Genomic DNA, 57,671 nt, shown 5'->3' with positions numbered 1-57,671 from the left:
GGTCCGCGTCTACCACCCAGATCTGAACGACGACGACCGGGCACAAGCACAGTTCACTGCGGTCAAAACGGCCTACGACATTCTCGGCGATCCGGTCGAACGGCAGGCGTACGACAGGCTCGGACACGAAGACTACGTCGCAAAACGGACGAGCGGCCTTCCCTCACCCGACGTCTGGAAGAGCGACGATACCGAAGCGGACGAATCGGACTCGAGCGGGACTGAACTTCGATACTCGGAATCGGAAGCGGAATCGGAAGCGGAATCGGAAGCGGCATCCGCATCTGCGACGACATCGTCGGCGAACACGGCGACGGCCGGATCGGCGACCTCGAACCGATCGGCTTCCGCAACCGGTTCGGGTGGGACGACGGCGAACGTCAGCGCAGGTGCGGCATCGGCCTCGGGTGGAACGACCGCCGCCTCGAGTGGGACGGGAACGAATAGCGGACACGGCCCCGGGCCCGAAAACGGAACTACGGGCGGAACTACTGCGCAACGGACCGGTCGAACTACGGGCTCGGACGGTAGAACGGTTCGCGGTACCGGTCGGGCGACCGAATCGGGAACGCGATCCCCATCCCGATCGAGCACCGCAGCCGACAACCCGCTTGTCCGCTGGTGGGGGCGACAGAATTTCTCTCTCCCACTGATCTGGCTCTCGGTGATCGTCTACGTAACCGGTATCGGTCACTTCGGTATGGCCAATCGAGGCGCTATCGAAGGGCTCTGGACCGAAATCAGTGCGATGGGCACCGATCCGTCAGGTATCTGGACCCTGCTCGCAGAGAGCCGCCACGGAATCGAGACGACGGTTGGGTTCGTACGGGATGTCGAATTCGTGACGCCACCCGTCGAGTCGACGCTCTGGTTCGGCGGATTAGTTGGTGTCGTGGCACTTGCTCTGTGTGCCCTTCTCGTCACTCGTCTCGTTCGACGGGACGACACGTGGGGCGCGGTAACGATCAACGAGACGATCGTCGTCGCGCTGGCGATGGGAGCGACGACGACTCTCGTCGGCGGTCCCCTGCTCGCAGGAACGGTTCTCATGCCGTTTTTGTTCGGTGTGATCGTCCGTCACACCAGACGCCTGCCCGGCTGGGAGCCATCGTATCTCTACGTAATCCCGGTTCTCGCTCCGATTGCCGGCTTCGCCGCTGGGGCGACCGGGATCGCTTCGCTTCCCGTCGATATCGTTGCGTTCGTGATTTTCCCGCTGGTCGGTGGGCTGGCGCTTCCGTTGCGAACGACTGTCAGGAAGCACTTCGGTCGGTAGCTCCTCCTCCAGTTCCGGGTGATCTCTTCTGGGGCTGCCACTGTCGGATCGAAGGAACCGCACCGTCTGCGCTACCGATTAGTTGAAATGGCGGAGATGCTAAACTGTCGCATGGCCAAATACTCGACCGGTTCGTCCAGCGGTGGCGGCGGGACGAACTGCGAACTCTGTGGGACGGAAAGTGACTCGCTCAGACTCGCGTCGGTCGCCGGTGCCGAACTCGAGGTTTGTCCGGACTGTGCACCGCACGACGACTCGCAGACGCACGGCCGTGATCGAAATCAGGGCGGGCAGAGCACGAGCGGTGAAATGAGCGACGAGCCGAGTCGGAAGCAGAAGGCCGCTCAAAACGTCGCAAAGGCAAATCCGGTCTGGGACAGCGACTCCGAACACTGGGAGAGCGAGGGGACCAACTACGACGAGGATCCGCTCCCGTATCTCGTCTCGGAGTACAGCGAAAAGCTAGTCGAGGCCCGACAGGCTGCCGGACTGAAACGCGAGGAACTCGCCGACGAACTCGGCGCGCCCGAAACGGAAATTCTCGCCGTAGAACAGGGCCGAGCGACGCAAGCCGGCGTCGGCGGCGGCCTGATCGAGGCACTCGAGGACCGTCTCGACGTGACTCTCGCAGAGTAAGCGACTTTTTTTCACCGACAGTGACGTTCACGGCGAGCAGACTTTTAACGGCTGCCGACAGACTCAAACCGATGACCGGGCAACGGGCGGCAGTGGAGCCGTACGCCACGCGGTTCGAGACCGAAGTGACCTCGATAGACGGACGTCGCGTCTGGCTCGAGCGAAGTCATTTTTTCGGTGCCAGCGCCGGTCAGCCGGCCGATCGCGGTACCATCGGCGATATCGACGTCGCGAACGTCGAACTGGTCGACGGCGAACCGGTTCACGTCCTCGACGTGGACCCATCGTTTCGGACGGGCCACCGAGTGCTGTGTTCGGTCGAGTGGTCGTTCCGAATGTACTGTATGCGTGCCCATACCGCCAGTCACATCCTGGCGGGGGCCGCGGACAGACTTCTCGACGGTTCAACGGTTGCTGGTCTCGATATCGGGCCGGAGACGGTCCGGGTCGATCTGGAGACGAGTGCGACCCTCGACGACGAGACAGTGATCGAACTGGACGAAATCGTCAACCGGGTAATCTGGGAATCGCGGCCGGTGTCGTGGGACGACGTCCCGATTTCGGCTGCACGCGAGCGCGACGGAATCTCTTTCGATGCTGATCGCAACCACGCTGCAGTAAAGCGGGGACGTGTTCGTATCGTCACCATCGAAGACGAGAACGACAACCCTCGCGGAAACCGCCTTGCCAGCGCCAACGGACCGGCGGATCCATGGGACATGACAGCATGTGGCGGAACCCACGTCCGGAACACGCGCGAAGTCGGACCCGTTACGGTTCTCGGCCACTCTAGCCCGGCCGAAAGCGTGACCCGAGTCGAGTTCGCAGTCGGTCCGCGGGCGATCAACCGTCGGACCGCCGAGAAGCGAGCTGCGTTTGCCGCGACGGCGGCACTCGATTCCGAGATCGACGACGTACCGGACGAACTCAAACGGGTGTGAGCAGATACTGATTTGAGCGGACTACGGGTCTGAGCGAACTATTTTTCGTATAGCCTCGTACAGGCTTTCATCACTTTCGTTTACAGCCGTTGCAGCGTTCGTTTACGGTACCGACGAGTATCACTCCCGCTCTCGAGTCCGCGTTCGGTTCATGAGTATAGGCGACTACGACACTTGCCTAGGAAAGGTGAAAACTATTACTATGATGAGAGTGAATGAATGTTCATGGGGATCGACTATTCACAGCTGCACGATCCGAACGCCGAATACACGATGCGGGACCTCTCGGCGAAAACGATGGGAGTCACCCGCGAACGGGGCGACGGCCGGGACGTCGAGATTACCGATATTCAGACGACGATGATCGACGGCAACTTCCCGTGGACGCTAGTCCGGATCTACACCGACGCCGGGATCGTCGGCACCGGCGAAGCGTACTGGGGGGCCGGTGCGCCGGAACTGATCGAGCGGATGAAGCCGTTCTTACAGGGAGAGAACCCACTAGACATCGATCGGCTAACCGAACATCTCGTCCAGAAAATGTCCGGCGAAGGTTCGATCGGCGGCGTCACGGTCACCGCAATCTCGGGCATCGAAGTCGCGCTCCACGACCTCGCCGGGAAAATTCTCGAGGTGCCGGCTTATCAGCTCCTCGGCGGCAAGTATCGCGACGATGTCCGCGTCTACTGCGACTGTCACACCGAAGAGGAAGCGGACCCGATCGCCTGCGCCGACGAGGCAGAACGCGTCGTCGAGGAACTGGGCTACGACGCCCTGAAGTTTGACCTCGACGTTCCCAGCGGCCACGAGAAAGACCGAGCGAACCGACATCTCCGCGGTCCCGAAATCGACCACAAGGCGTCGATCGTCGAAGCGATCACCGAGCGCGTCGGGTCGAGAGCCGACGTCGCGTTCGACTGCCACTGGACCTTCTCCGGCGGCAGTGCGAAACGACTCGCGACCCGCCTGGAAGAGTACGACGTCTGGTGGCTCGAGGATCCGGTACCGCCGGAAAATCACGACGTCCAGCGCGAGGTCACGCAGTCGACGACGACGCCGATTACCGTCGGCGAGAACGTTTACAGGAAACACGGACAGCGGCGTCTGCTCGAGGAGCAAGCCGTCGACATCATCGCGCCGGACATGCCCAAGGTCGGAGGTATGCGAGAAACGGCCAAAATCGCCGATCTCGCGGACATGTACTACGTACCGGTCGCGATGCACAACGTCGCCTCGCCGGTAGCGACGATGGGCAGCGTCCACGTCGGCGCAGCGATCTCGAACGTCTTGGCCGTCGAGTACCACTCGTACGAACTCGGCTGGTGGGAAGATCTGGTCGAGGAGGACGTCATCGAGGACGGCTACATCGAGGTACCGGAAACGCCCGGACTGGGGGTCACGCTCGATATGGACGCCGTCGAGGAACACATGATAGAGGGAGAGGAGCTCTTCGACGACGAGTGACGCCCCTTTACCCCGAGGGATGCCGGCCTTCAGCGAAAATGAGGGGCTTCGGGCTCACTGACGAGGGCCGCCAGCAAGCCGCCGATATGCCGGACTACTCCAATCGAAGTATGGTATTACACCACAACTTCATTCCACGGACAGGTATGAGGCCCGTGAACTGGCGAACGGATCGATTGGCGACTCGCGAGGGACGATGAACAGGGACGATCGACGGGCCCTCGCAGATGGCGGTGAGACCGAGCCCGAGCACTCGTTTGAAAGCGGTGATGGCTCTCACCATCCCGGTCCGCCCAGATTTGTCACCGTTGAGGAGGGGATCGTGGACCCGAACGGGAACGAGATGGAAACGCGCGACGATCTCGCGCCGTGGAACCCGGACGCCGATGGGACGTACACCTGGCGGGTACTCGAGTCGCCCAACGGATCGAGCGCGACACCGACGGACGGACCAGTCGCGGAGTTCGAGCCTCCCCCCCCAGGTGAGTACACCCTGGCGCTCGAGGCTCCGGATGGTACCCACGAACTGACGGTTCGTGCGTTTCCCGAAGTAGACGAGACCGAGCCGCGACCGCAGGTCGAACTCGACGCCACGGTCAGCAAAACGAAGGTACACCTTTCGGCGACGGCGACCGTCGTCGGCGACGGTGATCCAGCAGTCGAGTTCTACGTCGACGATCGGAATGCGGACGTACTCGAGACCGACAGTACGTTCCCGGTTAGTGCGATCGACGAGCCGGTCCGGGTCTACGCCGTCGCAGTGGACGAGCGACACTCCGTTCCGGATGCGATCGATCTGGTACCGGACAGTGACCGGACGGACGGACCGACTATCACTGTCGAACGCCCCTTCGAACCGCCGGAGTGGGCCGTCGACGCGATCGTGTACGAAATTTTCACCCGTCGGTTCCCGGATCAAGAGGACCCTACATTCGAGACCATCACTGATCGCCTCGACCACCTCGAGCACCTCGGGATCGACGTCCTCTGGCTGACGCCGTTTCTCGACGCCGAGAGCGGTTTCGGGACGCCGATGGAGCACGGTGGCCCCCACGGGTACGACACGACGGATTACTTCAGCGTCGATCCGGACCTTGGAACGATGTCGGACCTCGAGGCGCTGGTCGATGCGTGCCACGACCGCGATATCAGGGTCGTCTTCGACCTCGTCATCAACCACACCTCGGATTCGCATCCCTTCTTCGAGGCCGCCGTCGACGAAACGCATCCAGATCACGAGCGGTACCGCGACTGGTACCGCTGGGCGGATTTCGACGACGGAGACGCAGACACCTACTTCGGCTGGGACGACATTCCAAATCTGAACTACAGCAATCCCGAGGTCCGGGAATACCTCCTCGAAGTCGTCGACTTCTGGGCCGACAAAGTCGACGGATTCCGGGCCGACGTCGCCTGGGGCGTCCCCCTGAGCTTCTGGACGGAGGTCGCAGACCGATTGACGGGGACGAAAAGCGAGTTCTTCCTGCTGGACGAGACCCTCCCTTCCGACGTCGAAATGGGTGGCGGACGATTTCATATGCACCACGACGACGTGCTCCACGACGCGCTCGAGCAATTGGGCGAGTCGGTTACTGGAGACGGTGCGAACGAGTCCGTTGAGGAGCGGGAAGTGACCGGGGAGCAAGATGGCGCAGTGGCAGACGAGTTTACTGATTCCGCAGTGGGCCTGGATACGACGACCGCCGAGGCCGTTCTCGAGGCGATCGACGACCGAAAGCGTCGAGGCGCACATGCGGATTCCCGGTGGCTATTGTACGTCGAAAATCACGACACGGACCGATATCTCAGTACCTACGGCCGAGACGCACAACTGGCCGCCGGTGCTGTGACGTTCACCCTTCCCGGTTCGCCGATGCTCTACTATGGTCAGGAGACCGGCGTGAGGGGACGGCGCGACCCGATGAACTGGAACGCGTTCGACGAGGATCTCCTCGAGTACTACCAGCGACTGATCGACCTTCGGAAATCGCACCCGGCGTTACGTGCCGACGCTGGACTCGAGCGCATCGAATACGAGACGGACACCGACGCGGCGGTCGCGTTCGCTCGCACAGAGCAGGTGACCGGGCGTCGCATCGTAGTCGTGCATCACTTCGGAGAGGGATCGGCCACGGTCTGTCTCGACGAACCCGTCGATCCCATCGACCTCCTGACCGAGACGGACGTATCCGACGGTGTCGACGATTCGGGGAAACGGTCGCTTTCGGTCGAAACCGTCGTCATCCTCGAGTGTCAGTGACGGTCAACCGGAGGGACCGCCGTTGCCTGTAAATTGGCCGAGAAGACAGCCACTGTTGTGATTACCGATTTCCGGAGGTTCACCGACCGATGGTGCGATGGAGGCGACCACCGAAAGTCGGTTCAGTGTTGTTCGGTGACGATAGCACTCGTTATTAGCAGGATAGTGAGTACGGCGATCTCGAACGAAACGATCCCTGAGACCCACAGTAAGACTGCGACCGCGTTGAGGCTGAGGGCGATGGTCGGAAGCTGGGTGACGATTACGCTAGCAAGCGATACCGATTGATCTCTCGCTTCGGTTCCATCGGCGACGTCGTTCCATTCCCCGTCGATCTCCTTTTCCGTCCACGTCGTTCGAGCGTCCTCTGGCGCGACGAACTCGGTTCCACAGCGTCGACAGGTGATGTGGCGACTCGAAAACGGGATGGGATAATCTGCCGGACAGTTCGGACAGAGGATGCGTTCGGATATTCGCTCTGGTTCCCTATACTCTGTCATTCTCGGTGATTGTCGGGATATCCGAGCGGAGGGATATATGCTTTCTCTGTCAGACCCCTAAAATCCGGTACGTTTTGATGGCCTCCGTCTGCCATCATTCGGTGGTATCGCGTCTACGATTTGCGGAGCCGGCTAATAGACGTGGCTGCGGACGGGGTACAAAAGCGAAAAGGTCCAACGATTGATCTTCTATCAACCGTCCATGCCACCGAAGGAGAGGCCGCTCTCAACGTATCGCTGGGCAAAGAAGTAGATCAGTGCAACAGGCATGGCAAACAGGAGCGCGAACGCGGAGAACTGGCGCCAATTCGTGTCCTGGTCGCCGACGAGACCGTACAACTCTACCGACAGCGGATAGAGTTCGGCATCGTTGATCAACGTTTGCGCGACGATGAACTCGTTCCAGCCAGCAGTCCACGCGAACACCAGCACGGCGGCGATTCCGGGCTTCGAGAGCGGAAGAATTACCTCTCGAATGACTTGCCAGTGGCTGGCACCGTCGACCACGGCTGCTTCTTCGTACGAGACGGGAATGTTGTCCATGAACGTTTTCAGCAGCCACGTATTGAACGGGATCGCTCCTGCCCCGTAGAAGAGGCCGAGAACCAGCAGGTTGTCGGTCAGCCCGTAACTCGAGAACAACGCGTAGAGTGCGATGAGCACGGCAATCGAGAGGCCTGCACCCACCTGGGTGAACAAAATATACCCGTAGAGGAGGTTTCGTCGCCCGAGGAACTCACGCCGCGAAAGCGCGTATGCCCCTGGAATCGAGAAGACGAGCGTGACGATGACCGTCACCGAGACGACTATCAGACTGTTCTTTAGCCCCCGGTAGAATCTCTCGTTTTCCAGGACCCAGACGAACGCGTCCAGATTGTACGCGGACACGTCACCGAATAAGCTTTTGGAGGACGTTAGTGTCTGTCCCGGGGATAGCGCAGCGGAGATGATCCAGTAGACCGGAAACATGAGGACGAGGAGCATTCCAATAGCCAATCCGGTTGTAAGGATCGTTTTGACGATATCTAACGGGGTTTTTCGACCGGCTTCGATGTCGTCTATCGTATCGGTTACTTTACCCATATGATCACACCCCCTCAGCAAGGTTCGTTTTCTTGACAGCTATCCACATGAACAGTCCGATGAACGCGATTGCGACGACCATGATCGCCGATCCTGGGCCGTAGTTACCGAAATTAAGGGCTTCTCGGTAGCCATAGACGAGGAGTAATTCGTTCTGTCGTCCGGGTCCACCTTCGTTGAATACCCACGGAATCAGGAAATTCTGGAACGATGTGGCAGCGGTGAGGACCGAGGCGAAGATGAGCGGGCCCCTGATTGCCGGCAGTGTCACGTGGATAAACCTGGTGAAATAACCGGCACCGTCGACTTTGGCTGCGTCGTGGAGTTCCATCGGAACGTCCTGGAGCGCGCTGACTGTGATGATCACCATAAACGGATACGCGAGCCAGGCTTCCGTGATTACGTACGCCCCGAAAGCGGCCCATCGATCCGCCATCCAGCTCACCTGGACTGGAGAAAGAAACAGTTTGCTCAGGATGACGTTAACCGGTCCGAACTTGGCCGGGCTAAATATACCTCGCCAGACCGAGATCGTAAAGATCGGTGGAAACCCCATCGGTATTATAATAATCGCACGCATGTAACGTTTCCAAACTACTCGATTGTGAGTGAGAACGTTCGCTATCGCGAGCGTGATGACGATCTTTATCGCGAGACTCACGAAGACGTACAGCCAGGTTATGCCGAGAGATCGCCAAAAGGCCTCTTCGGAAAATAATTCGATGTAGTTTTGGAACCATATTATTGATAAGTCCCCACCGATCACTTCTCCCGCAGAACTCGCATCGGTGAGTGACAGATAGACGAGATACAGGATCGGGTATAGCATGAACAAGGAAAACAGGACCAGTCCTGGCAAGACGAGCGCTATCCCGATGTCCTTCGTGCCGGATGGAAGTCTCTCCTGGACCCGATCTGAAAGGTCTCCAGACGTACTTGAAAACATATTACTGAGATATGCTTGCGAAAATTAGCCCCAGTTGCCTCGAATCTCTTCGGCTGCGCTTTCTAACTCCGATTGTGGGTCGTTACCCGAGCCAACGACGTTCTGGATCGCGCTTTTGACGGGTGCCCAGACGGCGTCCATCTTCGAATTAGCCGGCATCGCCATTCCCATTTCCACGCTATCGCTAAACGATTTGACCTGGTCGCTGAGTTCACCACCCTCGATGACCTCGGTGAGAACGGGGATCAACGCATGCTCCTCGGCGTTGGTGGTAGCTACGTCTTTGGTCGTCGTGTACCACTCTCCCCACGCCGTCGTCGCGTCGAATACGTCGTCGTCCGCTTCCCCGAGACGAGACGTGAAGTACCACATCTGGATACCCGTATACGGTGTCGGTTCGCCACCGTTCGGTGCAGGCAACGTCGTTACACCGACGTCGATTCCTGCATCACTGAATCCGCTGATGTTCCACGGACCGGTAATAATGAAAGGCGCATTACCGTCCTGGAACACCGAGACGTTCCCGTCAATTTGGAGGTCCTCCGGGGAATGCTCGTAGATATTGTCTCGAGCGAACTCGAGACCTTCGACGACCTCGTCGGAGTCGACGCCGAGATCGTCGGCTCCGGCGTCGTAGAGGACGCCACCGAACGCCTGTAAGTACCCGCTGATGTTGTACACTTCGCCGGGACAGGCGATACCGTAATCGGTGTCGACGCGTTCCATGATGGAAACCATCTCGTCGGCCGTCTCCGGCGGCTCGTCGACCAGGTCCTTGTTGTACAACAGCGCTGTCGTTTCCGCGCCGTAGGGGAGCCCATACAGGTTGTCCTCCCACCTGACCGCACCGGCAGCGACCTCCGTATACGTCGAATCGACGTCGACGTCGATGTCGTCGGTCGCGTCGTACAGGTTCCCATCCTCGTGTTCTTTTCCCACCCAGTCGTGTGCCCACGCGAAACTCATCGGGCCATCGTTTGACGGGAGCGCAGTCTCTAACTGGTCACCCAGGTTCGAGATGCTGGATGCTTCGATCTCGTGATCGGTCTCGTCGTTGAATTGCTCGAGGAAACCGTCGACAGTGTCCTTCTCTGCGTCGGTGAAATCGTGCCACAACGCCGCGTCGTTGCCACCACTGGTGAATAAGCCTGTACACCCTGCAAGCGCTGCCCCACCCGCGACACCACCGATGCTTTTGAGCACTGATCTGCGTTGCATTGTCATGCCTCAATCATTGATGAATAATATCTTCATGTATTTAATAGTTTGGGATCGGAATTGTCATGTATTCATAACTAAGGACCAATGGTTTTTTCGGCCAATGCGATCGACGAGTCACGACTCGATACACTCTCTTCCCACGATAAACGCGCTAAATAGGGTGCTTTGGAAGCGATACCGGTCGAATCGTCTCGACTATCTCCAACGCGTGTGGCGAACGGGGAGCCATAATATTGGATGAGAAATTACTTCCCAAATATCGATTTTTGGAAAGTGTTTTATCATTCCCCGATAATTGTGATGCTATGGCGCGGGTCTCAGTCAACTCACTACGAAAAGAATTCGACACGGGCAACGTGGTCGCCGTCGACGATCTTTCCCTCGAAATCGAAGACGGCGAATTCGTCACGGTGGTCGGTCCGTCGGGCTGTGGCAAGACGACGACGCTCAGGATGCTAGCGGGGCTCGAGCGACCGACGGCAGGAACGATCAAGATCGGTGACGAGAACGTGACGGACGTCCATGCGAAAAACAGAGACGTCGCGATGGTGTTCCAGAACTACGCGTTGTATCCACACAAGACCGTCTTTGAGAACATGGAGTTCGGGCTCCGGATGAGTACCGACTTGAACGAGACCGAACGCGAGCGACGGGTCGTCGAATCGGCCGAAATGATGGACATCGAGGATCTCCTCGAGGACAAGCCGGACGAACTTTCTGGCGGGCAGAAACAACGCGTCGCGCTCGGGCGCGCGATCGTCAGAGAGCCCGATCTGTTCCTGTTCGACGAACCGCTCAGTAACCTCGACGCGAAACTTCGAACGAGCATGCGAGCGGAGATCCAGCGTCTTCAGAACGAACTCGAGATCACGGCAGTCTACGTGACACACGACCAACACGAAGCCATGACGATGGGCGATCGAATCGTCATCCTCGACGGCGGCGAACTCCAGCAACAGGGACGACCCACCGAGGTCTACGAGAACCCGGTAAACGAGTTCGTCGCCGGCTTTATCGGGTCACCGTCGATGAACTTCGTCGACGTCGACGTCGAATCTACTGGTTCCCGACTGCGCCTTACCGGAGCAAACGGCGGGTTCAGTTTCGACCTCTCGCCGGCGTACGTCAACAATAGCGAGGTCGCACTCGACTCGAGTCGATATACGCTCGGAATTCGGCCGGAGAACGTCACTCTTGTCGACCCCGGAGCGGCTGACTCGATCACGGCGACTATCGACGTGGTCGAACCCGTCGGCTCCGACAACTTCCTCCATCTCGACGTCAACAGCGAATTCATCGCGCGCGTCGACTCGGACGTGTATCTCGAGCCGGGCGACCGAGTGTCGTTTACGTTCGACGAATCGAACATCCACCTATTCGATCACGAAACGGGCCACAACGTCTTTGCTAGTAAACCCGACGCCCCCACCGTTACGTCTTGAGTCGAGAAGGAAACCGTCCGGTACGCGAGAGTGTGAGAAGCTCGTCATCCTCGCTCGACGCACGTCGTAGTTGGGTTGGGGCGCACCTGTGGCTATTACGACCGTGTTCTCCTCATTCGACCGTTGCGGAACGGAGACCCTCGGATCGGACGTATAACAGTAGATAGTAGAACGGTTTCTTTATTCCGGAATGGCTTTGAAACTGAATCGAAGGATTCGGTAAATATAGATGCGAATTAAACGTACTGTACGTTCAATATGGGGGACCCGGAGATCAGTGTATGAACGAATACATTCGCCCTCACCGGAACAGTGCAGTCTTACTCACCATCGACACGCAAAACGACTTCACGTTGGCAGGTGCCCCAGCTGAAATCGATGGAACTGCCGAGGCGGTGCCACAGATCCAGCGACTAGTCGAAACCTTCCGGTCCCAGCAGACTCCGATCGTACACGTCGTCCGGTTGTACAAAGAAGACGGGTCGAACGTTGATCAGTGCAGGAAATCGGATATCGAATCCGGTGCGAAGGTCGTTCGCCCCGGGACTGACGGCGCAGAGCCGGTCGCCGAATTGAAACCCTCGACAGGCGTGCGCCTCAACGCGGACCGGTTGTTAGACGGCAAGTTCCAAGAGATCGGTCCACAGGAATATGTGATGTACAAGCCCCGCTGGAGTGCGTTCTATCGAACATATCTGAACGACTTTCTCGAGGTGCGCTCGATAGATACCATCGTCGTATGTGGCTGTAACTTCCCGAACTGTCCACGGACGACAGTCTACGAGGCGAGCGAACGTGATTACCGCATCGTCTTCGTGCCTGACGCGACATCTGGCGTCTACGAGCGAGGCGTACAAGAGCTAGAGAATATCGGCGTCGCGGTCAAAAAAACCGAAGACGCCATCGATTGGATAACGAAGTAGTTTGGATGGAGGCTGCGTAGTCCGAGTGTTGCATACCTGACCCATGCTTTGCAGCGTTTTCGACTCCTATTCTGCATAACGAAATCGTTTGCCAACTCCTGATATGCGGACAATCAATTCTGCACCCCAGTGCGGTCCGTGGCATCCGCGAATGACGACGAAACGGGTGCCTCGAGTGCGCTCTCCGTCGCAAACCGGATGGCGTGGGGCCACCCAAGTGGCGTTGCACTGTCGGGTGTTCCGTCGTCGAACAGTTGCTCGGGGAGGAATCCGCCGGGTCGACGAAGCGGGCCACCAGGGCTGACGAGCGCCAACAGGGTGCGCCCGCGCTCCTCGAAACGCTCGGCTTCTTCGCAGCCGTTGGCCGCCAGTAACTTGCTGAGATTGATGGCGGCGTGAGCACCCCAGGCCGTCGTCACTGTCCAGATCTTTTCGGCACCCTGCTCACGCACTCGCCATGGATCTCCCTCGAAACGCGCGAGACCTTTGACCGGTCCGTCTGGGTCCCGATACAGTCCGTCGAGCGTCGTCTCGACGTGGGAGACGAGGCGGTCGAGCCGTTCATCATCCACGCTCTCGAGCGCGTCGTATTCCCGATGGGCCGTAGCCAAGGCGAGCGTACTTCCGTCCAGTCGGTCGTCCACGTCACCGTCGTCCACGCGCATACCGTAAACGCCGCGCTCGGGCACCCAGAAATCGTCCAGAGCGGTATAGATGTCCCGGGCGCGTTCTCGAGCGCGCGTGGTGAGAGCGTCGCCGACCGGTGCTCGAGCGATCGCCGCGTACGCCTCGAGGAACGTCGCGGCCGTGTGTGCGAACCGCCCGGTCATGTTCTCCCACGCATTTTGAACCCTTCCGGGAAGACCGTCGTCGTCGAGCGATTCGTCCAGACCATTGAGAGCGGCTACGAGCGTTTCCCGTACCCGTTCATCGGTGGGGTCGACGTGGCTGAGGTACGTCGCGAGAAACGCCGCCACGCTCGCCGTCTGGTCCGCTTGATACTCCTCGGACTCGCCTTCTTCCAGTCGACCATGCGCCCACCCGGGAGCGAGTTCGCCGTTGTGCGGCCAGACCCGATGGGGCCACGTACCGTCGGCCAATTGCGTCTCACTGTAAAAGCGAGCGCTCTTTGCGTGCCACTCCTCCAGACCGAGCCCCAACCGAAGATCGGCGGTGAGGAGAAATCGTGCGATTTCGGCGTCGTCGCGGAACCAGGTGTAGCCGTAGCCACCGGAGTATCGATAGAATGGGTCGAACTCGGGGCCAGCCATCCGTGCACCCGTCGGTGCGCGTAACAACGCGAGCGCACGGAGATCTGTAAACCCCCCTTCGATGCCACGGCTCGATGCGATCAACTGGTCGTGGGCCTGTTCGCGGCCCGCCTCGAGTATGGCTTCGCTTTCGGCGTGATCAGCCGCAGCGGTTCGGACGCGCTCGAGCGCGTCGGTTCGGTTGCCGTCGTCCGAGAGCAACGTCGCGATGGTCGTACACGGAGACGAACCCGGAAGTTCCAGTTCGGTCATCACGATCGGGCTGAGACGCGCTTCCTCGTAGCGATCGTCGGTCTGAGAACGCGGAAAGTCGGCCGGTTCCGCTGCGAGTAACTCGGCGAAGCGTTCGGGGACCTGCCCCGTTACGGATAGATCCGTCGAGGCTGCGAGGAAATCATGTTCGGTAGCATGGTGAACCTCGACTGCATCACCGTGCCAGAGTTGACCGATCCGCCCCGCACGCCCTTCCGGAGCGAATTCGAAGCAGGCATGCAGGCTGAGATCTTCGTCGGCCGCGGCTGCCTGCTCGAGTGAAAAGTGGGTCAGGTGGAGTCGGCCGATCGTGACGTCGTATTGATTGCAGGTCAATCCGTCGACGGAATGCGTGGTCTCGACGACTGCGGTGTTCTCGACGTAGCGTTGGTGGCTGTCGTCGGCGTCGAACCAGCTGACGGTGCCGTCTATTTCGAGCCCGAATCGTGAGCGCTCGATACCAGCCAAACCCGAAAGCGGGTACGAATAGTCCCTGTTAGATCCATCGGGGGCGATGTGAACGAGCCGATCGTCGAGTCCGGAGAAGAGTCCCGTCGTGGACCTGCGCTCACCTGGGAACCGTCGGGGGTCTCCCTGTGAGCGCTTGAAGTCGTTGAGGGCGCCATGTAGTTCCATCATTCTCACAGACCACTCCCGGAGCAATAAACTTTGTTGAAAAATCTATTCTCACTTTTCATTTCAGGTACCTGGCTGTGATACACCCTCGATGGTCTCCCGACCAGTCGGACGTGCAGCGATCGGAGTCACGGACCAAGCATATTTTAGACCGTCAGCTCAATCTTTGATGTATTGAATACACATGGATGACGACGAGCTAGCCGAGCTTCTCGAGCGGTTCGGTCTCTCAGAAAAAGAGACTGATACGTATCTGGCGATCCTCGAACACGGGGAATCAAAAGCCAGCACGATCGCCGATGCCGCCGACGTATCGAAACGATACGTCTACAGCATCAGCGAGGAATTGGAGAGGCGCGGCTTCGTCGAAGTCGACGATCATTCGGTGCCGACGGTGATACGTCCGATCCAACCCGAGACCGTCGTCGAGCGGCTCACAGATAGCGTCGAGGAGATCGAGCCAGCGCTCCAATCACGGTATACGACGACCGAGCGCTCCGGCGAGCAGTTCGAGGTGATCAAGTCTCGGCAGACGGTGCTCAAACGAATCGAGAGCATGTTAGTGGGGGCTGAAACGGAAGTGACCCTCTCCTTGCCGGCGGCGGTCCTTCCGCGAATACGGTCGACGCTCGAGGCGACGGTCGACCGAGGCGTACTCGTTCTTCTCCTGCTTGGTGCGACCTCGGGGGATCAGGACATCGCATCGCTGGCCGGGACGGCCAGTACGGTCCGTACCTGGGATGCGCTCGTGCCGACAATGTTGACGGTCGACGGCCAGCACGGACTGCTCGCGCCCAGTCAGATCCTGACGACGTCGACGAGTGATACGCGAGCCATCGCGCTCTCCCAGGATCAGCTCGTTCCGGTCCTCGCCGGCTCGTTTCTGGCGAACTACTGGCCGACCGCCGAGGAACGATACGTGACGACCCCGAACGAACTTCCCTGTACGTACGAGCGATTTCGAAGCGCGGTCTTCCAGATCGCGCTCCACCGAGCGACGGATACGCGAATCGAAGCGTCGGTTACCGGGTCGCCGGTCGGCGACCGAGACATTCCGTCGTCGCTCACCGGGGAGGTGGTCGACGTGCGACAGAGCCTGGTCCGGCCCGTCACCTCGACGCTGCCGATCGAGAACGCATTCGAGATCGAGGTCGACGGCGAGCGATACACGGTCGGGGGAACCGGCGCATTCCTCGAGGACTACGAGGCGGAATCGGTCACCATTGACGAACTGGCGGAGTAGTACCCGTTGCATTGTTTCGACTGTGAGTAAATTTATTTACCGTGGGCCCGAACGTCCGTCGTAATGAACTTACCCACGGATCTGATGGGACGGATGACAAGTGGGGATCGAGTATCGTCCGTTAAACAGCGCTACGACGGTGGAGACGAGTACTGATGCCGGAGAAACACGTACTCAGGGAGCGGATCGTCGAGAGCGGTGTCATCGCGGTCCTCCGCGGTGTGAGCGAAGAACGGATCGTCCCGGTGGCTCGTGCAATCCACGATGCAGGGGTCGACGCACTCGAGATAACAGCCGATGGGACGCACACGGCGGAGAAGATATCCGCTGTCGATCGAGAACTCACAGACACGGATGCGATAGTCGGCGCAGGAACCGTCCTCGACGCACCGACTGCGGAGTCCGTAATCGACGCGGGGGCCTCGTTCGTCGTGTCGCCACATACCGAGACGGACGTGGTCCGGATCTGTAACCGAAACGGCGTCCTCGTCGCGCCCGGCGTCATGACTCCCACGGAGGCGGTGACTGCGATGGAGGCTGGCGCGGATCTTCTGAAAATGTTCCCGGCATCGACCGTCGGCCCCGATCACATCGGTGCGCTCTCGGGACCGCTGGGTGACGTCGACATCGTTCCGACGGGCGGCATCTCGCCCGACAACGTCGCCGCGTTCTTCGATGCCGGTGCCGTCGCAGTCGGTGCGGGCGGGGCGATCGTCGACGACGAAGCCATCGCTGCGGGGGATTTCGATCGAATTCGGGAGAATGCTGCATCGTTCCTCGAGGCGGTCGAGGCTGCGCGGGAGAAGTAACAAAGTGTCGACAATTCGAAACGCTACTGGATCTCGAACAGCCACAGACCGACCGACTGCTCGTGCTGGTTATCGTTTTATGGCGCTCGTCGGGGTCGCTACGGCCGTGACCTCCCAGCAGTCTTCTCGCAGGCAGGTGCTGCGTACGGTCGGGACCGCCACAGCTGTCGTCTTTGGGAGCGGTACGGCCTCGAGCGCTGCAGCTCAGGACGGACAGTCAGGCGATTCTACCGTCGGCGTCGATAGCCCGTATACGTCGACGTATCGGGATACTATCGATTCCGTCGTTCTTGTCACCGTCTCGGGAACGGTCGGTGGCGGCGGGGATCGAGGAGGAGGGGGTGGTGGGCTCGGCTCCGGTTTCGTCATCGACGATCAGCACATCGTTACCAACAACCACGTCGTTCAGAGCGCGAGCGAGGACGGCATCGAAATCCAGTTCAGCAATCAGGAGTGGCGCACCGCGTCACTTGTCGGTACGGACGCCTACGCAGACCTCGCTGTCCTCGCCGTCGAAGATATGCCCGACGTCGCCGCGGGCCTCCCGTTCGTCGAGTCGAAACCGGTTATCGGCCGCGAGGTACTCGCGATCGGCAATCCGCTCGGCCTCAACGCATCGGTCTCACAGGGGATCGTCAGCGGCGTCAACCGGGTCCTCCCCAGCCCGGCCGGGGCGGGAATCCCGGCGACGATCCAGACCGATGCGCCGATCAATCCCGGTAACAGCGGCGGCCCGCTCGTGAACCTGGACGGAGAGGTGATCGGCGTCGTTTTCGCTGGTGCCAGCCAGACAATCGGGTTCGCTATCTCCGCGCGTCTCGCGAACCGAGTCATCCCTGCGCTCATCGAGAACGGTTCGTACGAGCACCCGTATATGGGCGTCGGGGTGATCCCCGTCGGTCCGGACATCGCCGACGCGGTCGGACTCGACGAAGCGACCGGTGTTCTCGTCGTCGGCGTCGTTCCGGAGTCACCCGCCGATGGCATCCTCCAGCCGGCCAGGCGTGGCCGTCCATCGAGCGGCGACGTCATCGTCGCAATCGACGACCAGGAGGTGACGACTCAGGCGCAACTCCAGACGTATCTCGCCCTCCAGACCTCGCCGGGCGATACGATCGAACTCGAGGTCGTTCGGGACGGTGAGATCAGGACGGTCGAATTAACCCTTGCGGTACGTCAGGAGTTCGAACGGCCGCGGATACCGATCGGGGAGGGACCAGGCGGTCGATCTCCGATGCCACAGCCCTGAACACAGCTGACACTTGTCGTCTTCCGTGACCGAAACTGTGATGACCGAACGAAAAACCGAGAGACGAGCGGAAAATCGGTCGAACGAGTTTGATCACCCGTCTCGGCGCCGCTGACGAAACCGGATAGAACGTTCTCGGCGCCGCTGACGAAACCGGATAGAACGTTCTCGGCGCCGCTGATGAAAACGGATAGAACGTTCTCGGCGCCAACTCCTTCCGTCTGTCACGTCGGTTTCAGACGTCGCCGACAGGTCACCTCGATCTACATCGTCGGATCGAATCGAACTGAATCGGACCATCCGTCGAAAACGGCGTTCCGCCCCGATATGCGTCGCTGCTATCCCATCGGTTCCGATCCCAACTCAGTTCTCGTCGTCTTCGTTGCCCTCCGCCTCTTCGAGGGTATCGGCATCCTCTCGCGGTGCGTTCTGGGTCCCGAGATCATCGTCGCCGTCATCTACTTCGTCGGGGTCGCAGTCGATCCGCTCCAGTTCCTCGTTGACCTCCGCTTGTCGTTCCGCCTCGTGCTCGTTTGCTCTGTCTGCATCGTCTTCCGCCATATCGTTGCTCTGGTGGCCGAACGGCTTGGCCGCGGGGCCGTCTATCGCAACGTCGATACCGATCCCGGCGGACCGGTCTCGAGCGCCGACAGCCAGGAACCCCCTCGGACACGAAAGACAGATAAAAGACCCTACGCTGTGACTAGACAAACATGGACGTTCCGTACGACCTTACCTCGTACGTTCGGGTGTTGAAGATGGCAACGACACCCACTACTGAGGAATTCCTACAGGTATCAAAAATCGCCGGTGCAGGTATCCTTCTGATCGGTCTGGTCGGGTTCCTCATCGGCGCGATCATGCTGTTCGTGACCAACGGTGGTGGCGTCTAATGGGCATCTTCGCTGTCAAAACGACGGCGAGTCAGGAACGAACAGTTGCGGATATGATCATAAACCGTGAGGAACCGGAGATCCACGCAGCCCTGGCACCCGATTCGTTAACCTCCTACGTCATGGTCGAAGCCGAGGGAAACGCGGTACTCGAACGTGTCCTCGAGGACATTCCTCACGCACGGAGTATCGTTCCCGGAGAGTCAGACATATCTGAGGTTGAACACTTCCTCTCGCCGAAACCCGATGTCGAAGGGATCGCAGAAGGCGACATCGTCGAACTTATCGCCGGTCCGTTCAAGGGCGAGAAGGCCCAAGTTCAGCGCATCGACGAAGGGAAAGACCAGGTGACGGTGGAACTGTACGAGGCGACAGTGCCGATTCCGGTGACGGTCCGGGGCGACCAGATTCGAGTGCTGGATTCCGACGAACGGTAGTGAAACGGTTCATTCGGCGATTGCCCTGTGGATTTCAGCCGAGGGAGTTTTGTGCAATATTTTGTGAAAAGCGGTAGCCAATGTTCAGTCTGCCGGGAGACGAGTGCCACCGATTGTGTTCTCATTCCCGCTGATCTCCCGGTTCTCCTAGACCTGTAGTTCCCGTTGTGCGCCGTCGCTACACCGCCACGTAGGATCGAGCGGCCAGTTAGTTACGACAGGAAGACAGAGATGGTTCATAAAAACCATTTCTAATGGGGAAAAAACTCTATAGCCTCCTGTACGGAAGAACAGATCGTTCGCCATCGGGATGCGAACGTCTCGCAATGGAATCTGATGCTCGCACGACGTCGGCATCGAGGGATAGCAACGAAACCACGTCCGTCTCGAGACGACGGCTGTTACAGTCGACGGCGACGGCGATATTAGCTGGAACAGGGCTGAGCGTTCGGTCCGGGCCGGTCGTCGCGGACTCCGACGAAATTATGGAAATCGATTTTCGTGGTGGGAGTCCGCCTCTCTCCGACGCGCCTCAGGGAGAGGACGAAGTCGTGTTCACTGTCCACGGCTACACGGCCTCGTCGATCAGCGTCAGCGAGGCGGAAGCGTTCCAGCAGACGGCCAGGAATCTCGGCTATACCGAAACCGTCACCGCGGTCACGTGGGACGATAGCGGGAACGCGGATACGGCCGAAGCGAGTGCGAGGGAAACTGGCAATATGTTCGCCGAGTGGCTCGCAAGGTACACGAACGCAAATCCGGACACGACGATCCGTATCCTCGGACATTCGATGGGAGGGATCGTCCAGATGGAAACGCTCGACGGCATCGACGGCTCGTTTACGATCGGGACCGCAGACAGTATCGGTTCCTACGAGGTGGACAACGGTCCCTGTGAAAGCGGCCCCTTCTACGATTCGATCCAGAAATCGGCCGCGGAGGTACGAAACTATTACTCGACGAACGACGGAATCGCTCGTCTCGGGAGCGGTCCAGCGGACTGTGGCGGTCGGTCCTGCGATGGCACAACGCCGCCTAACTACTGGGATGTCGATGTGAGCGGTTCGGTTCCGGACCACATCTCGTACAAACGGACTTCCAGCTGCGTCTCCCGGATTCTGGATAACTACTAACGAACTGAGGCGCTCAGCAGGCTACTATCGTTTTAGTTCGGCCGCGATCGTTTGCATATCTGCGACCGATTCGATTTCCTCGAGTAGCTCTTCGCGTTCTCGGACTGCCTCGGAGCTAGCACCGTACGCGCGGACGTACTCGGCGCGGCTGTGCTCGGTGAAGGCGTGGCGAATTGCGAGGTAGCCGTCGGGGACGACTGTGCCACAGACTTCACACTCTCGACGCTTGTGGTCCGTCGCCTGATGCACAACGGTCGATTCGACGTCCTCGAATACCGATCCACAACCGTCGATGCCACATTCCCAGGCCATGCGATAGTAAAGGTCTACTGGCCGTCCTAATGATCCTTTCGCAGTCGTTCACGGCCAGGCCCGTTGGTCAAAAAACATGTGCCCGATAGACCTTCAGCCGTCGAGTCTGAAGGTCCTATCTATGCCGGCGACTAACAGGTCAGAACTGGCATCCTTCGATGCCGAACGTGTGTGCCAGGCCGTCCAGGAGACGGTGACCGGACCATTGTACGCATTCTGTGAATACGACACGGAGTCGTTTCGGCCACTCTATCTCAACGATACTACCGTCTCAAGATACGAGAGTCGAGATGCGATGCTCGATCACTTCGAGCGAATCCACACGAACGTCCACATGGATTTCATGCAAATCAAGCTCTTTCGGAACACGCTGTTTCCGGACGCCGGGCGCGTCGAGTACATCACAACGGCGATGGACGTTATGAAAATCGTCCGCGTCTACGTCGGTGACGACGGACTATTTCTCTCGATCGACCGAGACGAACCGGTGGTCCCGATCATCGACACGATCAAGGCTATAGTCGAGTGGCCGCAAAATCAGAATTCATAACTCGACTGTCCTGAAAGAGATCACCGTGACCGACGAAGTGACGTCCCGGGTCGACTGTCACGTGAAAGTGCTCGATGACCGCGTGGTCGAGCGAGCCGTTCGCAAGGACCTCGACGTGATTGTCTACGCACCTCACTTCACCCGACTCCCGGAGATCCGTGAGCGCGCAGCGGCGTACTCTAGCGACGATCTGCTCGTGATTCCTGCCCGCGAAGTGTTTACCGGATCGTGGCAAAATCGAAAACACGTCCTCGCGATCGGCCTCGAGGAACCCGTGCCGGATTTCATCCCGCTCGAGGCGGCGATGGCCGAGTTCGACCGACAGGACGCCGCGGTGCTCGCTCCGCATCCGACGTTCGCGAACGTAAGCGTTGGAGAGCACGATTTACGTACGCACGCGGAGACGATCGACGCTATCGAAATTTTCAACCCAAAACATCTGCCGTTACACAACGGCCGTGCACACAATCTCGCGGATATGCTTTCGATGCCACCGTACACCTCCTCGTACGCCCACCTGCCACGATCGGTAGGCATTTCTCACACCGCGTTCGAAACGCCTATCGAGAGCGAATCCGACCTCGTGGCCGCGCTCGCGGACGGCATCGGTCGCCGGGTCGTCTACGATAACGGCCTCGAGCGCTGGCTGACCACGGCGGCCGAGGTCGGGCACCTCGTGTATGAGAACACGTGGAAAAAAGTCGATCGGTTATTTCTCTCTGGAACGGAGCCAACCCACCCACAGCACATCGCCTACGAGGGGCGGTTTGACGACGTCGCCGTGTATTGACCACTGCGGAAGTTCGGCCGGAAAGGGGCTCGGGAGGCACGCGACGAACACGTCGACGTTACGTGTTCGTTTCCCGTTCATCGACCGCGTCACGGACCGCCGAGAGTCTCTCTGCGACGCGCTCCCAGTGACTGCCGCGCCAGAAGTACTGCCCACAGTCACGACAGACCTGGACATCGAACTCGGTCGGATTGGGTGCGTATTCCGGTGTCGACGCCGCTGGGCCGACGCGTTCGAGCGGGCCGTTACACCGCCCGCAGAATTCCGGCTCCTCCGCCAACGTGAGATCGAGTCCCACCGTAGCAAGTTCCGTTAGTTGATCCTCGACGTCCCGGGACTCGAGCAGGACCGATTCGTCGGCCCTGTTCGCGAGTGACCTATCGCGCGTAACGATCGTCCTGTTGGTGTCGTGAGCAACGGCGAGCGCGTCGTCGTCGGCCTCGAGTCCACGATCGCCCGCGAAAACGGTGTCGTGGTTGCACATTCGCAGATACGAGACGACTCCGCCGCACATGACGTCGACAAGGAGTTTCATGAGTGAACCAGTACAGTTGTGGAAGGCGCTGGATGATGGGCGAACGCAGGCGGCTCAGTGGAGGAATTCCCGGATTCGCGTTTCGTCCCAGGCGTTGATCACGTCGTCCGGTTCGGCCCAGCCGCGTCGCGCGGTGTGGACTCCCCAGCGAACGTATTCGAGGGTCGACGGCTGGTGGGCGTCGGTATCGATCGCGATCTTCGCCCCCTCCTCCAGCGCAGCCTGGACGGCGCTTCCCCAGAGGTCGAGCCGACGGGGATCGCTGTTGACCTCGAGGGCAGTGTCGTGCTCGGCGGCGGCCCGTCCAACCGCCGTGATGTCGTAGTCGAGTCCGGAACGCTGGTTGAGCAAGCGGCCGCTGGGGTGGCCGAGAACGTCGATCGCGGGATTCTCGACGGCCCGGACGAGCCGCCCCGTGGCTGTTCCGGCATCCTGGTCGAGCGCGCTGTGTGGTGACGCGACGATCACGTCCAGTGCGTCTATCACCTCGTCGGAGAGGTCGATTTCACCCTCGGCGTCGACGTTCGCTTCGATCCCGGCGAAGACTTCGATGTCGGCGTCGTCGCCGACCTCACGGATGTCTGAGACCTGCTCGAGGATCTCTTCGCCCGAGAGCCCCATTCCACCGACCACGCCGGGACCCTCCGCGTGGTCGGCGATTCCGTAATACTCGTATCCCCGCTTTGTTGCGGCATCGACCATTTCGGAGATAGTGTTGTTCCCGTCGGACCACTCAGTGTGGGTATGCAGGTCGCCGCGGATATCAGCGCGCGTGACCAGGTTCGGGAGGTCGCCGGTCTCCGCGGCGGCGATCTCGCCACGATCCTCGCGAAGTTCGGGTGGCATCCACGGGAGTCCGAGCGCGTCGTACATCCCCTCCTCGGTTTCGCCCGCGACGCGCTCGCCCACGCGCTGTCCAGCATCGGGATCGTCTATCTCGCTAACGTCGAACGCACCGTACTCGTTTAGCTTCATACCGCGGTCGATCGCGTAATTGCGGAGGCTGACGTTGTGATCCTTGCTCCCCGTAAAGTACTGCAGGGCAGAACCAAACTCCTCGGGGACGACCACGCGCAGGTCGACGCGGATCTCGCCGACGCGGACGCTGGCCTTCTCCGGTCCGGATTCGATCACGTCGTCGACCGAATCCCAGGCGACGAACGTTTCGATCACCGCCTCGTTCTCTGTCGTCGACGTGAGGACGTCCACGTCGCCGATCGTTTCCCGCCACCGGCGTATCGACCCCGCGACTTCGCAACGCTCCACCGCATCGATCGACTCGAGAAACGCCAATACGTCGTCCGCGAGCGGACGAGCCTCGCCGACGAGGTGGCGCTGCCCGACTGTGCGGGCGAACTCGAGGTTGTCGAGGATGTTGGCTTCCGTTTTCGGACCGAATCCCTTCACTTCCTGGACCTCGCCGGCCTCGGCAGCCGCCTCGAGGTCGTCCAGGGTCTGTACACCGAGTTCGCGATAGAGTTTCCCGGCCGTTTTCGGTCCAACCCCCTCGATGCGGGTCAGGTCGGCCATGTCGATCGGTAACTCGGCGCGGAGTTCCTCGAGCTCTTCGATCTCGCCCGTTTCGACGTATTCGACGATTTTCGACGAGATGGCGTCGCCGACGCCGTCGATGTTTTCGACGGCTTCCCGGTCGCCGGCCTCGACGCGGTCCGCGATCGGCGATGGATGGGCGCGAACGTTCTCCGCCGCGCGCCGGTACGCGCGCGGTTTGTACTCGACGTCGTCGGCCTCGAGCAGGTCCGCGAATTCCTCGAATCTGGCGGCGAGTTCGGCGTTGGTCGTCATCGCTATCGGCCCCTCCGCGTCGCCTGGTCGTCGTCCTGCCCGAGAGCCTTCTTGAGGAACGACATCCACCGCTTGCGGTCCTGCGCTTGCTGGACCTTCTGTTCGCGTTCGAGATCCGTCGGCCCGAGACTCTCGAGGGCGTTCAGCGCCCGATCGATGCCGATGATGCCCCCGGCGAGTTCTTCGCCCTTCTCACGGCTGATTTCGCCCTCCTCGATCCGGTCCAGTCGCTCGAGCCGTTCCCGTCGGAGGTTCTTCTTGGCCTGCTCGACGCGGTCGCGTTCGCCCGAGGGGATCGTCTCGCGGCGCTTGATCTCGAAGACGAACGTCCGGAGGTCGATTTCCTCCCCCTGGACCGTGATCGACTCTGGGATGTCCGCGCCGACGGTCGCGCCCTCGCGTTCGACCCGCTCGAGCAGTTGCTTGCGCTCGTACTCTTGCACATCCCGACATGGGAGGCGGGGAGGCAAAAATGTACAGTTCGTCGGTACGTCCGGCATCGATCGAGGCTACAATTGTCGCCCAACCGCGACCGAGCACGGTTCGAGATTGAGATAGAACCCCAAATCCCTTAGCGACTCCGCACATACCCCCGATCAATGGCCAAGTGCGACGTGTGTGGGAAGAACGAAAACATGCCGTACAACTGTCGGCACTGTGGTGGTACCTACTGTGCGGACCATCGGCTCCCCGAGAATCACGACTGCTCGGGGCTGCAGAACTGGAACGATCCGAAAGGCGTCTTCGACAGCGGATTCGACGACAGCGTCGACGGTGGGAGTACGTCTCGAGTCTCGAGCCTCACGAGTAAGATTCCGATCGATACGGGTCCAGGTGGGACGTTTGCGTACTTCCGCGGGAACATGACGTACACGTTCCTCGCGCTGATGTGGTTGACGTATGCGCTCCAGTTCATTACGCTTTATATAATTGGCAGTACGGCCCTCCACGAGACACTCTTCGTGCTCACTTCGCAGCATCCGGAGTTCGTCTGGACGTGGTTTACATCGATCTTTGCCCACGCTCCTTTCCCGGATTTCTTCCACCTCGTCGGGAACAGCATCGTGATATTCTTCTTCGGACCGCTCGTCGAGCGCTACGTCGGTTCAAGGAATTTTGCGATTCTGTTCATCGCCAGCGGCGTGCTCGCCGGGCTCAGCCAAATCGCGATTTCAGTTGCACAGGGTAGCCCGGGTGCCGTAATCGGAGCCAGCGGTGCCGCACTCGCAATCATGGGCGTGCTGACTGTCTTGAATCCAGGCCTCAAGGTGTATCTGTACTTTTTGCTCCCGGTGCCAATCTGGCTTCTCACCGCCGGCTACGCTGTGATGAGTATCACATTCCTCTCGGGCGCGGTCGGCGGTGGCGGTGGGATCGCTCATATGGCCCACCTCGTGGGCCTCGCAATCGGTCTCGCCTACGGCCAGTACGTCAAGAATAATCGGAACGTCGGCGCGCCAAATAGCCTCGAGTTCGGGGGCGGCGGTCCCGGCGGCCCGGGCGGTCCGGGAGGCCCCGGCGGTCGCCGACGGTTCTGACCGCAGTTCAACCCCTGCCCGCACCGTCGAAACCCGGCAACTGATTTTCTCGCGTCGCCTACCACGAGCAACTCGATGAGTCACCCCCGTCCAGACCTCGTCCCCGATCCAGACCTCTCGAGAGCGGAGATGGAAACTCTCCAGCGAGAAATTGCCTCCGTCGCCGTCTTCGAGGACGACTTCGCGTTCGATCCCGATGCGTTTTCGAACCCGCTCGAGTCCGCGGCCACCGGAACCGAGCCACCGGTCGTCGCCGGCGTCGACCAGTCGTTTCTCACGAACGAGGACGGCGATCAGGACCGCGCCCTGAGCGCCGTCGTCGCCATGCAAGGCGGCGAAGTGATCGAGCGCATTCACGCGGTAACCCCGCTCGAGATTCCCTACATTCCCGGTCTGCTCTCGTTTCGCGAAGGCGGGCCGATCCTCGCGGCGCTCGAGGCCCTGTCCGTCGATCCCGATCTGTTTCTGTTCGACGGCAACGGTCGTATTCACTTCCGAGAGGCAGGTATCGCGACCCACATGGGGGTCGTTCGAGACGTGCCGAGCATCGGCGTCGCGAAGAGCCTCCTCTGTGGAACGCCACAGGAGGATATCGACGAATTGCCCGCGGGCTCGAGGGTCCCCATCGAGGCGAACTCGCGGGTCGACGCGCCCGACGGAACCCGTATCGGCTACGCCGTCCAGACGCGCCAGTACGACTCGCCGAATCGGTACATCAACCCGCTGTACGTCAGCTCCGGCCACCGCGTCGGTCCCGAGACGGCGGCCGATGTCGCCCACGATCTCACGTCATCGTACAAGCTTCCCGAACCGGTCCGACTCGCGGATCAATACGCCGACGAAGCCAAGAAATCATCCAGCAGGTAGCACACCGTCACCATCCGCCAGCCACAGCCTGCCGACCATCCGCCGTCCACAGCCTGTCGACCATCCGCCGGCCACAGCCTGCCGACCACCCGCCGGCCACAGCCTACCGACCATCCGCCGGCCACAGACGCTCGACCACCCGCCGGCCACAGACGCTCGACCACCCGCCGGCCACAGACGCTCGACCACCCGCCGTCCATGGCTCGCTGACCAGCCGCCATCCACAGCATGCCGGCCGACCGCCCGTGGCGGGCGGGAATGAAAGGGGCCGGGTAGCTCGAGGAACCCGGGCGACGCAAGCACCACAGGGGACGAGCGACGCGAGTGACCGAGACGCGCAGCGAGCCCTGGGACTCGAGCCAGCCGGGGGCTTTCAGGATCGGTGCCGACTCGAACGAGTTCGTCGCGAGAGCAGAGTAGGTATCCGAACCGTTACTTACGATCAGAGCGACAAACCGTCGATACTTAGGTATCGTCTCTCGAACCGGTCACGTATGGCCACCGCTGAGGACGTCGACAGGACAGCCGATGACGGGCCGAACGGAACCGTCGTCGAGGACGACCGCGGTCGCGAGACGGCGAGCAGGAGCGATGCGGACCGATACACGCGCAAGAAATCGGTCCTCATCACCGGCTGCTCGTCGGGAATCGGGCGCGCGACCGCTCGAGCCTTCCTCGACGAGGAGTGGCAGGTCTTCGCGACTGCGCGCAACGTCGACGACATCGAACCCCTCGAGGAAGCAGGCTGCGAGACGCTCGCGCTGGACGTCACCGAGCCCGATGGAGTGGCACGAGCCGTCGAGGAGACCGTCGATATCGCGGGTGCGATCGACTGCGTCGTCAACAACGCCGGCTACGCCCAGATGGGGCCGCTCGAGGACATCTCGACGGTCGATCTCCACCGACAGTTCGACGTCAACGTGTACGGTCCACACCGGCTCACTCGCGCCGCCGTACCACACATGCGCGCACAGGGAGCGGGACGGATCATCAACGTCTCGAGCGTTATCGGTCGAATTTCCGTCCCCGGTGCGGGCGCTTACGCCGGCTCGAAACACGCCCTCGAGGCGATGAGCGACTCCCTTCGAGCCGAGGTCGACGAGTTCGACATCGACGTGGTCGTGATCGAACCGGGGCCGGTCGAGACGAATTTCTCGGATCGAGCCGACGACGAACTCCCCGAAGACGAACGCACGCCAGCCTACGAGTCGCTGTACGATCTGTACGACGAAGCCGAATTGATCGGCAGTGGGGCCGGCGGTCCGTTCGCATCCGAACCCGAAGACGTGGCCGAGGCGATCCTCGAGGCCGCGACCAGTCCCGATCCGCCGGCGCGGTACCCAGTTGGGCCGTTGGCACAGTACGGCCTCTACGCTCGCTACCTTCCCGATCGATTGCGCGACGCGGTCTACGGCCTGCTGCGAAAACTCGCGTAGGGCTGAGAAACCGGTTTATCGGTCGGTCGTATCCGTCTCCTCGCCCTGTTCTCTCTTTCGGATCAGTCTCGGCTTCTCCGTCGATGTAGCGTCTCGAGCCGGTCCTGTCCCGACCCCTATTCGTCCGTCTCGTATCGATCCGCGGCGGACTCGAATCCGAGTTCCGATTGCTCGCGACCGCGGCGCTCCTCGAGGGCCGCGATCGCTTCCGGATCGGGTGCGACATCGTCGGTGATTCGCGCCCACGAGTTGTGGACGTTGGCGTGGCACCACCGACAGAGGTAGATCGTGATCTCGTGGGAGAGCGTGTCGCCGTCTCGCGCGTACGAGAGGTGGTGTTCCTCGAGAAGCGGGCGTTCGTCGTCGTGAGCTATTCGTTTTTCCTCGAGACCGCAGCGGACGCACTCGCGGTCGCGGTTTCGCGAACGGAAATGCGGGCAATCGGCCCACGACCAGTCTGATTCGGGGTCGACGACGGGACACTCGTAGTCGTCGGTTGCGCGCTCTCGGGCGAACTCGGGGTCGTGTTCGTAGTGATCGAAGGCGTATCGACACCGGCCGTCCCCGGTTAGATAGTCACAGACGCCCGCGAACTCGTAGGGGTCGTCGACGCCGACCGAGGTTCCACGTGGCGTTTTCTCCATGCCCGGGTTCCGGATTGGAGTCGAACGGATTTGAATGCTGTGAGGGCGACGGGTCAGCGAACCAGCTTGGATATAATGTGTGATGTGATAATTCGTAAGAGATAAGAAGTACGATTTCAGTCATGTAGTATGGTGGGGAGACTGCGACAGGTGGTACCAACGTCCATACGAGAGAGATATGCGCTGAAGTTCGGAATCGTGTTGCTGGCCTTGGGGGTCATCGTCGGATCGCTAGGTCTCGTAGCAACCGCGGCACTCACAAACAGCGTCGAATCGACCGTACTCGACGATCAAGAGGATGCAGCAGTTCGAGAGGCACAGGCACTCGACAAGTGGCACCAACGAAACGCACAAATCGTCGCATCGTCGTCCGGCGCGCCCGTCTTCAATTCTAGCGACGAAGCTGAGATAGAGACGTACATCCGCGATACGTATCAGGAATTACCCGATTCGAAGATGAATGCGATGTACGTCGACACCGCGTCCGGTGAAATCATCAGAGGTGTCAACACCGACGCCGCGTCGCTGCAGGCGCTGCAGTATCCGAACGCGAGCGACCTCCACGACGACGTCTCGTACTTCGACGTGCAGCGAACTGATCCGTACGCGATGCCCGACGAGACGGGAATCGCATTCGACGTCCGTCCGGTCGTCTCGTACTACATCGGCGTCGGCGACGAGAACGACGACCGAGCGCTCGTGATCACGTTCAATCTCGCCACACGCTCGACGGACGTCCTCTCGAGTACGGATTCTGATACCGTCGTAACGATCGTCGACGAAAAGGGGCGGATCGTCGGCGACGACGCGTATCTCGGCTACGAGGATGGGAAAGAGGCGGTGACGTTCTTCGAATCCTACGAGGATCGCAGCGGGCTCCTCAAAAAAGCACGCATGGATGCACCGGACGCGACGAGGATCAACACTCGACCGAGTGAAACGCTCCGGCAGAAACCGTACACCTTCGCACCCGACGGCTACGTCGTCGGCTACCACGAGACTGCGGATGGGTCGATCGTCCTCGTCCATACGACCGAATCGGAGGCGCTCGGGTTCGTCAACACGGTCAACCGGTTCGGGACGGCGGTCACGATCGGTGCCGTGCTTCTGATCGGCCTGTTCGGTGCCTGGCTCGGCAGAAATACGGCGATTTCGATAGATCGACTGACGAAAGCGGTCGGTGAGATGGAGCGCGGGAACCTCGATGTCGAGGTCGAGACCGCGCGAATCGACAACATCGGCCGGCTGTACGACGGTTTCGCCTCGATGCGCGACGAGTTAAAACGAAAAATCACCGAAGCCGAAGCGGCGCGATCGGAAGCCGAACGTGAACGCGAACGCGTCCAGGAGATCAATGACGCCCTCCAGCAGGCTGCGGCGGCGTACGGCGACGTGATGGGGAAGGCTGCCGATGGCGATCTTACCGTTCGGATGGATCCGGAGACGTCGGACAACGACACTATGCAAGCCATCGCGGCCGACTTCAACGAGATGCTCGGCGAACTCGAGGGGACTGTCGAGCGCATCAATCGATTCGCCACCGACGTCGCGACAGCCAGCGAAGAGGTCACCGCCTCGAGCGAAGAAGTCAAAACTGCGAGCGAACAGGTCAGCGAGTCGATCCAGGAGATTTCGAACGGCGCGGACGATCAATACGAATCGTTGCGGTCAGTTGACGTGGAGATGAACAACCTCTCGACGACAACCGAAGAGATCGCCGCCACCTCCAACGACGTCGCCGACGTTGCTGAACGAACTGCCCGAACCAGTCGCGAAGGACACGATGCGGCTCAGAAGGCTATCGATGCCTGTCGTAACCTCGAAACGGAACGGGACGCTGTCGTCGAGGAGTTCGAGCAACTCCGTACCGAGGTCAGACAGATCGACGATCTGACCGAACGCATCGCGGAAATCGCCGAGCAAACGAACATGCTCGCCCTCAACGCCAACATCGAGGCGTCGAGATCCGCACCGGCCGAGGACGATGGGGGATTCGCAGCGGTCGCGGCCGAAGTCAAGGACCTCTCCCAGGACGTCAAAGACACCACCGAAGAGATCGGGGGTCGACTCGATCGGATTCAGAATCAGACCGAGCGGTCGGCAGAAGAGGTCAGTCACACGAGCCGAGAGATCGAACGCGTCCACGACCTCGTTACCAACACGGTCTCCTCGCTCGAAGAGATATCCGAGTATGCTCAGGAGACCAACAACGGCATTCAATCGATCTCGACCGCGACGAAGGAGCAGGCAGAATCGACGCAGGAAGTCGTTGCGATGGTCGACGAGGTCGCAACGATCGCCGAAGAGACGACGGCCGAAGCCGAGACCGTCGCTGCATCGGCCGAAGAACAGACGTCCGCGTTGACAGCGGTATCCGAATCGGCGGGCAACCTCTCCCAGCAAGCTGTAACGCTCTCGGAGGCGCTCGCTCGATTCGAGACGGATACGGACGCGGAGACTGCAGTTGCCGAATCGCTCACGGCGGCGACGGAGTCCGGATTTGGCGAGGGGGTCGCCCAGTCTGACCACGATGACGAATCGGACGAGACGGACATCGGCGGTGATGCGTTCTCGTTCGGGGAGTAGCCGACAAAACCAGTGGATACTCCCGAATCGGCGGAGCGCCACGAAACCGCTGCGACGGACGAACGGTCCGTTTTCGACGCGTGATGCTACCCACGAGGCGCTCGTCCGATCTGCCAGCCGAATGTCGATGCCGAAAGAGGGCTCTCGGAGGGGATCGGTGGCGTTCGGATGACGAACCACGCGGACGGAACAAAAGACGCGACGGAGCCTCGAGCGGCGATGGGCCAGGAGACCGGCGAGAAGGTTTTTGCCTACTGCCTGCGGATTCGGTCGCGTGCGACTCGTCTGCGAGCCGGTGGCCGACGATTCTCGATTCGACGGGGGAGCCACCGTTCTGGCGAGGGAAGTCGACGTTGCGGATTCGATCGTAAGTCAGGCACGCGGGCTCATGTTCCGCCGATCGGTGCCGGACGACTACGCGCTTGCCTTCACGTTTGGATCAGCAAAGCCCCGCGACCTCCACATGCTGTTCGTTTTCTTTCCGATCGATGCCGTCTGGGTGGTCGACGGCGTCGTCCAGCGCATCGAGCGACTCCACCCGTGGCGGAGCTTCGCCCGCGAACGAGCCGACCTGATCGTCGAACTTCCGGCTGGCGCTGCCGATGTCGTCGATCCCGGGGATCGGCTCGTTCTCGAAAGCGACTGAGATCGAATCGAACCGACCCGATTCACCGGGTCCGGTCAGGGGACGGTCGACACGGAATTCTGAATGAATTTGTATTCCATCATATATATTAAAAAATAAATTCGGCATTGGCGTGACGATAGCGTATGAGTCGATCGAAACCGGTCACCGTCGCCGCGGTCGTCGTCGCTGGATGGATCGTTCTCGAGTTCGCGCTTCGACGGGGGCTTGTCAGTGTTGCCGTGACGGCCGGGTTCGATCCGCTAGTGGTGGACTATCTCGTGCTCGCGATCGGATTACCGCTTATCGCGGGGGTGCTCAGCTGGTACGCACTCGAGCACGGACAGAACCGGGAGACGTGGGGATGGGACTGGGCACCGCGAAACCTCGGACTGGGAGTCTTCGCGGGGATCGTCGGAATCGGACTGTTAGCTGGTGCCTCACAGATCGACGCGGCGCTGTTCGGTCTCGATGAAACCGGTGCAGCCGTCGGCGAGGGACTGACGGCAGCATTTGAGGCCAACACTACACTGGCGTTTCTCTTTCTCGTCGGGAACGGGGTCCTCGCCCCGATCGCGGAGGAGCAGGTCTGGCGGGGGATCGTTCAGACAGAACTGGTCGACGAGTGGGGTAGTGCGGTCGGTATCAGTGTGACCGCGATCCTGTTCGCGCTCAAACACGTGGTCGTCGATCTGTCTGTGGGTCGTCTGACGACGCTGCTGACGCTCGGATTGCTCTTTGGCGTCGTTCGTCACCGATGGGGAACTGCAAGTAGCACGGTGACGCACGTGCTGCTCAACGTCGTCTCGTCGGCGAGTATCGTCGCCGTGGCGTTGCTCTGAGTTCGTCGGACCGGTGGGGCTGAGCGGTCCTGCTTCGGCAAGTCGGACCGGTATAGTAGTCGATGAAAGTCATTGCACACCCCGCTCTCGAATTCGCGGCCAGCGAGTGCTCGCTGGCCGCAGCAGTGCGAGCGGTGGGTGAATCGCTTCAACGACTACTATAGTACGAGAGGCGTTTCTTCGTCGCCGGTTTGACCTGCAGACGTCGGGCTCGGACACATACCGACCTGGGATGCCCCCGACGTGCGTTGTTCGGAACCGGCGGCTTTAAGACAGCGTACTTCGATATAGCGAGATACAATGGCACGCAATACGCCATCCGATGAGGATAGAGGAAGTCGGGGCAACCCGGCTGGGCGCGAAATTCTCCGACGAACGTAACTGCAGTAATCGCAATTCATCACTCTTGCCTGTAACTCACTCCACCGAACAGACGATCGCATCGGACCGTACAGTACGCCTTCTCGACACGACGCTTCGCGACGGCGAGCAAGCACCAGGTGTTTCGCTCTCACCGGACGAAAAGGTCGAGATCGCTCGCTCGCTCGAACGGGCCGGCGTCTCCGTGATCGAAGCAGGAAGTGCCTGTACCGGCGCGGGTGAGCGACAGGCCATTTCCCGAGTAACCGACCTCGATCTCGACGCTCGGGTCACCAGTTTCTGTCGCGGAATGAAAAGCGACGTCGACCTCGCACTCGACTGTAACGTCGACGGCGTACTCATCGTCGTCCCGTCGAGCGACCGTCACGTCGAACGCAAGGTCGGCATCTCCCGCGAAGAAAACCTCGAGAAGACCGCCGAAATCGTCTCCTACGCCAAGGATCACGGCCTCTGGGTCGAGGCCCTCGGTGAGGACGGTTCGCGAGCCGATCTCGACTATCTCGAACAGCTGGCAGAAGCGTCACTCGATGCGGGTGCTGACCGGTTCTGTTTCGCCGATACGGTCGGCCACGCCGGGCCGGAACGCACGCACGAGGCCGTGTCTCGCCTCGCCGAGATCGGCCCGGTCGGTGCGCACACCCACGACGACCTCGGTCTGGGCGTCACCAACGCCCTCGCGGCCGTCTCGGCCGGTGCCGACCTCGTACACTGCACGGTCAACGGGCTCGGCGAACGCGCGGGCAACGTCGCCCTCGAGGAAGTCGCGATCTCGCTGTCGCACGTCTACGGCGTCGAGACGCTCGAACTCGAGGAGCTATACGATCTCGCCCAGATCGTCTCTCGGTCGACGGGCGTCCAGCTCCCGCCGAACAAAGCCGTCATCGGTGAGAACGCGTTCACCCACGAGAGCGGTATCCATACCGACGGAACGCTGAAAGACGACAAGATGTACGAGCCGTACGCGCCCGAGACTGTGGGACGCGAGCGCAGACTCGCACTCGGCAAACACACCGGCCGCGCCGGCGTCGAGGCCGCCCTCGATGAGCACGGCATCGAAGCCACCGACGACGAAATCGCCGAGATAGCGACTCGAGTGACCGAACTCGGCGATCGCGGCCGCCGCGTCACCGATGCCGACTTGCTGGCCGTCGCCGAGGACGTCACCGGCGATGACCGCGACCGCGTCGTCGAACTGCTCGATCTGACCGCCACCAGCGGCGGTGCCGTCCCAACCGCGAGCGTCAGGCTCGACGTCGACGGCGAGGAGCGCGTCGCCAGCGGCACCGGCTCCGGACCCGTCGACGCTGCCGTATCCGCGGTCCGCGAAGCCCTTGGCTCGATGGCGAACGCCGAACTCGAGTCGTACCACGTCGATGCGGTTACCGGCGGTACTGACGCGGTCGTCACCGTCGAGGTCACCATGGCCCGAAACGACCGTTCGGTAACGGTGGCTTGCAGCGAGGCCGACATCACCCGTGCGAGCGTCAAGGCGATGGTCGACGCTCTCGATCGACTGCTCGCTGCTGACGAGCAGCCGCTGACCCCCGCAGACGATTGATATCGGCCGCCGATCCAGGTCGGTAAACGATTCTCGAAATCGATTCGGTGACCGATTCCCGACGCGTTGCGGCCGCTGGCTGGCGACGAATGGAACGGGCGCGAACTGCCGGCGGACGAACCCGCAAACGGGACCGTACCCCCACTCGTCGGTGACCGTTCCCAGAGTTCGCTTCACATCGACTGAGTACACCTGGACCGTTCTATAGGAACGATTTTGCCGTCGATCAGCTCCCCCTTACCGTTGAGATTGCGCTGCCAAACGAAATCTAGGTGGCAATTTCTCCGTGACTGCGGCGGTGACCGCCGGATACAGTGTGTGAGTCCCTAGCTGTCGGTGGTGTGATGGTTGCAGGGACGAAACAGGAAGATAACCGTCCACGGGTCCTCAAACGTCGGTAAATCACCTATAACAAATCTACGAAGATTCGGAATGTTTGTCTGCGATGAAAGATGACAACCAGTCCGACCAATCGACCAGCGCCGGTGATACCACACGACGATCGTACGTCCGTTTGCTCGGGTCCCTGGGCATCGGTGGTGCCCTCGCCGGTGTGGCTGGGACGACCGCTTCTGGCGCGGCCACAGCACAAACCGGCATGGCTGCGAACGGGATTTCCGTGAGCGACTCGGGAACGATGATCGACGCTACCGTTGCACACCTCGATTTCGATAACTCGCTGTCGGCGACCGAAGCGGGCGACGACATCGTTCGGATCGATGCCGATACGAACCCGAACATAGTCGACGTCCGCGAAGACCTCGGTATCGAACCCGAGCAAGACGACCTGCTGGCCGCGATCGAGGACCACTACTCGTCGTTCAAACCGACGGAGCGAAACCACCGGTACGAGGTCCCGCCCGGAACGTGGTACGTCGAGACGGACAACATCCACCTCGAGGCCCACGAATACTTCGAACTCGTCGGGTGTCCGTTCGCGACGCTCAAAGTAACAGACCAGGACGTCGACCGGCTGATGACCGTTGGAACGCTGGACGCATCACTCCCCCACGCTCAGCGGACGATCATGTGCGACCTACAGGTCGACATTCGGGGCGACTACGACGCCGGGATCGCTCGCTGGTACACGTACAAGTACGGACATATGGAGAACGTCTCCATGCGAGGCCGACGAGATAAGTACAACAGCGCATACGGAGGCGACCGACACACGATCCTTGTCGACGGGGTTCGCTCCTTCACGACCAATATCATCAGGGGCTGTAACCTCAACAATGGTGATACGAAGTACGACCGGTCGACCCACGTCGGCCACGCGATCCCCTTCAGTTCGGACACCTACAATCACGGCACGAACTACTGGGAGGGATGTCAGGTATCCGACTACATCGATAACGGAATATACGTCTCGGGCGACGACGGTCAGAACATCGTTACGGGCTGTCACGTGCAAAATTGTGCCGGGGCAGGGATCCGAATCGGTCCGAACGACCACGTACGGAACTGCCAGATTACCATGACCGACCACCCCGGGTATCCGTGGTCCGGTCTCTGGCTCGAGAACGGCGGCGGCCAACTGGTCTCGCAGGTGCTGGTAAACAACCAGATCAGGAAGAACACCGAAATCATTCGATTGACTCAGGACGGTCCAGCCCGACTGACCGACGTACACATAAACGACGGCGGGACGGACGGCCGTGCGATTCGAGTGGACGATAACGACGCTGCGCCGACCATCTTCGAAGGGTGTACGATCACCGATCGTTCGGAGCCGACGATATCCGATTACGCGGTCTACGTTCAATCGTCGAACGTCACCTTCAGCAACTGTGATTTCCACATCGCGTCACAATCACCGATGGATCGACACGGCGTCTTCGTCACGAACGGGGACGACGCTATCGATCGGCTCTCGCTCGACAGTTGTACGATCGACACCGACGGTGCCAGCCTCCGCTTCGACGAAAGCGGCGAGAGTCACAACGTTACTTGCTCGCGCTTCGGCGGACTCGTGATGAGCGACTCCGATACCACGCTCTCGAGGGTACTATGGGTCGGCAACCGCCACGGCGGGGACACTCGATTTCGAGGCCAGCGTCGTCAGTGGGAGGGCGACTTCAACTTCGGCTTCGACGTGTGAATCGCCCCGCTGTGCTCACCACGCTACGCACGGTTACCTTCGAATATTGAAGTTTGGAAGATATCGGACGCAAGGAGGAAGCGTACGGCGCTAGTGGGAGGAACCCGACTCCTCGCCGACGCCAAGGTCCGTGTCGCGATCGAAGAGGCCGACGGTTTCGTCGTCGAGAGCCTTCTGTCGCACGTTGAGCATCCCGACTTCTTCGTACGAAGTCGGCCCGGGGACCTGATGGGCTTCGGGACCCGGTTCGTGTCCGAGATAGTCGACGTTTGGGTTCGTTCCGATGTCTCCGAGCAACTCGAACTCGTTTTCGGGCGCGTCGACGTAGTCCTCGAACAGTTCCTGAGCGACGTCCTCCCGCGTGGAGACCACCACGTCTTGGCTCGGTCCCTGGAACTGCTCGACCAACAGCCCGAGCTGTCTAAGCGTTTGCTGGCTTCCGAGATCGATACCCGTGCTCTCGATGGCGCTGACGACGTCGAGTATCGTCTGCTCCTTGTCCGGGAGGGTGTCTCCCGGCGACGCCTCCTCCTCGTAATCTACGCGGGTGAGCCGGACCGCTTCCGCGAGCGCGATCAATTCGACGGTGAATTCGTCGACGGCTTCGACGATGGCGTCCAGATTCGGGTCGACGCCCTGGAGCGATGACGAAACTGAATCCGGCGATGGGAGCGCCGTGTACACGTTGATGATCGTTCGCGTTCGAGCAGGGTTCTCCCTGTAGCGCTCCGGATCGCTCGCGGGGTTGTTCTTGTTGCCGAACTGGATCACGTTCGGTGGACAGGCCATTTCGCAGGCGGTCGTGCCGACCAGTTCGTCGCCTACGTTGCCGTCCTGGCGGGGCGGATCGAAGACGCACTTCGACATGACGCCGCGGGGTGCGCGGCTGCTGACCCAGCGATCGCGCTGATCGTACATCATCTCCGGACCGATCTCCTCATCGTCGACGTTCGGCTCATCCCACTGGAAATAGTTGACACCATACGGGCAGGCGACCTGACAATACCGACAGCCGATACAAACGTCGTAGTCGGTCAGCACCAGCCCCCCTTCGTCGCGCGTGTGTCGAGCCGTCGTCGGGCAAACCTTTTCGCACGGGGCGTCCGTGCAGTGCTGGCACGGGCGGACGAGGTAGTTGAAATCGTGGACGCTTGCGTTTTCGGTGTCCGGTTCTGGCGACTCGACCTGGCCGTCCTCGAACGCGAGGACGTACATCCAGTTGGCCCCCTGATCCCAGTTGTGTTCCTCGTTGCAGGCGACGACGCAGGATAGACAGCCGTCACAGTGCTCCAGATCGATCGTCATCCCCCACTGGGTCGCCTCCTCGTCGGGTTGGACTTCCCCCGGTTCCTCGACGGCAGGTTCCGATTCCGGTTCCTGCTGATCGACTGCACCCCAACCGAGACTTGCGAATCCGGCACCGGCAGCACTCTTCTTGAGCATCTCGCGGCGTGATTCCTTGCCACTGAACGCCGAGAGCAGCGATCCTGACTCCTCGTCGTCGGCATCGTCCGGACTCGCGATCGGCCGTTCGTCCTCGCCGAACTCCTCTATCACCTCCTCGTGATACTCCTCGTGAAATTCTTCCTCCGAGAGCTCCCCCTTGGTGACCCGCATGGCGTCTCTCCCCATCTTCATCCCGAGTTCTGTATCGTATTCCGTGTCGTCGAGCAGATCCTCGAGGTTGTCTTGCCACTCCTCCCCGAGCGGATGGAACGGTTCCTCACTCTCGGTTGGATCCCCCTCGATGTCGTCGAAACTCATCGCACCCACCTCTCTCGAATCGGCAGATATGAAATCACGTACATCGGTTTCTCGTGTCACAATCTGTACCACAAGAATGAGCATAGTTGCCGCCCTTGCGAGTGATGGGGTAGTACCGCTCTGCTCGGGGTCGACGCAACTCTCGTACCGTTGTGCCGATCGGTGCCGGGAGGCGAACGTACCACTCGTCGATTTGTACCGATGAGAAGCGCCGAGAGGGAGATTTGAACTCCCGAGTCCGTGAGGACAGCAGATTTCGAATCTGCCGCCTTGGCCGGGCTAGGCTATCTCGGCTCATCCACTTCTACTCGAGAGACGTTTTTACCCGTTTCGATTCTTCGTGCCCCCTGTGATCGGTTCGCGTCCGAAATCGGCCGACGATACTGTCGTCTCGAGAGACGAATCGAACAGACGGCGGGCTTGCGCTGCCCAACCGGCACCTATCCGGTGTTTTTCATTCCGGCGGCGATGCCCTTGACTGTCAACCGTAGCGTCCGTTCCTCGATATCCGTCCGGTGGGTTCGATCGAGGAGATAGACCTGCAACAGGTTCAACGGGTCGACGTACGGGTTTCTGCGTTCGAGATTCTCACCGAGCCAGTCGCGGGTGTGCAGGCGCTCGCGCTGACCGATTTCTGTAATCAGTTCGGCTGCCCGCTCGTATTCGTCGGACAGGCGAGGGAAAAACCGCTCTCGAAGCGCAGAGTCGGCCAAGTCGGCGTATTGCTCGGCGATCTCGAGTTCGGTTCGCGACAGAGAAAGTGCGGCGTTGTCGAGCGTCGTTCGGAAGAACGGCCATTCGTCGTACATCGCTTGTAACGTTTCCAGTGATCCGCCATCGTCCAGATAGGCCTCGATGCCCGTTGCGATTGCGTACCAGCCCGGCAGGATGCACCGCGACTGCGTCCACGAGAATACCCACGGGATCGCCCGTAAATCTTCGACGGTGCGCTCACCAGACCGAGAGGCCGGTCGTGACCCCAGGTCGAGGTCCTCGATGACCGTAATCGGCGTCGCCTGTTCGAAGTATCGAACGAAGCCCTCGCTCTCGAGGAGGTCGCGGTATTCCTGCCGAGCGACGTCGGCCATGGTTTCCATCGCGTCGATCCACTCGTCGTGGACTTGCTCTTCGGGCTGATCCATCGCGCGTTTCCGAGCCCTGAGCTGGGCGTTGAGCATCTGTTCGATGTTGCGCTCGGCGATGCGCGGATTGGCGTACTTCTCGGCGATAGCCTCGCCCTGTTCCGTGAACTTGACCTGTCCGGTCACGGTCGAGTTCGGAAGCGCCAGCAACGCCTCGTTCATCGGCCCACCGCCTCGCGAAATCGAGCCACCGCGACCGTGGAACAACCGCATCGTTACGTCGTGGTCGTCACAGATCTCACCCAGCCGCCGCTGGTTCTTGTACAGCGACCAGTTTGCTGCGAGGAAGCCGTTTTCTTTGTTCGAGTCCGAGTAGCCGAGCATGATCTCCTGGGTCCGGCCACGCGCCTCGAGGGCCTGCGCGTAGGCCTCGTTCTCGAACAGCGTTCCCATGATGCGACGAGCTCCCGAGAGGGCGTACTCGGTCTCCAAAAGCGGGACGATGTCGATTCCGGCGTGTTCGGGGAGGGAAACGACGTCCGCCTGATCGGCCAGGAACAGGACCTCGAGGACGTGGCTCGGCTCCTCGGTCATCGAGATACAGTAGGTGTCTATCGCGTGGATGCCGTACTCGGTCTGCCAGTCGGCGAGACTGTCGAACAACTCGAGGGCGCGCGCTGATTCCTCCGAGAGATCCGCTGTATCGCTGAGATCGATTACCGGTTCGTCCTGCAGGACCGCGTCGGTAAGGAATTCGACGCGTTCGTCCTCCGAGAGGTCGTAATAGTCGATTCCCTCGGTCTCGAGGGCCTCGGCAATGGCGTCGGTGTGTTTTTGCTGATGATCGCGCAGATCGAGGCTTGCGAGCGAGAAGCCAAACGTCGCGACCTGTCGTCGGATCGGATCGACGTGGGCATCGACGACGCTTTCGGCCCCGTTTTTGCGTAGACTCTCGGCGATGATAGCGAGGTCATCGAGGAGGTCGTCAGCTTCGTCATACCCGCCCGGTCGGACGTCGCCGACGCGACGGAGCCGTTCGCGCATCAGCTTGAGCTTTTGTCGGTACGGTTCGTCGGGGTAGCGCTCCTCGGCCGTGCGGGCGCTGCCGGGTAATCGTTCGCGGTCCTCCTCGAGCGAGGCGTGGAACGTGGAACCGGCGTCGATTCGGCTGCCGTCCTGGCTCAAGATCCCGGAGAGGCGCTTGAGCTGTTCGCGATACCGTTCGAGGATGACCGACCGCTGGCGCTCGAGGGTGTTTGCGGTCACATCGGGAGTTACGTAGGGGTTGCCGTCGCGGTCGCTCCCCGCCCACGAGCGGAACTCGAAGAGCTTCGGGATATCGAGGTTGCCGGGGATTTCCGCATCGATCGCATCGTCGAGTTCGTCGTACACTTCGCCGACGACCTCGAACAGCGTGTTCTCGAGGTACCATTGGACGTTTCGCGCCTCGTCTTCGGGTTCCGGCTGGCGATTACGCACCTGTGGCGTCTGCCACAGGCTCGTCACCTCTGCGTCGATGTCTCGCCAGACCTGACTTTCCTCTTTGTCGGTCAGCAAGCGTTCGTCGAGCGTCTCGATGTCCGTCGATATCGTTCGGAGTTTCGATTTGACCGTCTTGCGCCTGGCTTCGGTCGGATGGGCGGTGAACGTCGGCTCGATCAGAACGTCGTCCAGTACCTGTTCGACGGTTTCGACGTCGGTCTCAGCGAGTTCCTCTGCCGCGGTCTCGAGACTATCGTCCAGTGTCTTCTCGTGGGATTCCGTCCGAATCGTCCGGACCCGTTCGCGTTCCTCTGCGAGGTTGATCAACTCGAAATATGTCGTAAACGCGCGGGCGACGATCCGTTGTTGATGGGGAGATAATCCTTCGAGTTCCGTGATGAGGGGGGTCCGAGATTCGAGTTCACCGGACCGGTAGTCGATCGCAGTCCGGCGACACGACTCGACCGTCTCGAATGCCCGACGGGAAGTCTGTTCCTCGAGGACATCCCCGAGCAACGCGCCGAGTTCGCGAACGTCCTGGCGGACGTCTCTGTTGTGGAGTCGCATATCGCGTGAATGAGTGTGCCACACTAAAAACTCCTTGCAACCACACTCGGCAGTTCATCCATCGTTTTTCATGATAATATTATTTTAGTATCATACGACGGAACTGGCTGTTTAGCCGGCCATAATAGTTTCGAACGGTGAAATTCGTCTCGTCGCAGATCCCACAATTCGGCTGTTTGGCCCGTAGTCTCATCACAGTCGTACGTACAGCACATACGTGGCGTACCGCGTGCCGTCCCGCGATGCGGTCACCAACAGACTCGACCCGCGAGTAGTACTCGAGAGACCGATTGCGTATATACAGGAAGACTACCACCTAATTAAGTAACTGAGTGGTGGATGATGTACGTATTCGTTAGATGAGACGGGTTCCTGAAGCTGTTCAGACCAGCAGGGCCACCAAATTCTCGTGGCGCGATTAGCGGGTAAAGCGTGGCGATACTGTCAGAGTGGGACACTCGAACGGAGCACGTACAACGGAAAGCCTGGGCTCGTCTGTCCGAGTGTGAGACCCCACAGGTCCAATTTTGGTGGGGACTTCGACCCGTAATTCGAGTTGTTACTGCGAGTCGTTACCCGTCGGTGTACTGCGCACAGACACGCTGGATGCCCTCTTCGAAGTCGATCTGAGGTTCCCAGCCGGCTTCGTCCCGAATCTTCGAAGCATCTGCGCAGGTGTCGTGGACGTACACTGACTCTGGGATCGGGTTATCGACATATTCCGGCTCCACATCGGTTCCGAGTTCGTCGTTGATCATCGCCACGACAGTGTTGAAGTCGAAGGCTTCGCCGGTTCCCAGGTTGTAGATGCCGTCGAGTTCGAAAGCTGCAGCCAACTCGAGTCCGCGGACGATATCGGAAACGTGGGTGAAGTCCCGCGTCTGGGTGCCGTCGCCGTACAGTACGGGTGATTCCCCGGCTGCGATGTCGTCGGCGAACTGCGCGATCACGTTTGCGTACTCGCCCTTGTGTTCTTCGGCACCGCCGTAGCCCTGATAGACGGAGAAAAACCGCATTCCGGCCGCCGTAATGTCGTAGTGGTTCGAGAAGTATTCGCCGTATCGTTCCCGAGCGAGTTTCGACGCCTCGTACCCAGTATTGACGCTGACGTCCATTTCCTCCGGTGACGGCTCGGTGCGACTGCCGTATATCGACGACGTCGAGGCGTAGACGACGGTCTCGCAACCGTCACGACGAGCCTGTTCGACCACGTTGACGAAGCCCTCGACGTTCACGCGGGCGCCTGTCGTCGGGTCGTCCTCGTGCATCGCGTACGAGGACAACGCCGCCAGGTGGAAGACGACGTCGACATCTGTCGGTAACTCGTCGTCCAAAACGCTCGCGTCGACGAACTCGACGTCGTCGACCAGGTTCTCGGGCGTCCCGAGATAGCAGTCGTCGACGACGGTTACGTCGTTGGCTTCCGACAGGTGATTCGCCAGGTTTGATCCGATAAATCCCGCTCCACCGGTAACGAGCACGGAACGTCGCTCGAGGTCCATATCTGAAACCCAATTCGACGGTGTATAGGTGTTTTGAAGGAACGAGCACGGGCGGCGAGTGAAAACTGCGATATGCGATGGGCCGACGCTTTCCGTACTGCGGCGGCTTGGTTGAGCCGACGCTGTTTGGCTGCGTGTCGAACCGTTCGGGGGAGCGAACTTCCCGCATCGTACTCTCGACTATCGGCTTCGGCCCGAGCTGGGCGTCTACGTCGTCTTCGGGATCGTACCCCTTTGCGCGCCGGTTCGATTTCACTCTTCTCACAGATCCTTCGCGGCAGCATTTTTCTCGGCTTTCCCTGCTCGAGAAACGCCACCCCGACGGCTCAATCGATGTATTGTCAGTATTCTTACCAATATATGGTGGTCGGGCCGCCGTCTTCCCAGTCGTTATTGAGGTAGCATTCGACGGATACCGGATAGGCGAGACCGTTGACGGCACCCCCTTCTATACCGGGTTCAGGTATCTAGTCGCGTTCGCCCGCCGCTATTACCGAATTGGTCGCCGCAGTCTGCGCTAATCTGATCGAATCCATCCTCTAACGGGCTTTCGGCCCAAAATTCCCTTCATGATCACTGATGTAAGAATCTGCCGAATCTACGAGGCGATGGAACGCCTCGAGGTCGAGCCGAATCGCTTCGCCGCCAATCCATCCTGCCTGAGTCCACAGGTTCTTGCCGATACGTCGTTCATCATTCGTCAATGCGTTACTACGAGGACATCGAAATCGGAGAAACCAATGAATACGGTGAGTATCACGTCACGAAAGAAGAGATTATCGAATTTGCCGAACAGTACGACCCACAGCCGTTTCACGTCGACGAGGACGCTGCTGAAGAGTCAGCGTTCGGTGAACTGGTCGCATCGGGCTGGCATACCGCGGCGATGTGCATGCGGATGCTCGTGGACGGCCCGATAGAGGAACGAGCCAGTATGGGCGCTCGCGGTGTCGACGAACTTCGCTGGAAACAGCCCGTGAAACCCGGCGATATACTCTCGATCCGCACGGAGATTCTAGACAAGCGTGTCTCGGAAAGCGATCCCCGGCGGGGGTACGTCGACTCTCGACTCGAGGGAGTCACGCACAACGACGACGTCGTGATCTCCTGGATCGGGCTCGGTATGATCGCGCTCCGAAACCCGAACGATGCGTAAGCAGTTCTGGCAGGCGGTCTGCCGATAGAGTGCCATCGCAGCCTCGTCTATCGACCTTCCATGCGGACGTATCAGTCGGCGTGGTGAAAGCTATTTGCGCTGTTTTCGCGTGGTAGTTGTTGTTCCGATGATGTACGAGACGATCCTCGTTCCCACGGATGGAAGCGACCCAGCGAACCGTGCCGTCGAACACGCGCTGGCGCTTGCCGACCGGTACGGCGCGCAACTCGATCTCCTGTATTGCGTCGAAACGTTTCGCTACGGCGAACCGGCACTGAGCAGCACGGAAATCGTTCTCGACGATCTCGAGGATCGCGGCCAGGATCTACTGACGGACCTCGCCGAGACCGCCGACAATTACGGGACCGAGGCGTCGACGTGTCTCTGTCACGGTCGCCCCTGGGAGGAAATCCTCGCTCGAGCGGACGAAGTCGACGCGGACCTCATCGTGATCGGATATCAGGGCCAGAGTCACAGCCGCGACCGGAAGATAGGCAGCACCGCCGAACGGGTCGTTCGCTCGGCGAATCGACCGGTGTTGACCGCCTGAATCGCCCTGAACCGCGCTCCGTCGGCTCCCCGTCTATCGGTCATCACTCCATTATCTGGCGGTAGATCATCGTGTATCGCGATCGTCAGCCTTGAACTGATCTGATCTGCGTCCCCGTTCGACACAGGGGCTTATCAGAATCCTCGGTGAACAGGTTCGTATGTATCACGACATTCTCATTCCGACCGACGGGCGCGAGAACACCGAGCAAGCGATCGACGAAGCCATCGATCTCGCGGCCGAGCAAGACGCGACCCTGCATACGATCTACGTGATCAACTCCGCTGCGATTGCCCCGGGGATAACCTTCGAGGATCTCGAGACGATCGGCCAACAGGCTGTCGAGTACGTGCGTAAACACGCGGCAGAGGCCGGGATCGACCGCATCGAGCAGTGCGTGACCCACGGCCTTCGTGGCGAAACGATTCTGAGATATGCAGCCGAGCACGACGTCGATCTCATCGTGATGGGTAGACACAGGGAGTTAGACCACCTCGTCCGCGGGAGCGTCTCGAAACAGGTCGCTGACGAGGCGACGGCCCAGGTTCTCGTCGTCGAGTGACCCCGACGAGCGGGATTCTTCCATCGAACGAATCGGTATCAATCGCCCTTGGTCGATCTCAGGCCGACGTTGCCAAACCGATCGTCCGTCTGCACGCTCTCGACCCACGCGACACTATCCGGTAGTCCGGGGTCTCCGCAAATAGTCAAGAGGTCGGGGTCCGAATCGGCCTTACGAATGGTCGACCATATCGTGATCCCCGTCGATGGAAGCGAGGAATCTAAGCGGGCCGCAACGCGGGGCCTCGAGCTAGCGAGTGTCGTCGACGCAACCGTCGATGTCCTCCACGTCGTCGAACAGAAGTCGCTCAGACTCGCGAAATCGGCCGACGAACAGACCCGACTCCGGGAACGAGGGGAATCGATCCTCGAGGAGATCGAGGCCATCGCGGCTGACATCGGCCGACCGATTACGACGGAACTGACCGAAGGGAAACCCAGCGTACAGATTCGCGAGTTCGCCGCGGAACGCGACGCGACGGTGATCGTGATCGGCAGACAGGGGGTAACCGGACTCGGGAAGCGGCTGCTCGGCGGTGTCACGGAGCAGGTACTCAGCCGAAGCGAGATCCCCGTTCTGGTCGTTCCACACGGCGACGGAGCGACGACGCCGGTAACCGACTACTCTCGAATCCTCATCCCGACGGACGGCAGCGAGAACGCCGACGCCGCCACCCAACCCGCCGTGACGATCGCACGGCACTGTGGTGCGACTATCGACGTACTAAACGTCGTCGACATCCAGAACGCTGGTGGGATGTTCAGCGCTGGCGGCCTCGAGACGGAGTTCATCGAGCGACTCGAAGCGGTGGGGAGCGAAGCCGTCGACGAGGTTGCAGGCGAGATCGGTGAGACGGCGCCCGAAGTTGCCGTCACCACCGATGTCGTTCGGACGAGCTCGCTCGACGGTGTGGCCGCCGGAATCAGCGAGTACGTCGCGGATCGCGACGTCGATCTCATCATCATGGGATCTCACGGCAGATCTAATCTCGGGCGCCACGTGCTCGGCAGCGTGACCTCAGCCCTGTTGCGGACGGTCGACGTTCCGATACTGGTCGTATCCCGATCGGCGTAAGTCATTCGAGTGACCGATGCGTTCAAATGATTCCGTCCCCTGTAATACGACACTATGATGCTTCCGACTCACGCGTTTACCGGGTTGCTGCTCGCGCTTCCGTACGCACTTGCGATACCGGAGTTCGGCAGCGCTGCACTCGTTGCCGGCTTTCTTGGTGGCGTATTCCCCGACCTGGATATGTACGTCGGCCATCGAAAGACGCTTCACTACCCGGTTTACTTCTCGGTTCTCGGAGTCGCAGTCGCGCCGATTGCGCTGCTCACCCCGTCGCTACTGACGGTTGCGGCGGCGTTTTTCCTGCTCGGTGCGGCCGTTCACAGCGTCACCGACATCTTCGGGGGCGGTCTCGAGTTACGCCCGTGGGAAGCGACCTCGGACCGCGCCGTCTACGACCATTACCGCGGTCGCTGGATCGCACCCTACCGGTGGGTTCGATACGACGGAGCGCCCGAGGATCTCATGCTCTCGGTAACGCTTGCCGCCCCGCTTTTGATCACCCTTGAAGGCACCCTCCGATGGATCGTCGTCGCGTCGTTGGGCGTTGCCATCGTGTATACCGCCGTCCGACGTATCCTCCCCGCAATCGCCGAAGTTCTCTTCGGCAGGGGACTCATCTCGAGCCTGCCGTCCCCCGTTCTCGCGTACGTCCCAGCGCGGTATCTGGACGAGTAACCGGCCATCCGCCCGCTAAAATAGGTTGCCGGTGAACGTATCGAGTAAGGGGTCGAACCCGCGGTCGCTCGAATTTGATCTCGTCGATCGGCTCAAAAATACTATAGTAGCTTCGGGACAGTGATTCGTGCTAACGAATGGTCTTCATTTCCGGTTTCGCATCGCTCGGAGTAACGATTTTGCAGGGCGGTATTCTCGTGATCTTGCTCGAGGCGATTCGACGACGAGATATCGCCGCAGCCGTCAACGCGGTCGTGTCGTTTGCGGCCGTTTTCCTGCCGTTGCTCGTCGAGGTTGTCGCTCGAGAGGCGACTTCGGCCACTGTCAGCGTCGGTCCGGAACTCCCGCTGTGGATCGCCGTCGCAGGATTTCTGCACTCGATCGGCATGTTAGGACCGTACGATTCCATCCGATGGTGGGATTCGCTTACGCATACGGTCTCGGCGATGCTCGTCGCCGCATTGGTCTACGCTGGTCTCATCGTCGTTGCTCGAAACACTGCTGCTGTCGGTCGATCGTCAGGCGGTGTCGTGGTGCTGACGATCCTGATCATGGTGGCCGTCGGCGTCTTCTGGGAACTGATCGAACTCGTCGCCCGCGACGTCGGGGAACGATACGACGTCGAACCGGTTCTCGTTCACTACGGCTGGCGCGACACCGCGTTAGACCTCGTCTTCGACATGGTCGGAACGCTTCTGGTCGTCGTCCTCGACCTTCGTCTCTTCGTTCCCCTCGCCGCGGAATATCCGAACGCGACGAGACGGCTGTTAACGTGGAGCATCGCGGTGATTCTGCCTGGCTCACTGCTCATGGCGCTGATCGTTCACGTCGGTCGCAAGCGGTGATCGACTCCGAGCGCGAGCGTGGCAGGTGAGCGTACTTATCTCTCCGCCTCGTTCGGACGGTATGGAACACGCCGACTACGTTTACACGAAGGGGATGAAAGAATCAGACCTCACGGAGCGCTTGCGAACCGGCGATCACGGCGTCCTCGCCCTTGCGGACGGCGACGACGCGTACGCGGTCCCGTTGAGCTATCGATACGACGGGGAGCGCATCCTGCTTCGCGTGAGCTACCACGACAACGACGCGGAGAAGCGTCGCTACCTGGAGACCACCGATACCGCCACGTTCGTCCGCTACGGGGGATCGACAGACGAATCGTGGAGCGTTCACATCCGCGGCCCCGTTACCCGGTCGAACCGCGACGTCGACGAGGAGACGCTCAACGAGTGGTTCCCGCCGTTTCGCCTGTTCGACGAAGCGATCGAAGACGTCGAATTCGAACTCTACGAACTCGAGCCGGTGGCTGTCGCAGGTCGAGAGACGATGGACTAACCCCCCGATATCGGTCTGTGGATGCGCGGGGAGGTTTGCCGGGCGAAACGGACCCTTTCGTCGACGAACAGCCCGCCGACGGCCGCCGCTTGGCGACCCGAGAGCGATCGGTGCGACCTGTCGCCGGTGCTGTTGACGACCATTCGCTCCCCGGAACCGTTCTCGTACCGTTCGGAGACGACGTACTGCACCTCGACGACGAGCTGGCCCGAGACGTGGGCCGAAATATTCTCGTAAATCCGGTCGCCAAGCGGCGGAGCCGGTCCGGGTTCGCGCCCGGAGACCGTGACGACGACGCGGTCGATCGACTGGATCGGGTAGTCGTCGTTCAGGATTACCTCGACCGAATCCTCCTCGGCAGTGTACTGTGAACCATCGACGACTTCCGCAACCTCTTCCTCGGCGGTCGATTTCAGTTGTGTCGTCTGTATTTCCATCAGCGTGATGGCTGCGAGGGGTGCGGTCAGCACCAGCAGTGCGATTCCGAAAACCGCCGCGTACGCGACTGTTGGCTTGCGCGAGGGCGACACCTCGAACAATCCCTGCGGCCGATATCCGGCGACCCAGAGCGTGACCAGTGCAGCGGCGTTGATCGACAGGACGTTGACGACGACGAGGACGAACGCGCCGATCGCCGCGCCGTTCATTCCCCAGGCGGCGGTGATGCCGGTGGCGGCCGCCGGCGGAATGAGTGCAGCAGCGATCATCACCCCCACGATCGCCTCCGAGAACCCCCTCGTGAGGCTGATGATACCGGCGACGCCGGCACCCAGCGCGACGGCAAGCGAGAGGAGGTTTGGCGAAACTCGTTCTTCCAGTTCGGTGACGACCACGATGTCGATTCCCGCTGGCTCGAGGCCGGCGAGTCGAGCGAGAAGCGCGAGGACGGTCGAGGCCCCGATGACGATGACGATGCCGACGAGTTGATAGCGAAACCCCGTCGTCCGAAGGTCGTCGTCGGCGGTGACGATACCGACGTTGGCAGCCAGCGCGGGACCGACCAGCGGTGCGATGACCATCGAACCGACGACGACCGCGGGCGAGTTCGATAGCAAGCCCGCCGTGGCGACGATCGCGCTGATAATTAACATCGCGACGTACGTAGAAAACGCGGGTGTGAGCTCATCGGCCTTCGTCCGTAGGACCTGTCTGGAGGTTCGTTCACCCGTCCCACCGTGGCTGTAGCGATCCAGCAGATCGTCGAAATCGCGAGAGATGACGGCTTCTGCGTCGATGACGACGACACGAGCCTCGTCGATCCCGGCCTCCGCGAGCCGATCGAGTACCGGTTCGACGGCTCGCGTCGGAAGCGGGAAGCGAATGACAGCTGTATACCCCCTGTCGCTCGTCTCGTCGCTGACGACGTAATCGATACCTTCCGCTTCGAGGATATCGATGACGGCCCGTCGCCGCCCGTTCGGAACCGTGATCTCGAGATAGCGCACGCGGTTGTGGACGACGATCGGACCGATAATAGTGTCCCTCGTCCACAACCGATCTGCTGACCGGGTCGATCAGACTCGACGAACAGTCCGTTCTGTCAGATGCTTTCATCCCGTGGGAACACGCTGAGGGCCTTTATCCGATGACCTCGATAACTGAAGTGCCGAAAATCATGTGTGAGTGTCATATCTACCGCTCTGACGGAGCCGTCAGATGTACGTGTAATGTCGACGATATCCTGTCGCTGCTCGCATATTCCCGTCGCCGAACGGTGATCACGGTTATGGAATCGACGTCTAAAAACCCATTAGCTCGCGAATCGCTCATCGAGTCGCTCCCGACGTCCGGGGCGATGACCGCCGACGAATGGGCCCTGGAACTCGAGCACAATCACTTCCCCTCCCTCGAGGATAGCGGTCTCATCGACTACGACGCCTGTAGCGAGACGATACGATATTACGATTGTGAACTCATCCCGAACGTCCTCGCCGCAATCGAACGAACGACGGCATGACCCGGCGGCGACCGAGTTGGAAGCGCCATCGAAGGCCTACGACGAGGTGTTCTCGTCGTCGTAGAAGTCCGCGTGTGGTTCGATCGCGTCGAGTCTGGGCGGATGTTGATGTCGGACGATGAAAACGTCGTACGCTTCCTCGGCGGCCACGTGAACCCCCACGCTCGTCAGCGGCGTCACGACGCGGCCGACGTTGTCGCTGCCGAGAAACACGACGCTCGGATCGTGGTCGAGAACCAGCCGCTCGATGTGATCGGCTAACTGGGATTCCGGCGGGAACTCGCGGATTCGTTCGTGTTCAAACGTCGCATCGGGGGCGATCGATCGAACCTGTTCACGAAGTTGCTCCACGACGGAGTCGACGTCGTACGTCTCATCGTCACCGATCCACCCTTTCTCTCTCGCGTACCGCTTTCGTTCGGGGACCACGGAGACGGCCGTCACGAACTCCTCGAGTGCGTCCCCGTATTCGGCGGCTCTGACGAGGGCGGCTTCTGCGAGCGGTGATCCATCAAATGGAACGACGAACGTCATAGGTGCCGGTTCTCGCTCTCTATCATTAACTTCGAGGGTCGGTCTCGGACGAATCTGGCGCGCATGTGTCCACCCTCAGGCCGTGATCACCGGTCGGTCGACGTATCTAACGACTCGTTCTGCGGTGCTTCCGATTTCACCACCGGAAGTGAGACCGCGGTTACCAATAATGAGCAGATCAGCGTCGATTTCGTCTGCGTACTCACCGATCTGTTGAGAGGGTTGTCCGCTTCGCACCTCAGTCGTTACATCGACGTCTGCCCGAGACGCGATATCAGTCAGAATCTCCTGTCCCCGCTCTTTCAAATCTTCGGCGACAGAATCTGCGTTCGACATCATCGAGCTTCCGTATCGCCGCGTATCGACGACGTAAAGCGAATAGAGATCGGCGTCGAACGACGACGCGAGATCGATTGCGTGGTCGGCAGCTCGAGTTGCGGGGTCACTCCCGTCCGTCGCGACGAGGATGGTATCGTACATGGGCGGGGCCATCCACCACCGGCCGAGACATATAAGTTACAGGTCTGCCTGGAATTGCCAGCAGTCACTCACCACGTACGGTGCTGTCCTTTCAGCGACGGATTTCAGAGACAGGGAGCCACTGGGTCGATTCTCTCGGAGTTTCGCTAATCGTCAGCCGGCACCTCGGTAACGGCGTCGGACTGTGTCCCCGCTATCGCTCGTTCCTCGAGCCATGCCTCTGCGTCGAGAGCGGCCATGCTTCCGGTTCCGGCGGCAGTGATTGCCTGTCGGTATTCGGGGTCCATCACGTCGCCGGCACCGAAGACGCCGTCGACCGAAGTTTCGGTCGTCCGCCCGTCGAGCGTCCGCAGGTGTCCGGAGTCGTCGAGTGTGACGGCGGTGTTCGCGAGGAAATCCGTGTTCGGAACGTGGCCGACGCCATAGAAGATGCCGCCGACGTCGACCTCGTCGTACTCGACATTCGCGCCCGCTTCGAGTTTCTTCTTCGGTCGGCCGTCCGGGTGCCGGACGAGAGTTGCCCCCGTGACGCCGCCGTCTTGTGTGCCGTGAATCTCGAGCAATTCGGTGTTCCAGCGAAACGAGATCTTCTCGTGGTCGCGGGCTCTGCGGGCCATGATGTCCGATGCGCGCAGCTCGTCACGGCGGTGAACGATCGTTACGCTGTCGGCGAATTTCGCCAGGAAGAGCGCTTCTTCCATCGCGCTGTCGCCACCACCGATCACGAGGACATCGTCGCCGCGGTGGAACGCACCGTCGCAGGTCGCACACGTCGAGAGTCCGTAGCCCATCAGTTCGTCTTCGTTCTCGGCTCCAACCCAGCGGGCGCTCGCACCGGTCGCGACGATCAGCGCACGGGTTCGAAGCGTGTCACCGGTCGCGAGGTCGAGTTCGAACGGCCGCTCGTCGAACGTCGCGCTCTCGATGCTGCCGTGGCGGAACTCGGCGCCGAAGCGGTGAGCCTGGTCTTTTCCACGCTGGATCAACTCCATGCCGCCGACTCCCTCGGGGAAGCCGAGGTAGTTCTCTACGTCGGTCGTAAGCGTTAGCTGACCGCCTGGCTCCGGGCCCTCGAGGACCAGCGGCTCGAGATCGGCTCGTGCGGCGTACACCGCAGCCGAGAGCCCGGCGACGCCGGAGCCGACGACGATCACGTCGTGGATAGTCTCGGATTCTGTCGCATGCTCGTTCATTCGTTGGTATATCCCTCGATCAGACTGCGAAGTCGGTCAGCGGGCAGTGCGCCGGTATGTTGTTCGACCTGTTCGCCGTCCGCGAAGAGGACGAGCGTCGGGACGCCCCTGACGCCGTACGCACCCGCGAGCTGCTGGTGCTGGTCGACGTCGACCTTCGCGATTACGGCGTCGGTCTCGCCGGCCAGTCTCTCGAGGACTGGCTCGAGCATCTTGCAGGGACCACACCAGTCAGCGTAGAAGTCGACGAGAACGACGTCGTGCTCGTCTGCGACATCATCGAGGTGGCTTCCGCTCTCGATATGGAGCGGTTCGTCGATCGACTGTCCGGCTTCGCCGTCGTATGCATCAGTTGCCATCACTCCCCTGTACGAATTGGAATGATTTAAAGGTTTTGTGTATTCCATGCAATATCGTATCGCACCGGGATCGACTGAGAACGATTTGGTCCATGATCGGGGCCGAAATTGGCCTTCTTCCTCGGTGGAACGCCTGGCTCCTCTCCCCATATTGTCCAATGTATTCAATACTGTCTGCTGGCGTGAACTCCGCCTCTTCTGACGATCGGAGGGACACGAAAGCCGGTCGTGATCGCCGTCAGCGCCAGTTTGGCGTGCCACTTCGGGTGTCGGATCGGCAACCCCGTTACTGCACTCTACAAACCCGTCGAGTCGGATCGGGCGAGACGGACACGAGCGACGACCGACGTCGCACCGCTGTTCCCGTCCGAGTCGTCGATCTCCGCCGGTTTCCGTCGCGAATCGGACTACTCGGTCGCGAGGGTCTTCAGAAGTGAGGCGACAGGCCGATCCGGGACCGACGGCGGAAACTCAGTACGGCGGTCGCTGTTTCCGGATGACCCCCGCAAGTTCCTGGTGTTCGTCGGCGAGCAGTTCGTTCAGGTCGTCGATTGTGAGGATTCCCGATAGTTCCCCGTCGGAATCCGTAACAGGGAGTCGTCGGATGCCGTGTTCGCTCATCAGTTCGGTCGCCTGGTAGAAGCCAGCGCCGTGTTCGATCGTGCACGGATCTTCCGACATCACGTCTTCTGCCACCACCGCGTCCGGATCGGTTTTCTCCGCGAGGACGTTCGCTACTAAATCGCGATCGGTGACGATACCGGTGGGTTTCCCGTCGTCCGTAATGACGACGCTGCCGACAGCCTCGTCAATCATGATCGATGCAAGGTCGTCAATCGAAACGTCGGTCGCGGCCGTAACCACGTTGCTTCGAGCGAGGTTTTCGACTGGCATCTGTATGCCTCCATCCCACAACGAGCACCATAATGAGTAGCCGACATCGCCATGACACTCCGACTGAAACGTCATTCATCTGTTCGATACTGACCCGATAACTGAACTGCCGAGGCAAAGTACGGTTCGACCATAGAGCGAACTCGAGCGTCCGCCTTCAGCGGACAGTTCAATCTCGAACATGATTTCTCGAGCTATCATTGCGACCTTCGCGATCAGCCATCACCCGGGTAAGAACAGGTTGAGAACCGCAACGACGATTCCCGCCAGCCCCATACGGACCCCGGCGACGATCCAGTTCTGTTTCGAAATCGAGCCGAGATACGCCCCGAACGTAAAGAGGACAACCACACCGATTCCGACTGCCACGATCGTGGCCTCGAGCGGCGAGAAGAGGACGCCTCGAGCGAGAAACGGCAACAGCGGGAGTATGATTCCGATGAGCGGACCGATTCCGCTCGCGACGGCGTTGATCTTTCGCGCGCCTTCACGACGATCGCGGAGTGTCGTGTCTTGCAGGTCGGTTAGCATAGCGCGCTCGATTCGCATCAGCTCGGCCTGTTTCTCTGCTCGTTCGATCTCCCAGACGCTCCAGACGCCGGACGTCCCAAGACCGACGGCCGCCCCCAGACCGATGGTGAACACGGTGAATCCGTCGGTGACCCCCGATAGGTACGCGCCGACGACGACCCCGATGCTCGTCAACGTCCCGTCGAATCCGTTTGAAATGAAATACCGACGCGAGATCGACCTGACGTCCTCGTCAGCGAGGAGTGTGCGAAGGGAGGCCACTGTCTCACCGTATCAGTTGTCCTGGGGCGTGTCTCGCTCGTCGACCAGTCGCTCACCGCATGCGACCCCGTCGATCGAGTGAACCGTTCCGCCGAGATCGGTGATGGCCCCCTCGATAGTCGCGGCATCGATGGCGTCGCCTTCGATCGTCAGCTTGAGATTCTGGACGACACGATCGGTCTCGACGAGTGCGACGTTGACCCCGGAGACGCCCGTGCAGCCGGCAACGACTTCCGCAAATTCGATGATGTCGGGTTCGTGTGGCTTCATCACATCGAGAATGAGCCGCCGTATCGGGGGTGCCATGGTGTGGATATCGAGTTCGACGACCTTAGTGAGAGGGGGAGATCGAAGCCGATACCGGCGCGATCGAGTGCGCCATGGTCGAGTACACCGCCTCGAGTACCGACCGCAGTCGACAGGCGACCGTGGTAATTCGGACGCTCGCATCCGCGATGGCGAACCGACCCGTCTGGAGCGGAGCATTTTTCGCCGACAGGTCGCGGTTGGAGAACTGTTGTCCGGCGTGAAGTGGTATTTACGGATCTGAGCATCGTATTTTATATGGGGTGGAACGAAATGGTAGACGCTTCAGTGAATCAGAGGACCGGTATCGATCCCGATCAAGACTGGCGAATCCCGGCGGGCGGCGGATTCTTGCTGGTCGTCCTCGGCCTGTTGGCGATCCTGTTCCCGTTTGTCACCGGCGTGTCGCTGTCGGTGATCCTCGGTGCGTTACTCGTTGTCGGCGGATTCGCCCACGTGGCCCACGCGTTTTCGGTACCCGGATGGACGGGAAGTGCGATACAGTTACTCCTCGCGGTAGTCTACGTTGTCGCCGGAATCGGCTTACTGGCGAACCCGGTACTGGGGTTGACGACGCTGACGCTGCTCGTAATCGCATACCTGTTCGTCGGCGGAATCGTCGAAATAGGTGCAGGGCTGAGCATGCCTCGTGAGGCGAACGGGCTATGGATCGCCGTCAGCGGCGTGATCGGAATCTTTCTGGCGGGCTTGCTATGGGCCGGGTGGCCGTCGACCGCACTGTGGGCGATTGGAACGCTTTTCGGAATCAACGTGCTCGTAAGCGGCGTCGCGTTGCTGTCGGTCGGGTCGGCCGAGCGGCGCGTCGTCGGAGAGGAATCGACTGCTGCAGCGTGAAAGAACGCGTTCCATTTTTCGTCCATCTGCCGCGAACCTATCGGCGTTCCGACCGGCCTCTCGTCGCTGATCCGTCGCTGCAAGACGGGGATCAGGGTCAGTAAACCGGACTGCGACCGCGACACCGATGAAGCCGGCCTCGAGTCGGGTGCATCGCGGCACGCGCTGGCGGTTCCCCAGTCGGGTCCGATGTCGGTTTCGGTCGGAACGAGCATCGTTCCCTCGAGCGAAACGAGGTCGCCTCTTGTGCACTCTCCGAGTGCATCGGCTGGGCGAACGTGGGTGGGGAGACGGAATCCCTGCCGGAGGACGTACGCCGAACTAGACGTCCAGGTGCGGCCGCGAGTCGAACCTGCAGTTCGGAAGCAGTGGGCCGTGCCCCGAACGACGAGACGGTGCGTTTACATTCGCCCCGAACCTAGCAGCGGCAATGAGAGATCCAGACGGGTTGATCGCGCGTGCCGGCGTCCGTGGCGATCCGGACCGCGACCAGCACTTTCTCGTCGACGATCGTGTTCTGGACCGGTTGCCGACCTATCTCGATGATATCGACGCCGATACGCGTCACCTGCTCGAGATCGGTGGCGGCACGGGGGCGCTGACGGACCGACTGCTCGCGGTCGCCGACGAGGTGACCGTCGTGGAGCGCGATCCCGTTCTCGCTGATTTTCTTCGCGAGGAGTTCGCAGGGGAGATAGACGCTGGCACCCTTACGGTGATCGAAGGTGATGCTCTGAACGTCGACCTTCCGGACTTTTCGGCGTCGGTGTCGAACCTGCCGTACGGCGTCTCGAGCGAAATCGCGTTTCGACTTTTTCCCCGAAAGCAGCCGCTGGTGTTAATGTTCCAACAGGAATTCGCCGAGCGGATGGTCGCCGAGCCCGGCACGAGCGAATACGGCCGGCTCTCGGTCTCGAGTCAGCACTACGCTGACGTCGAACTGGTCGAATCGATCCCGAACGAAGCGTTCTCCCCGCCGCCGGCGGTCCGGAGCGCGGTGGTACGAGCGGTTCCGCGCGAGCCCGGGTACGAAGTCGACGACGATGAATTTTTCCTGCGATTCGTCAAGGCGTTGTTCACCCAGCGCCGGAAGACGATCCGCAACGCGATCCGGAACACGGCGCATATTTCCAGGCTGGGAAACCCCGAGGCCGTCGTCGACGCGGCCGACGATGCCGTTCTACAGAAACGGGCCGGCGCGATGGCGCCCTCCGAGTTCGCCGCGTTGGCCCGACTTGCGCGGGACGTCGGCAATCCCGATGCCGTGTAACCTCTGGTAGCGACTCGAGCGGGTCGCACGAGACGGTTCCGGCGGGCTCCACGAGTCGGTTCGAGCGGATCGCACGAGTCGGTTCGAGCGGGT

The 57,671-nt window shown here is 60.6% G+C and carries 55 protein-coding genes and 1 tRNA gene (1 of these 56 running past the window's edge); 33 read left to right on the top strand and 23 right to left on the bottom strand.

Going from position 1 to position 57,671, the window contains the following annotated elements:
• The 5 genes from HYG82_RS25475 to HYG82_RS25455 all read left to right on the top strand — a co-directional run.
• Positions 1-1,276, top strand: partial view of a DnaJ domain-containing protein gene (locus tag HYG82_RS25475; protein WP_179259920.1) — the 3' portion only. It extends 80 nt beyond the left edge of the window; 1,276 of the gene's 1,356 nt are visible here — the last part of the coding sequence; its start codon lies beyond the left edge, outside the window; the stop codon is at positions 1,274-1,276.
• 111 nt (positions 1,277-1,387) lie between these two features.
• Complete coding sequence (locus HYG82_RS25470; protein ID WP_179259919.1) at positions 1,388-1,912, top strand: helix-turn-helix domain-containing protein; 525 nt, start codon at positions 1,388-1,390, stop codon at positions 1,910-1,912.
• 71 nt (positions 1,913-1,983) lie between these two features.
• Positions 1,984-2,853 carry an alanyl-tRNA editing protein gene (locus HYG82_RS25465; protein WP_179259918.1) on the top strand — a complete coding sequence of 290 codons (870 nt, stop codon included), beginning with the start codon at positions 1,984-1,986 and terminating at the stop codon, positions 2,851-2,853.
• A gap of 225 nt (positions 2,854-3,078) precedes the next feature.
• Positions 3,079-4,317: a mandelate racemase/muconate lactonizing enzyme family protein gene (locus HYG82_RS25460; protein WP_179259917.1), complete on the top strand. Its 1,239-nt coding sequence runs from the start codon at positions 3,079-3,081 to the stop codon at positions 4,315-4,317.
• A gap of 196 nt (positions 4,318-4,513) precedes the next feature.
• Positions 4,514-6,577, top strand: a complete 2,064-nt coding sequence (locus HYG82_RS25455) for an alpha-amylase family glycosyl hydrolase (protein WP_179259916.1) — start codon at positions 4,514-4,516, stop codon at positions 6,575-6,577.
• Between the two features lie 122 nt (positions 6,578-6,699).
• On the opposite strand, the gene HYG82_RS25450 is transcribed toward HYG82_RS25455, so the two are convergent.
• From HYG82_RS25450 to HYG82_RS25435, 4 genes are all read right to left on the bottom strand, one after another.
• Entirely contained in the window at positions 6,700-7,077 is a 378-nt protein-coding gene (locus tag HYG82_RS25450; protein WP_179259915.1) for a hypothetical protein, read from the bottom strand.
• 192 nt (positions 7,078-7,269) lie between these two features.
• Positions 7,270-8,160 (bottom strand): sugar ABC transporter permease, encoded by an 891-nt coding sequence (locus tag HYG82_RS25445; RefSeq protein WP_179259914.1) that lies wholly within the window; start codon positions 8,158-8,160, stop codon positions 7,270-7,272.
• Between the two features lie 4 nt (positions 8,161-8,164).
• Positions 8,165-9,106: a carbohydrate ABC transporter permease gene (locus tag HYG82_RS25440; protein ID WP_179259913.1), complete on the bottom strand. Its 942-nt coding sequence runs from the start codon at positions 9,104-9,106 to the stop codon at positions 8,165-8,167.
• A 24-nt stretch (positions 9,107-9,130) separates the two neighbouring features.
• Complete coding sequence (locus HYG82_RS25435) at positions 9,131-10,324, bottom strand: extracellular solute-binding protein (protein WP_235217824.1); 1,194 nt, start codon at positions 10,322-10,324, stop codon at positions 9,131-9,133.
• Positions 10,325-10,632: 308 nt separating this feature from the next.
• Between HYG82_RS25435 and HYG82_RS25430 the strand changes: the two genes are divergently transcribed.
• A complete protein-coding gene (locus HYG82_RS25430) occupies positions 10,633-11,769 on the top strand; it encodes an ABC transporter ATP-binding protein (protein WP_179259911.1) in 1,137 nt (378 codons plus the stop codon).
• 281 nt (positions 11,770-12,050) lie between these two features.
• Positions 12,051-12,692, top strand: a complete 642-nt coding sequence (locus HYG82_RS25425; RefSeq protein WP_179259910.1) for a cysteine hydrolase family protein — start codon at positions 12,051-12,053, stop codon at positions 12,690-12,692.
• 113 nt (positions 12,693-12,805) lie between these two features.
• On the opposite strand, the gene HYG82_RS25420 is transcribed toward HYG82_RS25425, so the two are convergent.
• Positions 12,806-14,851, bottom strand: a complete 2,046-nt coding sequence (locus HYG82_RS25420; RefSeq protein ID WP_179259909.1) for a DUF7997 domain-containing protein — start codon at positions 14,849-14,851, stop codon at positions 12,806-12,808.
• Between the two features lie 184 nt (positions 14,852-15,035).
• Between HYG82_RS25420 and HYG82_RS25415 the strand changes: the two genes are divergently transcribed.
• From HYG82_RS25415 to HYG82_RS25405, 3 genes are all read left to right on the top strand, one after another.
• Positions 15,036-16,094 carry a TrmB family transcriptional regulator gene (locus HYG82_RS25415; RefSeq protein ID WP_179259908.1) on the top strand — a complete coding sequence of 353 codons (1,059 nt, stop codon included), beginning with the start codon at positions 15,036-15,038 and terminating at the stop codon, positions 16,092-16,094.
• Between the two features lie 155 nt (positions 16,095-16,249).
• Positions 16,250-16,903, top strand: a complete 654-nt coding sequence (locus HYG82_RS25410) for a bifunctional 4-hydroxy-2-oxoglutarate aldolase/2-dehydro-3-deoxy-phosphogluconate aldolase (RefSeq protein WP_179259907.1) — start codon at positions 16,250-16,252, stop codon at positions 16,901-16,903.
• 79 nt (positions 16,904-16,982) lie between these two features.
• Complete coding sequence (locus HYG82_RS25405; protein WP_179259906.1) at positions 16,983-18,152, top strand: S1C family serine protease; 1,170 nt, start codon at positions 16,983-16,985, stop codon at positions 18,150-18,152.
• A 363-nt stretch (positions 18,153-18,515) separates the two neighbouring features.
• On the opposite strand, the gene HYG82_RS25400 is transcribed toward HYG82_RS25405, so the two are convergent.
• Positions 18,516-18,713 (bottom strand): hypothetical protein, encoded by a 198-nt coding sequence (locus HYG82_RS25400; RefSeq protein WP_179259905.1) that lies wholly within the window; start codon positions 18,711-18,713, stop codon positions 18,516-18,518.
• 152 nt (positions 18,714-18,865) lie between these two features.
• Here HYG82_RS25400 and HYG82_RS25395 point away from each other — a divergent pair, with 152 nt between their 5' ends.
• The 3 genes from HYG82_RS25395 to HYG82_RS25385 all read left to right on the top strand — a co-directional run bounded on the left by HYG82_RS25395 (position 18,866) and on the right by HYG82_RS25385 (position 20,615).
• Positions 18,866-19,045, top strand: coding sequence for a protein translocase SEC61 complex subunit gamma (locus tag HYG82_RS25395; RefSeq protein WP_179259904.1), 180 nt, complete (start codon positions 18,866-18,868; stop codon positions 19,043-19,045).
• A complete protein-coding gene (locus tag HYG82_RS25390) occupies positions 19,045-19,482 on the top strand; it encodes a transcription elongation factor Spt5 (RefSeq protein WP_179259903.1) in 438 nt (145 codons plus the stop codon). The genes HYG82_RS25395 and HYG82_RS25390 overlap by 1 nt, the downstream gene beginning before the upstream one ends.
• A 326-nt stretch (positions 19,483-19,808) precedes the next feature.
• On the top strand, positions 19,809-20,615 hold the full coding sequence (locus tag HYG82_RS25385) for an alpha/beta hydrolase (protein WP_179259902.1): 807 nt from the start codon (positions 19,809-19,811) through the stop codon (positions 20,613-20,615).
• A 24-nt stretch (positions 20,616-20,639) separates the two neighbouring features.
• Here HYG82_RS25385 and HYG82_RS25380 read toward each other — a convergent pair whose 3' ends face one another.
• Positions 20,640-20,927 (bottom strand): DUF7565 family protein, encoded by a 288-nt coding sequence (locus HYG82_RS25380; RefSeq protein ID WP_179259901.1) that lies wholly within the window; start codon positions 20,925-20,927, stop codon positions 20,640-20,642.
• 121 nt (positions 20,928-21,048) lie between these two features.
• Between HYG82_RS25380 and HYG82_RS25375 the strand changes: the two genes are divergently transcribed.
• Both HYG82_RS25375 and HYG82_RS25370 read left to right on the top strand, forming a co-directional pair.
• Entirely contained in the window at positions 21,049-21,477 is a 429-nt protein-coding gene (locus HYG82_RS25375; RefSeq protein WP_179259900.1) for a hypothetical protein, read from the top strand.
• Between the two features lie 37 nt (positions 21,478-21,514).
• Positions 21,515-22,267, top strand: a complete 753-nt coding sequence (locus HYG82_RS25370; protein WP_179264357.1) for a PHP domain-containing protein — start codon at positions 21,515-21,517, stop codon at positions 22,265-22,267.
• Between the two features lie 58 nt (positions 22,268-22,325).
• Here the strand turns inward: HYG82_RS25370 and HYG82_RS25365 are convergent, their stop codons facing one another.
• The 3 genes from HYG82_RS25365 to HYG82_RS25355 are packed head-to-tail and all read right to left on the bottom strand — an operon-like array spanning position 22,326 to position 25,051.
• Entirely contained in the window at positions 22,326-22,802 is a 477-nt protein-coding gene (locus HYG82_RS25365) for a Mut7-C RNAse domain-containing protein (RefSeq protein WP_179259899.1), read from the bottom strand.
• Positions 22,803-22,856: 54 nt separating this feature from the next.
• Positions 22,857-24,608, bottom strand: a complete 1,752-nt coding sequence (gene polX / locus HYG82_RS25360) for a DNA polymerase/3'-5' exonuclease PolX (RefSeq protein WP_179259898.1) — start codon at positions 24,606-24,608, stop codon at positions 22,857-22,859.
• A 2-nt stretch (positions 24,609-24,610) separates the two neighbouring features.
• On the bottom strand, positions 24,611-25,051 hold the full coding sequence (locus HYG82_RS25355) for a DUF5788 family protein (RefSeq protein ID WP_179259897.1): 441 nt from the start codon (positions 25,049-25,051) through the stop codon (positions 24,611-24,613).
• Between the two features lie 156 nt (positions 25,052-25,207).
• Here HYG82_RS25355 and HYG82_RS25350 point away from each other — a divergent pair, with 156 nt between their 5' ends.
• From HYG82_RS25350 to HYG82_RS25340, 3 genes are all read left to right on the top strand, one after another.
• Entirely contained in the window at positions 25,208-26,146 is a 939-nt protein-coding gene (locus HYG82_RS25350; protein WP_179259896.1) for a rhomboid family intramembrane serine protease, read from the top strand.
• Between the two features lie 75 nt (positions 26,147-26,221).
• Complete coding sequence (locus tag HYG82_RS25345; protein ID WP_179259895.1) at positions 26,222-27,013, top strand: endonuclease V; 792 nt, start codon at positions 26,222-26,224, stop codon at positions 27,011-27,013.
• Between the two features lie 494 nt (positions 27,014-27,507).
• Positions 27,508-28,449: an SDR family oxidoreductase gene (locus tag HYG82_RS25340; protein ID WP_179259894.1), complete on the top strand. Its 942-nt coding sequence runs from the start codon at positions 27,508-27,510 to the stop codon at positions 28,447-28,449.
• 116 nt (positions 28,450-28,565) lie between these two features.
• Here HYG82_RS25340 and HYG82_RS25335 read toward each other — a convergent pair whose 3' ends face one another.
• A complete protein-coding gene (locus HYG82_RS25335) occupies positions 28,566-29,093 on the bottom strand; it encodes a DUF7097 family protein (protein ID WP_179259893.1) in 528 nt (175 codons plus the stop codon).
• A 129-nt stretch (positions 29,094-29,222) separates the two neighbouring features.
• Here HYG82_RS25335 and HYG82_RS25330 point away from each other — a divergent pair, with 129 nt between their 5' ends.
• The 5 genes from HYG82_RS25330 (at position 29,223) to HYG82_RS25310 (ending at position 37,186) form a co-directional block, all read left to right on the top strand.
• Positions 29,223-31,679 (top strand): methyl-accepting chemotaxis protein, encoded by a 2,457-nt coding sequence (locus HYG82_RS25330; protein ID WP_179259892.1) that lies wholly within the window; start codon positions 29,223-29,225, stop codon positions 31,677-31,679.
• 274 nt (positions 31,680-31,953) lie between these two features.
• Positions 31,954-32,325 (top strand): DUF192 domain-containing protein, encoded by a 372-nt coding sequence (locus tag HYG82_RS25325; protein WP_179259891.1) that lies wholly within the window; start codon positions 31,954-31,956, stop codon positions 32,323-32,325.
• A 125-nt stretch (positions 32,326-32,450) separates the two neighbouring features.
• Positions 32,451-33,146 (top strand): CPBP family intramembrane glutamic endopeptidase, encoded by a 696-nt coding sequence (locus tag HYG82_RS25320; protein ID WP_179259890.1) that lies wholly within the window; start codon positions 32,451-32,453, stop codon positions 33,144-33,146.
• A gap of 406 nt (positions 33,147-33,552) precedes the next feature.
• Positions 33,553-35,085 (top strand): (R)-citramalate synthase, encoded by a 1,533-nt coding sequence (locus tag HYG82_RS25315; RefSeq protein WP_235217889.1) that lies wholly within the window; start codon positions 33,553-33,555, stop codon positions 35,083-35,085.
• 445 nt (positions 35,086-35,530) lie between these two features.
• Positions 35,531-37,186: a right-handed parallel beta-helix repeat-containing protein gene (locus HYG82_RS25310; protein WP_179259888.1), complete on the top strand. Its 1,656-nt coding sequence runs from the start codon at positions 35,531-35,533 to the stop codon at positions 37,184-37,186.
• Between the two features lie 90 nt (positions 37,187-37,276).
• Here the strand turns inward: HYG82_RS25310 and HYG82_RS25305 are convergent, their stop codons facing one another.
• The 4 genes from HYG82_RS25305 to HYG82_RS25290 form a co-directional block, all read right to left on the bottom strand.
• Positions 37,277-38,950 (bottom strand): 4Fe-4S ferredoxin N-terminal domain-containing protein, encoded by a 1,674-nt coding sequence (locus HYG82_RS25305; RefSeq protein ID WP_179259887.1) that lies wholly within the window; start codon positions 38,948-38,950, stop codon positions 37,277-37,279.
• Between the two features lie 209 nt (positions 38,951-39,159).
• Positions 39,160-39,244 (bottom strand) — tRNA-Ser (locus HYG82_RS25300).
• A gap of 146 nt (positions 39,245-39,390) precedes the next feature.
• Entirely contained in the window at positions 39,391-42,081 is a 2,691-nt protein-coding gene (ppc, locus tag HYG82_RS25295; protein ID WP_179259886.1) for a phosphoenolpyruvate carboxylase, read from the bottom strand.
• Between the two features lie 572 nt (positions 42,082-42,653).
• Positions 42,654-43,583 carry an NAD-dependent epimerase/dehydratase family protein gene (locus HYG82_RS25290; protein ID WP_179259885.1) on the bottom strand — a complete coding sequence of 310 codons (930 nt, stop codon included), beginning with the start codon at positions 43,581-43,583 and terminating at the stop codon, positions 42,654-42,656.
• Positions 43,584-44,286: 703 nt separating this feature from the next.
• Between HYG82_RS25290 and HYG82_RS25285 the strand changes: the two genes are divergently transcribed.
• The 7 genes from HYG82_RS25285 (at position 44,287) to HYG82_RS25255 (ending at position 48,938) form a co-directional block, all read left to right on the top strand.
• Positions 44,287-44,739: a MaoC family dehydratase gene (locus tag HYG82_RS25285; RefSeq protein ID WP_179259884.1), complete on the top strand. Its 453-nt coding sequence runs from the start codon at positions 44,287-44,289 to the stop codon at positions 44,737-44,739.
• A gap of 130 nt (positions 44,740-44,869) precedes the next feature.
• The gene (locus tag HYG82_RS25280) at positions 44,870-45,289 is read left to right on the top strand and encodes a universal stress protein (RefSeq protein ID WP_179264355.1); all 420 of its coding nucleotides are present in this window, start codon (positions 44,870-44,872) and stop codon (positions 45,287-45,289) included.
• Between the two features lie 160 nt (positions 45,290-45,449).
• On the top strand, positions 45,450-45,851 hold the full coding sequence (locus HYG82_RS25275) for a universal stress protein (protein WP_179259883.1): 402 nt from the start codon (positions 45,450-45,452) through the stop codon (positions 45,849-45,851).
• 177 nt (positions 45,852-46,028) lie between these two features.
• Entirely contained in the window at positions 46,029-46,925 is an 897-nt protein-coding gene (locus HYG82_RS25270) for a universal stress protein (RefSeq protein ID WP_179259882.1), read from the top strand.
• A gap of 54 nt (positions 46,926-46,979) precedes the next feature.
• On the top strand, positions 46,980-47,600 hold the full coding sequence (locus tag HYG82_RS25265) for a metal-dependent hydrolase (protein WP_179259881.1): 621 nt from the start codon (positions 46,980-46,982) through the stop codon (positions 47,598-47,600).
• A gap of 137 nt (positions 47,601-47,737) precedes the next feature.
• Positions 47,738-48,445 carry a DUF2238 domain-containing protein gene (locus tag HYG82_RS25260; RefSeq protein WP_179259880.1) on the top strand — a complete coding sequence of 236 codons (708 nt, stop codon included), beginning with the start codon at positions 47,738-47,740 and terminating at the stop codon, positions 48,443-48,445.
• A gap of 61 nt (positions 48,446-48,506) precedes the next feature.
• On the top strand, positions 48,507-48,938 hold the full coding sequence (locus HYG82_RS25255; protein ID WP_179259879.1) for a pyridoxamine 5'-phosphate oxidase family protein: 432 nt from the start codon (positions 48,507-48,509) through the stop codon (positions 48,936-48,938).
• Here the strand turns inward: HYG82_RS25255 and HYG82_RS25250 are convergent.
• On the bottom strand, positions 48,935-50,383 hold the full coding sequence (locus tag HYG82_RS25250; protein ID WP_179259878.1) for a TIGR00341 family protein: 1,449 nt from the start codon (positions 50,381-50,383) through the stop codon (positions 48,935-48,937). The genes HYG82_RS25255 and HYG82_RS25250 overlap by 4 nt on opposite strands.
• Positions 50,384-50,664: 281 nt before the next feature.
• Between HYG82_RS25250 and HYG82_RS25245 the strand changes: the two genes are divergently transcribed.
• Positions 50,665-50,895 (top strand): hypothetical protein, encoded by a 231-nt coding sequence (locus tag HYG82_RS25245; protein WP_179259071.1) that lies wholly within the window; start codon positions 50,665-50,667, stop codon positions 50,893-50,895.
• Between the two features lie 36 nt (positions 50,896-50,931).
• On the opposite strand, the gene HYG82_RS25240 is transcribed toward HYG82_RS25245, so the two are convergent.
• The 7 genes from HYG82_RS25240 to HYG82_RS25210 form a co-directional block, all read right to left on the bottom strand.
• Positions 50,932-51,429, bottom strand: a complete 498-nt coding sequence (locus tag HYG82_RS25240; RefSeq protein WP_179259877.1) for a universal stress protein — start codon at positions 51,427-51,429, stop codon at positions 50,932-50,934.
• Positions 51,430-51,504: 75 nt separating this feature from the next.
• Positions 51,505-51,909, bottom strand: coding sequence for a universal stress protein (locus tag HYG82_RS25235; protein ID WP_179259876.1), 405 nt, complete (start codon positions 51,907-51,909; stop codon positions 51,505-51,507).
• A 146-nt stretch (positions 51,910-52,055) separates the two neighbouring features.
• Positions 52,056-53,102: an NAD(P)/FAD-dependent oxidoreductase gene (locus HYG82_RS25230; protein WP_179259875.1), complete on the bottom strand. Its 1,047-nt coding sequence runs from the start codon at positions 53,100-53,102 to the stop codon at positions 52,056-52,058.
• Complete coding sequence (gene trxA / locus HYG82_RS25225) at positions 53,099-53,461, bottom strand: thioredoxin (protein WP_179259874.1); 363 nt, start codon at positions 53,459-53,461, stop codon at positions 53,099-53,101. Before trxA ends, HYG82_RS25230 begins: the two co-directional genes overlap by 4 nt.
• A gap of 471 nt (positions 53,462-53,932) precedes the next feature.
• Positions 53,933-54,355 (bottom strand): CBS domain-containing protein, encoded by a 423-nt coding sequence (locus HYG82_RS25220; RefSeq protein WP_179259873.1) that lies wholly within the window; start codon positions 54,353-54,355, stop codon positions 53,933-53,935.
• Positions 54,356-54,577: 222 nt separating this feature from the next.
• A complete protein-coding gene (locus HYG82_RS25215) occupies positions 54,578-55,147 on the bottom strand; it encodes a VIT1/CCC1 transporter family protein (protein ID WP_179259872.1) in 570 nt (189 codons plus the stop codon).
• A 12-nt stretch (positions 55,148-55,159) separates the two neighbouring features.
• Complete coding sequence (locus HYG82_RS25210; protein ID WP_179259871.1) at positions 55,160-55,453, bottom strand: DUF211 domain-containing protein; 294 nt, start codon at positions 55,451-55,453, stop codon at positions 55,160-55,162.
• Between the two features lie 273 nt (positions 55,454-55,726).
• Between HYG82_RS25210 and HYG82_RS25205 the strand changes: the two genes are divergently transcribed.
• Positions 55,727-56,308 carry an HdeD family acid-resistance protein gene (locus HYG82_RS25205; protein WP_179259870.1) on the top strand — a complete coding sequence of 194 codons (582 nt, stop codon included), beginning with the start codon at positions 55,727-55,729 and terminating at the stop codon, positions 56,306-56,308.
• 430 nt (positions 56,309-56,738) lie between these two features.
• Entirely contained in the window at positions 56,739-57,578 is an 840-nt protein-coding gene (locus HYG82_RS25200; protein ID WP_179259869.1) for a 16S ribosomal RNA methyltransferase A, read from the top strand.
• Positions 57,579-57,671: the final 93 nt, after the last annotated feature.

Source organism: Natrinema halophilum, assembly GCF_013402815.2.
GTDB lineage: Archaea > Halobacteriota > Halobacteria > Halobacteriales > Natrialbaceae > Natrinema > Natrinema halophilum.
This window is presented reverse-complemented; position numbering and strand designations above follow the sequence as displayed.

Coding starts and splice junctions, on each gene's coding strand:
- HYG82_RS25470 (WP_179259919.1), top strand. CDS start 1,388: ATGGCCAAATACTCGACCGGTTCGTCCAGCGGTGGCGGCGGGACGAAC.
- HYG82_RS25465 (WP_179259918.1), top strand. CDS start 1,984: ATGACCGGGCAACGGGCGGCAGTGGAGCCGTACGCCACGCGGTTCGAG.
- HYG82_RS25460 (WP_179259917.1), top strand. CDS start 3,079: ATGGGGATCGACTATTCACAGCTGCACGATCCGAACGCCGAATACACG.
- HYG82_RS25455 (WP_179259916.1), top strand. CDS start 4,514: ATGAACAGGGACGATCGACGGGCCCTCGCAGATGGCGGTGAGACCGAG.
- HYG82_RS25450 (WP_179259915.1), bottom strand. CDS start 7,077: ATGACAGAGTATAGGGAACCAGAGCGAATATCCGAACGCATCCTCTGT.
- HYG82_RS25445 (WP_179259914.1), bottom strand. CDS start 8,160: ATGGGTAAAGTAACCGATACGATAGACGACATCGAAGCCGGTCGAAAA.
- HYG82_RS25440 (WP_179259913.1), bottom strand. CDS start 9,106: ATGTTTTCAAGTACGTCTGGAGACCTTTCAGATCGGGTCCAGGAGAGA.
- HYG82_RS25435 (WP_235217824.1), bottom strand. CDS start 10,324: ATGCAACGCAGATCAGTGCTCAAAAGCATCGGTGGTGTCGCGGGTGGG.
- HYG82_RS25430 (WP_179259911.1), top strand. CDS start 10,633: ATGGCGCGGGTCTCAGTCAACTCACTACGAAAAGAATTCGACACGGGC.
- HYG82_RS25425 (WP_179259910.1), top strand. CDS start 12,051: ATGAACGAATACATTCGCCCTCACCGGAACAGTGCAGTCTTACTCACC.
- HYG82_RS25420 (WP_179259909.1), bottom strand. CDS start 14,851: ATGGAACTACATGGCGCCCTCAACGACTTCAAGCGCTCACAGGGAGAC.
- HYG82_RS25415 (WP_179259908.1), top strand. CDS start 15,036: ATGGATGACGACGAGCTAGCCGAGCTTCTCGAGCGGTTCGGTCTCTCA.
- HYG82_RS25410 (WP_179259907.1), top strand. CDS start 16,250: ATGCCGGAGAAACACGTACTCAGGGAGCGGATCGTCGAGAGCGGTGTC.
- HYG82_RS25405 (WP_179259906.1), top strand. CDS start 16,983: ATGGCGCTCGTCGGGGTCGCTACGGCCGTGACCTCCCAGCAGTCTTCT.
- HYG82_RS25400 (WP_179259905.1), bottom strand. CDS start 18,713: ATGGCGGAAGACGATGCAGACAGAGCAAACGAGCACGAGGCGGAACGA.
- HYG82_RS25395 (WP_179259904.1), top strand. CDS start 18,866: ATGGACGTTCCGTACGACCTTACCTCGTACGTTCGGGTGTTGAAGATG.
- HYG82_RS25390 (WP_179259903.1), top strand. CDS start 19,045: ATGGGCATCTTCGCTGTCAAAACGACGGCGAGTCAGGAACGAACAGTT.
- HYG82_RS25385 (WP_179259902.1), top strand. CDS start 19,809: ATGGAATCTGATGCTCGCACGACGTCGGCATCGAGGGATAGCAACGAA.
- HYG82_RS25380 (WP_179259901.1), bottom strand. CDS start 20,927: ATGGCCTGGGAATGTGGCATCGACGGTTGTGGATCGGTATTCGAGGAC.
- HYG82_RS25375 (WP_179259900.1), top strand. CDS start 21,049: ATGCCGGCGACTAACAGGTCAGAACTGGCATCCTTCGATGCCGAACGT.
- HYG82_RS25365 (WP_179259899.1), bottom strand. CDS start 22,802: ATGAAACTCCTTGTCGACGTCATGTGCGGCGGAGTCGTCTCGTATCTG.
- polX (WP_179259898.1), bottom strand. CDS start 24,608: ATGACGACCAACGCCGAACTCGCCGCCAGATTCGAGGAATTCGCGGAC.
- HYG82_RS25350 (WP_179259896.1), top strand. CDS start 25,208: ATGGCCAAGTGCGACGTGTGTGGGAAGAACGAAAACATGCCGTACAAC.
- HYG82_RS25345 (WP_179259895.1), top strand. CDS start 26,222: ATGAGTCACCCCCGTCCAGACCTCGTCCCCGATCCAGACCTCTCGAGA.
- HYG82_RS25340 (WP_179259894.1), top strand. CDS start 27,508: ATGGCCACCGCTGAGGACGTCGACAGGACAGCCGATGACGGGCCGAAC.
- HYG82_RS25335 (WP_179259893.1), bottom strand. CDS start 29,093: ATGGAGAAAACGCCACGTGGAACCTCGGTCGGCGTCGACGACCCCTAC.
- HYG82_RS25330 (WP_179259892.1), top strand. CDS start 29,223: ATGGTGGGGAGACTGCGACAGGTGGTACCAACGTCCATACGAGAGAGA.
- HYG82_RS25320 (WP_179259890.1), top strand. CDS start 32,451: ATGAGTCGATCGAAACCGGTCACCGTCGCCGCGGTCGTCGTCGCTGGA.
- HYG82_RS25310 (WP_179259888.1), top strand. CDS start 35,531: ATGAAAGATGACAACCAGTCCGACCAATCGACCAGCGCCGGTGATACC.
- HYG82_RS25305 (WP_179259887.1), bottom strand. CDS start 38,950: ATGAGTTTCGACGACATCGAGGGGGATCCAACCGAGAGTGAGGAACCG.
- ppc (WP_179259886.1), bottom strand. CDS start 42,081: ATGCGACTCCACAACAGAGACGTCCGCCAGGACGTTCGCGAACTCGGC.
- HYG82_RS25290 (WP_179259885.1), bottom strand. CDS start 43,583: ATGGACCTCGAGCGACGTTCCGTGCTCGTTACCGGTGGAGCGGGATTT.
- HYG82_RS25285 (WP_179259884.1), top strand. CDS start 44,287: ATGCGTTACTACGAGGACATCGAAATCGGAGAAACCAATGAATACGGT.
- HYG82_RS25280 (WP_179264355.1), top strand. CDS start 44,870: ATGTACGAGACGATCCTCGTTCCCACGGATGGAAGCGACCCAGCGAAC.
- HYG82_RS25275 (WP_179259883.1), top strand. CDS start 45,450: ATGTATCACGACATTCTCATTCCGACCGACGGGCGCGAGAACACCGAG.
- HYG82_RS25270 (WP_179259882.1), top strand. CDS start 46,029: ATGGTCGACCATATCGTGATCCCCGTCGATGGAAGCGAGGAATCTAAG.
- HYG82_RS25265 (WP_179259881.1), top strand. CDS start 46,980: ATGATGCTTCCGACTCACGCGTTTACCGGGTTGCTGCTCGCGCTTCCG.
- HYG82_RS25260 (WP_179259880.1), top strand. CDS start 47,738: ATGGTCTTCATTTCCGGTTTCGCATCGCTCGGAGTAACGATTTTGCAG.
- HYG82_RS25255 (WP_179259879.1), top strand. CDS start 48,507: ATGGAACACGCCGACTACGTTTACACGAAGGGGATGAAAGAATCAGAC.
- HYG82_RS25245 (WP_179259071.1), top strand. CDS start 50,665: ATGGAATCGACGTCTAAAAACCCATTAGCTCGCGAATCGCTCATCGAG.
- HYG82_RS25240 (WP_179259877.1), bottom strand. CDS start 51,429: ATGACGTTCGTCGTTCCATTTGATGGATCACCGCTCGCAGAAGCCGCC.
- HYG82_RS25235 (WP_179259876.1), bottom strand. CDS start 51,909: ATGTACGATACCATCCTCGTCGCGACGGACGGGAGTGACCCCGCAACT.
- HYG82_RS25230 (WP_179259875.1), bottom strand. CDS start 53,102: ATGAACGAGCATGCGACAGAATCCGAGACTATCCACGACGTGATCGTC.
- trxA (WP_179259874.1), bottom strand. CDS start 53,461: ATGGCAACTGATGCATACGACGGCGAAGCCGGACAGTCGATCGACGAA.
- HYG82_RS25220 (WP_179259873.1), bottom strand. CDS start 54,355: ATGCCAGTCGAAAACCTCGCTCGAAGCAACGTGGTTACGGCCGCGACC.
- HYG82_RS25210 (WP_179259871.1), bottom strand. CDS start 55,453: ATGGCACCCCCGATACGGCGGCTCATTCTCGATGTGATGAAGCCACAC.
- HYG82_RS25205 (WP_179259870.1), top strand. CDS start 55,727: ATGGTAGACGCTTCAGTGAATCAGAGGACCGGTATCGATCCCGATCAA.
- HYG82_RS25200 (WP_179259869.1), top strand. CDS start 56,739: ATGAGAGATCCAGACGGGTTGATCGCGCGTGCCGGCGTCCGTGGCGAT.